54 protein-coding genes and 1 pseudogene (2 of these 55 only partly in view) are annotated in these 57,671 nt (G+C 42.7%); 9 read left to right on the top strand and 46 right to left on the bottom strand.

What is annotated here, in order from left to right; genetic code table 11:
- From ytxC to speD, 5 genes are all read right to left on the bottom strand, one after another.
- Positions 1-647, bottom strand: the 5' portion of a protein-coding gene (gene ytxC / locus ACSR9O_RS20025) for a sporulation protein YtxC (protein WP_491724966.1). Its footprint begins 214 nt before the window's first position; the window shows 647 of its 861 coding nt (coding positions 1-647); it begins with the start codon at positions 645-647; its stop codon lies beyond the left edge, outside the window.
- Between the two features lie 121 nt (positions 648-768).
- Positions 769-1,707: a primosomal protein DnaI gene (gene dnaI, locus ACSR9O_RS20020; protein ID WP_101222887.1), complete on the bottom strand. Its 939-nt coding sequence runs from the start codon at positions 1,705-1,707 to the stop codon at positions 769-771.
- A complete protein-coding gene (locus ACSR9O_RS20015) occupies positions 1,694-3,118 on the bottom strand; it encodes a replication initiation and membrane attachment family protein (RefSeq protein WP_491724965.1) in 1,425 nt (474 codons plus the stop codon). Before ACSR9O_RS20015 ends, dnaI begins: the two co-directional genes overlap by 14 nt.
- 52 nt (positions 3,119-3,170) lie before the next feature.
- A complete protein-coding gene (gene nrdR, locus ACSR9O_RS20010; RefSeq protein WP_057911467.1) occupies positions 3,171-3,632 on the bottom strand; it encodes a transcriptional regulator NrdR in 462 nt (153 codons plus the stop codon).
- A 270-nt stretch (positions 3,633-3,902) separates the two neighbouring features.
- Positions 3,903-4,283, bottom strand: coding sequence for an adenosylmethionine decarboxylase (speD, locus tag ACSR9O_RS20005; protein WP_034311443.1), 381 nt, complete (start codon positions 4,281-4,283; stop codon positions 3,903-3,905).
- A gap of 564 nt (positions 4,284-4,847) precedes the next feature.
- Here speD and ACSR9O_RS20000 point away from each other — a divergent pair.
- A pseudogene (locus tag ACSR9O_RS20000) lies at positions 4,848-5,087 on the top strand (IS5/IS1182 family transposase); the annotation flags it as partial.
- Between the two features lie 104 nt (positions 5,088-5,191).
- On the opposite strand, the gene ACSR9O_RS19995 reads toward ACSR9O_RS20000, so the two are convergent.
- The 13 genes from ACSR9O_RS19995 to ACSR9O_RS19935 all read right to left on the bottom strand — a co-directional run bounded on the left by ACSR9O_RS19995 (position 5,192) and on the right by ACSR9O_RS19935 (position 21,061).
- Positions 5,192-6,229 carry a glyceraldehyde-3-phosphate dehydrogenase gene (locus ACSR9O_RS19995; protein ID WP_230176759.1) on the bottom strand — a complete coding sequence of 346 codons (1,038 nt, stop codon included), beginning with the start codon at positions 6,227-6,229 and terminating at the stop codon, positions 5,192-5,194.
- 159 nt (positions 6,230-6,388) lie between these two features.
- The gene (gene coaE / locus ACSR9O_RS19990) at positions 6,389-6,988 is read right to left on the bottom strand and encodes a dephospho-CoA kinase (protein WP_101222893.1); all 600 of its coding nucleotides are present in this window, start codon (positions 6,986-6,988) and stop codon (positions 6,389-6,391) included.
- Positions 6,989-7,012: 24 nt separating this feature from the next.
- The gene (gene ytaF, locus ACSR9O_RS19985; RefSeq protein WP_101222895.1) at positions 7,013-7,645 is read right to left on the bottom strand and encodes a sporulation membrane protein YtaF; all 633 of its coding nucleotides are present in this window, start codon (positions 7,643-7,645) and stop codon (positions 7,013-7,015) included.
- Positions 7,646-7,724: 79 nt separating this feature from the next.
- Positions 7,725-8,555 (bottom strand): DNA-formamidopyrimidine glycosylase, encoded by an 831-nt coding sequence (gene mutM, locus ACSR9O_RS19980; RefSeq protein ID WP_230176758.1) that lies wholly within the window; start codon positions 8,553-8,555, stop codon positions 7,725-7,727.
- A 19-nt stretch (positions 8,556-8,574) separates the two neighbouring features.
- Positions 8,575-11,199 (bottom strand): DNA polymerase I, encoded by a 2,625-nt coding sequence (polA, locus tag ACSR9O_RS19975; RefSeq protein ID WP_491724964.1) that lies wholly within the window; start codon positions 11,197-11,199, stop codon positions 8,575-8,577.
- Between the two features lie 127 nt (positions 11,200-11,326).
- A complete protein-coding gene (hflC, locus tag ACSR9O_RS19970) occupies positions 11,327-12,259 on the bottom strand; it encodes a protease modulator HflC (protein WP_101222900.1) in 933 nt (310 codons plus the stop codon).
- A complete protein-coding gene (gene hflK, locus ACSR9O_RS19965; RefSeq protein ID WP_230176855.1) occupies positions 12,256-13,290 on the bottom strand; it encodes an FtsH protease activity modulator HflK in 1,035 nt (344 codons plus the stop codon). Before hflK ends, hflC begins: the two co-directional genes overlap by 4 nt.
- A 448-nt stretch (positions 13,291-13,738) precedes the next feature.
- The gene (gene pnpS / locus ACSR9O_RS19960) at positions 13,739-15,517 is read right to left on the bottom strand and encodes a two-component system histidine kinase PnpS (protein WP_491724963.1); all 1,779 of its coding nucleotides are present in this window, start codon (positions 15,515-15,517) and stop codon (positions 13,739-13,741) included.
- Complete coding sequence (locus ACSR9O_RS19955; protein ID WP_101222903.1) at positions 15,514-16,233, bottom strand: response regulator transcription factor; 720 nt, start codon at positions 16,231-16,233, stop codon at positions 15,514-15,516. Before ACSR9O_RS19955 ends, pnpS begins: the two co-directional genes overlap by 4 nt.
- 242 nt (positions 16,234-16,475) lie before the next feature.
- Positions 16,476-17,411, bottom strand: coding sequence for a malate dehydrogenase (gene mdh / locus ACSR9O_RS19950; protein ID WP_101222904.1), 936 nt, complete (start codon positions 17,409-17,411; stop codon positions 16,476-16,478).
- A 122-nt stretch (positions 17,412-17,533) separates the two neighbouring features.
- A complete protein-coding gene (gene icd, locus ACSR9O_RS19945; RefSeq protein WP_402940129.1) occupies positions 17,534-18,850 on the bottom strand; it encodes an NADP-dependent isocitrate dehydrogenase in 1,317 nt (438 codons plus the stop codon).
- Between the two features lie 94 nt (positions 18,851-18,944).
- Positions 18,945-20,060 (bottom strand): citrate synthase, encoded by a 1,116-nt coding sequence (gene citZ / locus ACSR9O_RS19940; protein WP_095390768.1) that lies wholly within the window; start codon positions 20,058-20,060, stop codon positions 18,945-18,947.
- 539 nt (positions 20,061-20,599) lie between these two features.
- Positions 20,600-21,061 (bottom strand): DUF441 domain-containing protein, encoded by a 462-nt coding sequence (locus tag ACSR9O_RS19935; RefSeq protein WP_101222907.1) that lies wholly within the window; start codon positions 21,059-21,061, stop codon positions 20,600-20,602.
- A 192-nt stretch (positions 21,062-21,253) separates the two neighbouring features.
- Here ACSR9O_RS19935 and ytvI point away from each other — a divergent pair, with 192 nt between their 5' ends.
- Positions 21,254-22,378: a sporulation integral membrane protein YtvI gene (gene ytvI, locus ACSR9O_RS19930; RefSeq protein ID WP_101222908.1), complete on the top strand. Its 1,125-nt coding sequence runs from the start codon at positions 21,254-21,256 to the stop codon at positions 22,376-22,378.
- An 87-nt stretch (positions 22,379-22,465) separates the two neighbouring features.
- On the opposite strand, the gene aceA is transcribed toward ytvI, so the two are convergent.
- From aceA to dnaE, 10 genes are all read right to left on the bottom strand, one after another.
- Positions 22,466-23,749, bottom strand: a complete 1,284-nt coding sequence (gene aceA / locus ACSR9O_RS19925; RefSeq protein WP_101222909.1) for an isocitrate lyase — start codon at positions 23,747-23,749, stop codon at positions 22,466-22,468.
- Positions 23,750-23,787: 38 nt separating this feature from the next.
- Complete coding sequence (gene aceB / locus ACSR9O_RS19920; RefSeq protein WP_491724962.1) at positions 23,788-25,380, bottom strand: malate synthase A; 1,593 nt, start codon at positions 25,378-25,380, stop codon at positions 23,788-23,790.
- Positions 25,381-25,757: 377 nt separating this feature from the next.
- A complete protein-coding gene (locus ACSR9O_RS19915) occupies positions 25,758-26,150 on the bottom strand; it encodes an FxsA family protein (RefSeq protein WP_034309123.1) in 393 nt (130 codons plus the stop codon).
- A gap of 81 nt (positions 26,151-26,231) precedes the next feature.
- Positions 26,232-27,992, bottom strand: coding sequence for a pyruvate kinase (gene pyk / locus ACSR9O_RS19910; protein ID WP_101222911.1), 1,761 nt, complete (start codon positions 27,990-27,992; stop codon positions 26,232-26,234).
- A gap of 120 nt (positions 27,993-28,112) precedes the next feature.
- Positions 28,113-29,072: a 6-phosphofructokinase gene (pfkA, locus tag ACSR9O_RS19905; protein ID WP_137018174.1), complete on the bottom strand. Its 960-nt coding sequence runs from the start codon at positions 29,070-29,072 to the stop codon at positions 28,113-28,115.
- A gap of 278 nt (positions 29,073-29,350) precedes the next feature.
- Entirely contained in the window at positions 29,351-30,349 is a 999-nt protein-coding gene (accA, locus tag ACSR9O_RS19900; protein ID WP_101222913.1) for an acetyl-CoA carboxylase carboxyl transferase subunit alpha, read from the bottom strand.
- Positions 30,346-31,209 carry an acetyl-CoA carboxylase, carboxyltransferase subunit beta gene (accD, locus tag ACSR9O_RS19895; protein WP_101222914.1) on the bottom strand — a complete coding sequence of 288 codons (864 nt, stop codon included), beginning with the start codon at positions 31,207-31,209 and terminating at the stop codon, positions 30,346-30,348. Before accD ends, accA begins: the two co-directional genes overlap by 4 nt.
- Before the next feature lie 90 nt (positions 31,210-31,299).
- Positions 31,300-31,929 carry a FadR/GntR family transcriptional regulator gene (locus ACSR9O_RS19890; RefSeq protein WP_101222915.1) on the bottom strand — a complete coding sequence of 210 codons (630 nt, stop codon included), beginning with the start codon at positions 31,927-31,929 and terminating at the stop codon, positions 31,300-31,302.
- Between the two features lie 5 nt (positions 31,930-31,934).
- Entirely contained in the window at positions 31,935-33,176 is a 1,242-nt protein-coding gene (gene ystJ, locus ACSR9O_RS19885) for an NADP-dependent malic enzyme (protein ID WP_101222916.1), read from the bottom strand.
- Between the two features lie 112 nt (positions 33,177-33,288).
- Positions 33,289-36,648: a DNA polymerase III subunit alpha gene (dnaE, locus tag ACSR9O_RS19880; RefSeq protein ID WP_363320590.1), complete on the bottom strand. Its 3,360-nt coding sequence runs from the start codon at positions 36,646-36,648 to the stop codon at positions 33,289-33,291.
- A 185-nt stretch (positions 36,649-36,833) separates the two neighbouring features.
- Here dnaE and ytrH point away from each other — a divergent pair, with 185 nt between their 5' ends.
- Complete coding sequence (ytrH, locus tag ACSR9O_RS19875) at positions 36,834-37,169, top strand: sporulation membrane protein YtrH (RefSeq protein ID WP_034309135.1); 336 nt, start codon at positions 36,834-36,836, stop codon at positions 37,167-37,169.
- Positions 37,166-37,669: a sporulation membrane protein YtrI gene (gene ytrI / locus ACSR9O_RS19870; protein ID WP_101222918.1), complete on the top strand. Its 504-nt coding sequence runs from the start codon at positions 37,166-37,168 to the stop codon at positions 37,667-37,669. The genes ytrH and ytrI overlap by 4 nt, the downstream gene beginning before the upstream one ends.
- Before the next feature lie 68 nt (positions 37,670-37,737).
- On the opposite strand, the gene ACSR9O_RS19865 is transcribed toward ytrI, so the two are convergent.
- Positions 37,738-38,676: a DHH family phosphoesterase gene (locus ACSR9O_RS19865; RefSeq protein WP_137018168.1), complete on the bottom strand. Its 939-nt coding sequence runs from the start codon at positions 38,674-38,676 to the stop codon at positions 37,738-37,740.
- A gap of 168 nt (positions 38,677-38,844) precedes the next feature.
- Between ACSR9O_RS19865 and ACSR9O_RS19860 the strand changes: the two genes are divergently transcribed.
- Positions 38,845-39,147, top strand: coding sequence for a YtpI family protein (locus ACSR9O_RS19860; protein WP_260358625.1), 303 nt, complete (start codon positions 38,845-38,847; stop codon positions 39,145-39,147).
- Positions 39,148-39,174: 27 nt separating this feature from the next.
- On the opposite strand, the gene ACSR9O_RS19855 is transcribed toward ACSR9O_RS19860, so the two are convergent.
- The 3 genes from ACSR9O_RS19855 to ACSR9O_RS19845 form a co-directional block, all read right to left on the bottom strand.
- A complete protein-coding gene (locus ACSR9O_RS19855) occupies positions 39,175-40,494 on the bottom strand; it encodes a DRTGG domain-containing protein (protein WP_137018167.1) in 1,320 nt (439 codons plus the stop codon).
- 71 nt (positions 40,495-40,565) lie between these two features.
- Complete coding sequence (locus ACSR9O_RS19850; protein ID WP_260358307.1) at positions 40,566-40,790, bottom strand: hypothetical protein; 225 nt, start codon at positions 40,788-40,790, stop codon at positions 40,566-40,568.
- A 199-nt stretch (positions 40,791-40,989) separates the two neighbouring features.
- Positions 40,990-41,670, bottom strand: coding sequence for a metal-dependent hydrolase (locus tag ACSR9O_RS19845; protein ID WP_260358309.1), 681 nt, complete (start codon positions 41,668-41,670; stop codon positions 40,990-40,992).
- Positions 41,671-41,789: 119 nt separating this feature from the next.
- On the opposite strand from ACSR9O_RS19845, the gene ACSR9O_RS19840 reads away from it, so the two are divergent.
- Complete coding sequence (locus tag ACSR9O_RS19840; RefSeq protein ID WP_101222921.1) at positions 41,790-42,887, top strand: M24 family metallopeptidase; 1,098 nt, start codon at positions 41,790-41,792, stop codon at positions 42,885-42,887.
- A gap of 81 nt (positions 42,888-42,968) precedes the next feature.
- Here the strand turns inward: ACSR9O_RS19840 and bamE are convergent, their stop codons facing one another.
- Entirely contained in the window at positions 42,969-43,538 is a 570-nt protein-coding gene (gene bamE, locus ACSR9O_RS19835; RefSeq protein WP_101222922.1) for an outer membrane protein assembly factor BamE domain-containing protein, read from the bottom strand.
- Positions 43,539-43,759: 221 nt separating this feature from the next.
- Between bamE and ACSR9O_RS19830 the strand changes: the two genes are divergently transcribed.
- On the top strand, positions 43,760-44,197 hold the full coding sequence (locus ACSR9O_RS19830; protein WP_034311454.1) for a universal stress protein: 438 nt from the start codon (positions 43,760-43,762) through the stop codon (positions 44,195-44,197).
- Between the two features lie 52 nt (positions 44,198-44,249).
- Here the strand turns inward: ACSR9O_RS19830 and argH are convergent, their stop codons facing one another.
- On the bottom strand, positions 44,250-45,629 hold the full coding sequence (gene argH, locus ACSR9O_RS19825) for an argininosuccinate lyase (protein ID WP_260358312.1): 1,380 nt from the start codon (positions 45,627-45,629) through the stop codon (positions 44,250-44,252).
- Complete coding sequence (locus ACSR9O_RS19820; protein WP_101222924.1) at positions 45,626-46,831, bottom strand: argininosuccinate synthase; 1,206 nt, start codon at positions 46,829-46,831, stop codon at positions 45,626-45,628. The genes argH and ACSR9O_RS19820 overlap by 4 nt, the downstream gene beginning before the upstream one ends.
- Positions 46,832-47,044: 213 nt before the next feature.
- On the opposite strand from ACSR9O_RS19820, the gene ACSR9O_RS19815 reads away from it, so the two are divergent.
- On the top strand, positions 47,045-47,359 hold the full coding sequence (locus ACSR9O_RS19815; RefSeq protein ID WP_491724961.1) for a hypothetical protein: 315 nt from the start codon (positions 47,045-47,047) through the stop codon (positions 47,357-47,359).
- Between the two features lie 58 nt (positions 47,360-47,417).
- Here ACSR9O_RS19815 and ACSR9O_RS19810 read toward each other — a convergent pair whose 3' ends face one another.
- From ACSR9O_RS19810 to ACSR9O_RS19795, 4 genes are all read right to left on the bottom strand, one after another.
- Positions 47,418-47,930, bottom strand: a complete 513-nt coding sequence (locus tag ACSR9O_RS19810) for a MogA/MoaB family molybdenum cofactor biosynthesis protein (RefSeq protein WP_101222926.1) — start codon at positions 47,928-47,930, stop codon at positions 47,418-47,420.
- Positions 47,927-48,769, bottom strand: a complete 843-nt coding sequence (locus ACSR9O_RS19805; protein ID WP_101222927.1) for an EcsC family protein — start codon at positions 48,767-48,769, stop codon at positions 47,927-47,929. The genes ACSR9O_RS19810 and ACSR9O_RS19805 overlap by 4 nt, the downstream gene beginning before the upstream one ends.
- Before the next feature lie 211 nt (positions 48,770-48,980).
- Positions 48,981-50,186, bottom strand: coding sequence for an acetate kinase (locus ACSR9O_RS19800; RefSeq protein WP_101222928.1), 1,206 nt, complete (start codon positions 50,184-50,186; stop codon positions 48,981-48,983).
- 177 nt (positions 50,187-50,363) lie between these two features.
- A complete protein-coding gene (locus ACSR9O_RS19795) occupies positions 50,364-51,350 on the bottom strand; it encodes a class I SAM-dependent methyltransferase (protein WP_101222929.1) in 987 nt (328 codons plus the stop codon).
- A 610-nt stretch (positions 51,351-51,960) separates the two neighbouring features.
- On the opposite strand from ACSR9O_RS19795, the gene ACSR9O_RS19790 reads away from it, so the two are divergent.
- The gene (locus tag ACSR9O_RS19790; protein ID WP_101222930.1) at positions 51,961-52,272 is read left to right on the top strand and encodes a hypothetical protein; all 312 of its coding nucleotides are present in this window, start codon (positions 51,961-51,963) and stop codon (positions 52,270-52,272) included.
- 206 nt (positions 52,273-52,478) lie between these two features.
- On the opposite strand, the gene tpx is transcribed toward ACSR9O_RS19790, so the two are convergent.
- The 7 genes from tpx to ACSR9O_RS19755 form a co-directional block, all read right to left on the bottom strand.
- Positions 52,479-52,979: a thiol peroxidase gene (gene tpx, locus ACSR9O_RS19785; protein ID WP_101222931.1), complete on the bottom strand. Its 501-nt coding sequence runs from the start codon at positions 52,977-52,979 to the stop codon at positions 52,479-52,481.
- Positions 52,980-53,155: 176 nt separating this feature from the next.
- Positions 53,156-53,638, bottom strand: a complete 483-nt coding sequence (ytfJ, locus tag ACSR9O_RS19780) for a GerW family sporulation protein (protein ID WP_137018154.1) — start codon at positions 53,636-53,638, stop codon at positions 53,156-53,158.
- Between the two features lie 16 nt (positions 53,639-53,654).
- Entirely contained in the window at positions 53,655-54,347 is a 693-nt protein-coding gene (locus tag ACSR9O_RS19775) for a DUF2953 domain-containing protein (protein ID WP_402938914.1), read from the bottom strand.
- A gap of 99 nt (positions 54,348-54,446) precedes the next feature.
- Complete coding sequence (locus ACSR9O_RS19770; protein ID WP_402940135.1) at positions 54,447-54,866, bottom strand: RDD family protein; 420 nt, start codon at positions 54,864-54,866, stop codon at positions 54,447-54,449.
- 132 nt (positions 54,867-54,998) lie between these two features.
- Complete coding sequence (gene sppA, locus ACSR9O_RS19765; RefSeq protein ID WP_137018152.1) at positions 54,999-56,000, bottom strand: signal peptide peptidase SppA; 1,002 nt, start codon at positions 55,998-56,000, stop codon at positions 54,999-55,001.
- Between the two features lie 276 nt (positions 56,001-56,276).
- Positions 56,277-57,272 (bottom strand): 4-hydroxythreonine-4-phosphate dehydrogenase PdxA, encoded by a 996-nt coding sequence (gene pdxA, locus ACSR9O_RS19760; RefSeq protein WP_491724960.1) that lies wholly within the window; start codon positions 57,270-57,272, stop codon positions 56,277-56,279.
- Positions 57,272-57,671, bottom strand: the 3' portion of a protein-coding gene (locus ACSR9O_RS19755) for a four-carbon acid sugar kinase family protein (RefSeq protein ID WP_230176738.1). It continues 893 nt past the right edge of the window; 400 of the gene's 1,293 nt are visible here — the last part of the coding sequence; the start codon falls outside the window, past its right edge; its stop codon occupies positions 57,272-57,274. Before ACSR9O_RS19755 ends, pdxA begins: the two co-directional genes overlap by 1 nt.

Here is a 57,671-nt window from a genome sequence, read left to right as displayed (position 1 = left end):
CTGTCGATCATACTATTGATTTTTGGGCGGTCGAGCTTGCTGAACTTCTGATCATAGAAATGAAAACCATCCCGGTTGACCAGGTGAAGCTTTCTTAATTTCGACTCCTGCCCTTGAAGGCAATCACGGAGCGTAGCAATGAAATTTTGATAGTCCTGTTCCAGCTTGTATTCATCAATCGCCTTGACGACATACTTTTCCAACGTGTGCTGAAATGATTTCAAACGGAAGGTCGTAAAAGAATCGAATGAAAAAGATACCTTTCCAGCCAAGATGCTTTGAAGTCCCTCCTCAATCAATCGTTTCTCCGTACTGAATGCTTCATCTTGACTCCTGGTTCTTTCCACCTCGATGATTGATGATGCAATTTCAATGATTGCTTCAATTTCTTCCCGTTCCCTATAAAAAAATTTACCGACTATTATTTGCTCCAGAACAGGAAGCGTCTTTTCTTCCAATAAAAAAGAATGAAATGCATCACGAAGCAGAATTAGCCATTCATCACCTGAAGACTCCGTCATATCCACATACATGCCTTGTTGCGGAAGAAATCGAATATATGCTTGAAATTCTGCCCCCAGTGGATGGACAGAAACGAAATTCAGTAATTTCAATGCCTCTGAATCGTTTTGAAACGAAATTTGCACTACGACATCCCCCCTTCCCCCTTGCTTCTTTTTTCATGTATATGGGGATGGGGACGTGTTTAGAAGTAGGATGAGCCTTGTAAGATGAAAAAAGTGACCTCCATTAAGAGACCACTTTTCTTCATCTTCTCCGATTCATGCCATCAAGCTTGACCGGCTCAGCTAAATATTGAATTCTTTCCAGTACCCTGGCCGCCTTCACTTCTTCCTTCTCACCACGCTGTGAAAAGGTCAGGTGGTTCTCCAGGCCATTCAAGTCAAAATTCGAAGTGAAAAACGTTGGCAGGTTTTCCAGCATCCTGAATTGTAAAATCGGACCAAAAACCTCATCGCGTCCCCAGCTCGTCATGGACTCCGCTCCAATATCATCAAGCATGAGGACAGGTGCCGTTTTCACCATTTCAATTTTTTCATTGACCGTATTATCACCTATCGATCCCTTAAGTTCCCTCAAGTAGTCAGGTACATAGACAATAAGGGAGGAAATTTGCCTTTTTGCAAGTTCATTGGCAATCGCACCTAATAAGTACGTTTTCCCAACGCCGAATTTCCCATAAATATATAAGCCTTTTTGCCTTTTACCTGGCTCATATTCCATAATGAACGACATCGCTTTACTTAAGACAGACAAGCGTTTGTTTTCATTATCCGTTTGGGTAAAGTCTTCAATGCTCGCCTTTAAAATATCCTTCGGTACATACAGGCTGCGGATCAACTTTTCCCGTTTCCGCTTTTCATCCTCTGCCAATTTCCGCGGGCAGACTTCATAATGCAGGTTCAGGGCTTTCCCTTGAACCACCAATTTGGGATAATACCCCTGCATCATATTGATGCAGCCATCCAAGCTCGGACATTTATCACACTTATTGCTTTGTGAAGTGAACTCATAAAGCTTCCCCAAGTTTTTATCAATCATTTCCTTCGTGACCGTCGAGCTGTTGGCATTCATAAATAACCGCACTTGTTCGTTTTCAAAAATCTCCTGTTTCAGCTTTTCATAACGCTGTTGAAATTGATTTGTATTCGCCAATTTATTAAGAGACCTATTAATCTTTTCCATCGTTCATTTCACCTCCTGCTTTCCACTGCTTCCATTTCTCCAGAAGCTCGCGTTTCTGGGCATCCAATTCAGGCTGATCTGCATTCTGCTCCTTCTGTGATTCTTCTTTTTTCTCAAGCCACTCCGGAACCACTTCTTCACGTATCGCCTTTTTCCGGCCGCCCTTCGCAGCATTCCTGCTTCCTTGAGCCCAGTCCTGATATTTCCTATGTTCATTTTTAGCCAGCTCCATCGCCTCGACCACCGTGGAGACCTTCAGTCGTGCCCAATGGCCTGCCAGCTTTTCGACATAGCCCTTCGTGAACTTCATATCCGTTTTGAGCATGACATATTCAATCAATACATTGACGACACCCGGATTCAGCTTTTGATTGATCATCACGCCCTCAACGACTTTCAAATCACCGCTTGATGGCTCTGCACCGCCAGACAATTGCATCAGCCGCTCCCTTGGGGAAATCGTCTCCAAATGGCGGATTAACTCTTGTTCCTGTGTTTTCGGTTCCTCTTTTTGCGTCCGTTCACGAATCGGCTGCACCCGATTGACAAGGGAAGGCATATCGGCCTGTCGTTCAATCTGATACCAGTCCCTTGCCGCCTTTCTGAGCACTTCCTCATCGATCTCATCATCCAATGAAACGGCATCCATTACTAGTTTTTGCATTTCAAGCGGATCGATGCCATATAAAAAAGCAAGTTTGGCAATCGTATTTTTTATTTTCGGAGTAAATGCCTTTTTCGGTACGATCGAGGATTTTATCCCGGCAAATAAAAGGTCGAAATCAAATAAGTCATCAAACCCCGATGGCTCGACGCCTTCCGTCCGATCGATGTATTGCTGTTCAGGCATCGGCTGCCATTCATTTTTCGCTTCATCCGATACATATAAAGAGTCCAAATGATCTGATGAGAATACTTCCGCAAAAGATTTAGTCACACCTTCATATTGATCGGTTAAGATATGGTCATCACAAAAGAATCTCTTTAACCGGTTGAATTGCGCTTTACCGATTTTTTTGTATAAGTAAATATTCAGCATTCCATCCGTGAAAAACTGCTGGGGGGAAAGCGGCGGGTTTAACTCATAGATGAATTCCTTCGTTTCATTTTTCGATTTCTTATATACATTCAACAGACCGATTCCCTCAAGTAAAAGCCGGGCTTCGTAAATATCAGCTAACTTAAGGCCGATGGTATTCATTAATTGATAATGTGAGGAGGTTTCCGACCATAGCCTGTTCTCCTCCAACTCACTCCATAACGTCATATATAGGCTAATGCATATAGGTCCAATAAGAGGTTGATATAGTCGGGTAAGTATTTTCCGATCATAGTCATGAAGCAGCCCCGCAGATGAGACCAAATATGAATCAGCTGGGAGCAATTCTTGCCAATGCTTTGACATCTCCATTCAAACCTTTCAAAAGATGTAGTGAAAAAAGAGCCAAAGTGAATCTTCAGCTCTACTTTCTTTCTTTATTTATCAAATCTTTCAATTCATCGATAAAGACATTGATGTCTTTAAATTGTCGATAGACGGATGCGAACCTTACATAGGCAACCTCATCGACTTCTGCCAGCTTGTCCATCACCATCTCGCCGACATTGTCGCTTTTCACTTCCGATATGCCCTGGTTGCGTAGTTCTTTTTCTACATAACTGGTAATTTGCTCTAGTTCTTTCAAGGGAACCGGGCGTTTTTCGCAAGCCCTGATTAAGCCACGCAGGATTTTATCACGACTGAACTCTTCCCGCGTCCCGCCCTTTTTCACTACAATAAGCGGTGTTTCCTCCACCTTTTCAAATGTCGTGAATCGAAAACCACATGCCTCACATTCACGGCGTCGTCGAATCGATTTACTTTCATCGACTGGCCTGGAATCGAGCACTCTTGTTCCGTTATATTGACATGATGGGCATTTCATCATTATCAGCTCCGTATTTTATGTAGGACTCCCCTATCTAAATGTTCCCCAAGGAATTACTTCTCTATCTTAATCTTATATTAAATGGAACGGCCAGTACAAGTAAAAAGTGTAACTTCCGGCAGCAGGCACTTTTTGTTCTGCCGTTGAAGCACCGTTGTCAAAGTTTTTATGCTACAAGGGCATCCTCCCCTATAAAGGGAAGCAGACTGCCGATTGATTGCATTAAAAAAGAGATGCACCCATGGCATCTCTGTGTATACGTGTTTTTTATAGGGCACTTATATTGGCTTTTTTCATTTGTACAGGACCTAATCCACGTGGTAATTCTATGTTTTCACGTGTTTGCGCATTCAAAGCTTCTGCAATATAATCTGCCGCAATATTCGGATCCAAGTTACCGCATGTATAGACATCAATGCTCGCATAGCCGTGTTCTGGAAAACTGTGAATCGTTAAGTGTGATTCAGAAATGATGACAACCCCGCTGACTCCTTGTGGAGCAAATTTGTGAAAGGCAACTTCTCGTACCTCTGCACCTGATTTCAAAGCAGCATCAACAAAAATCTTTTCAATTAAATCGATATTGTTCAGTTTTTCAAAGTCACAACCCCAAAGTTCAGAAATGACGTGTCTACCCATAGTTTCCATAGTGTAAGCTGTTTCCATATTAAGCTTCCCCCTTACCATGATTTAAAAATAAGTTCTGATAACTACCACGGGGGAAAGTTAGTCCAAAGAGGTCCTAACCCTTTAAGTAGCCATCATGCAAACCGCTATTGAAGAAGTTCACGATTCATAGTATATATGGTTTGAATTTTTTTTGCAACTCCAAATTGAATTTTTGGAAAGATAAACTTTATATGTAATAGGGATATAGCGAAGGTTCAAATGTGGAGCAAATTCCGTCTTCGGTTTATTCAGCGCCATAAAGCAGCCGGGAATTCATGGATCACTGCATGAAAAATAGCCCGCTAAAAAATTCAGCAGGCTCTGACTGTAGACAAACTCAATAATTGAGTTTGTCTACAGTATATTAGGCCGTTGATTTCCACTCCTGGCACTCGCTTTCCGCGGGCGGTCCGGGAGCCTCCTCGGCGCCATTGCGCCTGTGGGGTCTCCCTTGGACGCACTTTCCCCGCAGGAGTCTCGTACCTTCCGTTCCAATCAACTTTGTTTTAACAGTAAGATAGAACTCCTTTTACCTACAGTCTATTTAAGGAAGAAACCAAGGAGATTAAGGGCAGTTCAACTGATACTGAGAGTAGCTACTATTATGTGAATGATGAACGAACAAAATAAGTTTGCCTATTCGTTTCATTCGGCATCATACGCAATGGATTTGTGTTAGGGACGATAGTAACACCCGGAAATACGCATGATGATCATATCTTAGAGCTTCTGGTTGAACTAGTGATTGAGAAAGTTGGAAAACCAGGAGCAGATGCAAAAGAAAAGTATGGTATGCGTTAGGTCACCATTCTCTATAACTGCTTCAAATCCGATAAAAAATCAAAAATAGCCCGCTAAAAAAATTTAGCAGGCTCAGTTATTTCATTTTATTTTACTGATAATTCGACTTCGGAAGTTTTTTTCAACTCGGAGCCAACCAATTTCACTAGGTCCACTACCCGGTTGGAGTAACCCCACTCATTATCATACCATGCAAGGACTTTCACTTTCCTGTCCCCGATCATCATCGTCGTCAACCCATCGATGATTGCAGAGTGTGGATTCGTTTTGAAATCACTGGAAACTAAAGGTTCCATCGTGAATTCCATGATACCTTTGAGTTCATTTTCTGAAGCATCGATGAAGGCTTGGTTCACTTCATCAATCGTGACATCACGGTTTAAATCCACAACAAGATCGACTAAAGATACGTTAGGTGTCGGTACACGTATCGCCATTCCATGAAGCTTGCCTTTTAATTGCGGCAACACTAGTGAGATGGCTTTTGCAGCTCCTGTAGTCGTAGGAATCATGCTTTCCGCAGCGGCACGGGCACGTCTTAAGTCTTTGTGCGGGTTATCGATATTATTTTGATCATTAGTATAAGAATGTATCGTTGTCATTAAACCGTTGTTTATGCCGAATTTTTCATCAAGCACTTTTGCAACCGGTCCAAGGCAGTTCGTTGTACAAGATGCATTGGATATGACGAAATGCTTGTCAATTTCCAGCACTTCCTCATTTACTCCCATTACAATGGTAACGTCTTCATTTTTACCCGGCGCTGATAATATAACTCTTTTTGCTCCTGCTTCTAAATGAAGAGCTGCTTTAGAACGATCATTGAATTTGCCAGTGGCTTCAATTACAATATCTATGTTCATCTCTTTCCAAGGCAATAGCTTTGGATCGCGGTTATTTATTAGTTTTACTCGGCGGCCATTCACTATTAGTGAATCATCTTCAGCTATAATGATACCGTCGAATTTACCATGTATCGTATCATATTTTAGTAAGTGTGCTAAAGTTTCAGCTGGATAGCTTGCATTAATGGCAACAATGTCCAAACTCTCATCTAATATGGCTTTTCGGAAAACCATTCTTCCAATTCTCCCAAATCCGTTAATCGCTATTCTTGAATTCATTGTTCGGACCCTCCAGAAAATATTAGTGTTATACTTATTACCTTTCACATGTAATTAGTATAACATAATTCAGAGGAATTGTGCTAATAAAAATGCGGATTGTTCTTATTTTTTCAACATAAAAAGAAGAAACCGGGCGGTTTCTTCTTTTTATCATAATTATATGACATACCATTCGCTAAGTATGGACTTCACTTGCCGCTTCGTTTCATTAATGTCCCCATTATTATCGATGACGGCATCCGCTAAAGCCTTTTTATCGGCCAAGGGCATTTGCGAATTGATCCTGGCAAGTGCATCAGTCTCCGAAAGACCATTCCTGTTCATTAATCGCTGCAATTGAACTTCCTCATCCACATAGACCAATAGCGTCTTATCCACCATGAATGTCAGCTTGCTTTCAAATAGAAGCGGAATATCCATGAACACCGTTTCTTCACCTGATGATAGTGCCGCTTCCGTTTTGAGAAGCATCCAACTCCTGACGGCAGGATGCACGATGCTATTCAATAGCAATCTCTTTTCTTGATCATGAAATATGATCGACCCAAGCTTTACGCGATCTATATTCCCATCCGTCAATAATATATCTTCACCAAACGCCTTCACAATTTGATGGTAGGCTTCTTCACCTGGCTCAACGACAGCACGGGAAGCCAGATCTGCATCTACAATCGTGAATCCGAGTTCCTGTAAATAGAGGCTGACGCTGCTTTTCCCACTGGCGATGCCTCCGGTGATTCCGATGATTTGTCCCATAAGCTCCCCCTTTTAAACCATGTATCATAACTTGAATATACCGATGATAATCAATAGTACACCTGGAAGAAAGGTCAAATGCTGGACAACTTTATTATTTGAAAGTAATTTCCCGCTTTGAATTCCGCTCCAAATGAAAATCGAACTCATAACAGCGATGCACCCTGCGAGAATAATCGGTGAAATGCCGATCATAGCCGCTCCAACTCCGGCCCCGAAAGCATCCAGCGAAAGTGCAAACCCGAGAACAAGCGCTTCAACTCCAGTAATCGTGCCTGATTTATCAAAATCGGCATTCAATGGTTTTTGTAAAATATTAATGACTACCCCAAGTGATTTAATTTCAAAATTAAAGATGATCTTTTCATGATATCTATCATCTTTCAGTTCTTTTTCAGGCTTAAAATACTGGTATACCATCCAGGCACCAAGAAAAATGAGGATGATGCCACCCGTTTTTTCAGCCGCCCCGATAGATATGAGCTGACTGATGAATTGTCCGATGACCATCGCTATACCTAAACTCAATGCAGAGCAAAATGAGATGACCGCTATTGACCTTAAGGGGATTTTCATCTTCCGCATACCGAATGTCAAACCTACGCCAAATCCGTCAATACTAACTGCAAAAGCAAGAAAAATAATTTGTAGCCACATCGGAATATTACTCCTTCCCTACTCGTTGCTACCCTAGTATATGGAAGGAGCCCATCCGATGTGTTAGAAAAAACACTACCTATTTAAGCGGCTGGCATAACGGGCAAATATGTGTACCGCGTCCTGCAACAACCAGTTTCTCAAGGGGCGTGCCGCATGTTTTGCAGTTCTCGCCCTTTCGTCCATAAACATTCAATTCCAACTGAAACATGCCGATTTGCCCTTGGGAATTAATGTATGAACGAATCGTACTTCCGCCTTTTTCCACAGCTTCCCCTAAAGTCGCAATGATTTCTCCATGCAACGTCTTGATTTCCTGCAATGAAAGTGAAGAAGCGATTCTCTCTGGATGAATACGGGAGCGGAATAACGACTCATCCACATATATATTCCCAATCCCGACGACAACCGTTTGATCAAGGAGAACGGGCTTGATTTTCCTGTTGGTTCTTGCCAGCTTCCTACTTAGCCCCTCGACAGTAAAATCTTCAGACAAAGGTTCCGGCCCTAAATGCAAAAGGGGCAGCCGATCAAGTTCTTCCCCTTTGGCAAATAGATGCATCGTTCCGAATTTCCGGACATCCCTGTACCGAAGTTCACTGCCATCAGTGAATGTGAAGATCACATGGGTATGCTTATCATACGGCTCTTCTTTTGGATGCACGCCGTATTTCCCTTCCATTCTTAAATGCGAAACCATCGAATAATCATCCAAGGTGAAAATGAGGAACTTGCCCCGACGGCCTATTCCCCTTATCGTCTGTCCCCTTAAAGCATCCTGAAACTGTTCGACAGGTTCAGGCGCTTTAATGATCTTTGGCCAAAAGACGGACACTTCCTTGATCTCTTTTCCGAGTACGAGCTGCTCTAACGTTCTTCTGACTGTTTCCACTTCTGGAAGTTCTGGCATTGCAATCACCTATCTTTTATTATTTGGCATCAAACCATGTTGGCCCGAAAGCATAGTCCACTTTAAGGGGCACGTTCAATTCAATGGCACTTTCCATTTCCTCCGGGACGATCACTTTAAGGATTTCCAGTTCCTCAGGAGGGGTTTCAAAAATCAATTCATCATGCACCTGAAGAAGCATTCTCGTTTTAAGCCCTTCACTTTTCAAGCGCTTATTCATGTTTATCATGGCAAGCTTGATGATATCCGCGGCGCTGCCCTGAATCGGCGTGTTCATTGCTGTCCGTTCGGCAAAGCTCCTTATGTTGAAATTCCTGCTTGTTATCTCAGGTATATAGCGCCTTCTTTGCATCAGAGTCGTGCTATATCCTTTTTGACGGGCCTCATGTATGCTTTCTTCCATATATTCCTGAACACCAGGAAAGCTTCTTAAATACTTCTCGATGAACTCTCCAGCTTCTTTTCTTGTGATGCCAAGACTTTGCGATAGCCCGTAATCACTTATACCATAAACGATTCCGAAGTTGACCGCTTTGGCATGGCGCCTCATGTTCGAAGTGACTTCCTCTGCCGATACATGGAACACATCCATGGCTGTCTTTGTATGGATGTCCATCCCGGCCTGGAATGCTTCCACCAATCCGCTGTCATTGGCGATATGCGCCAGAACGCGCAATTCGATCTGGGAGTAGTCGGCAGCAAAAATGATCCAATCCTTTTCGGAAGGAATGAAGGCCTGCCTGATTTTCCTTCCTTCTTCCAGTCTGATCGGGATATTCTGAAGATTGGGATCTGTTGAGCTTAACCGGCCGGTCTGGGTCAATGCTTGGTTGAACCGGGTGTGCACCTTGTCCGTTTTGCCATTGACCACCTTAAGCAACCCCTCAATATAAGTGGATTGCAACTTACCAAGCTGGCGATACAATAGTATCTCCTTAACGATATCATGCTTGCTCTCCAGTTTTTCCAGCACATCGGCTGACGTCGAATAACCTGTTTTGGTTTTCTTCATGACAGGAAGCTCCAACTTTTCAAACAGGATGGCCCCAAGCTGTTTAGGTGAATTGATATTGAACGCCTCACCAGCCAAATCAAAAATTCGTGCCTCGATGTTTCTTAAGCGAATGGCTAATTCCTGTCCCATGTTTTTCAGTCGGTCTATATCCACCTTGATTCCCTGCCATTCCATATTGGCCAGGATTATCGATAGTGGCAGCTCCAGTTCCGTAAATAGGTGAAATTGCTCGAACTCTTGCAGTTTATCGATCATCGGTTCTTTCAGGGACGAAATCGCCTTCGCTTTTCTGGCGATATGCTCCCTCAATTCCGCTTCCTCAGGTATTTTGCGTTTTGCACCTTTTCCATAAAAAACATCATCCGTTTCAAGGCGGATAGCACCTTGAGTTTTCGTGATTTCAGCCACTTCGTCCACTGACTCTGCCGGATCCAGGATATAGGATGCCAAAAACACATCAAAATCGATGCCTTTTATTTCGACTCCTCGATGGCGAAGTGCCACAACCGTACGCTTCGCATCGAAAACCGTTTTCTTTTTTGTTTCATCCTCTGCCCAGGATTTAAAGGCCCCGGAATTCAGGGCATCATCTCCATGGAAGTAAAAATGACCTTGTTCATTACTGATGGCGATCCCTATTATATCGGCACGATGATAATTATCTTCTAAAATTTCAACATACAAAGCACTCTCATCGGCAAACATTCCTTCTGTCATTTCAGCCGAGTGAACCTCAATATTCTCCTGTTCAAGCGGCGCACTTTCCGTTACATCCAATTTATCGAGCAAAGTCGAAAAGCCAAGCTCTTTATAGAATGAGATGACTCGATCCTGATCCATGCCAGTATACTCAGTCTCGTTTACGGAAACTTCAAGCGGCGCTTCCCTCGTTATTGTAGCCAACTCTTTGCTTAATAGGGCCAGGTCTTTATGTTCTTCTATTTTCTCTTTCAATTTCTGTCCGCTTACCTCATCAATCGACTGCAAAAGGTTTTCAACTGTTTCAAATTGATGCAATAATTTAAGGGCAGTCTTTTCACCAACTCCCGGAATACCGGGAATATTGTCAGAGGCATCTCCCATCAGCCCTTTTAAATCAATGATTTGCAAAGGGGAAAGACCGTATTTTTCATGTATATGCTTTGGAGTGTATTCCTCAATTTCAGTAATCCCCTTTTTCGTGATGGAAACCGTCGTACTAGGGGAGGATAATTGCGTTAAATCCTTATCACCGGAAATGACCTTCACTTCAAAACCATCTTTTTCCGCTTGCAAAGAAAGCGTACCGATAATATCATCGGCTTCGTAGTTCTCCAGTTCATACCTTTTTATTTGAAAACAATCAAGCAGCTCGCGAATGAAAGGGAATTGCTCCGATAATTCTGGCGGCGTTTTTTGGCGCCCTCCCTTATATTCTTTAAATGATGCATGTCTGAATGTCGTTTTACCCGCATCGAATGCCACAAGTATGTGCGTTGGCTTTTCTTCTTCAAGAATGCGGTTGAGCATCATGGTGAATCCGTACACGGAATTGGTATGGACCCCCTTATCATTATTCAAGAGCGGAAGCGCAAAAAACGCACGGTATGCTATGCTGTTTCCATCTATTAGTACTAGCTTTTTATCCAAATCCGTCTTCCTCCAGTCATACAGGTATATGTAGTTATAGCTTCTATATAAAAACGCAAAAAGCCGTCCATTTTCCTTCTCTATTCTACCATGAGTAGAAGCGGAAAGAAAAATGACGGCATCAAGGTTATTTTGTATTTCCCATTAACAAGCTGGCATATGGGGAATCCGAAGGAAGAACGATTACAGTTTGATCTCCGATCGTTTTTTTGTAGGATTCTAGAGTCCGGTATAGTTTATAGAATTCGGGATCTTTGGAAAACGACTTATTATAGATTTTCGCTGCTTCCCCTTCTCCTTCAGCCCTGATCACTTCTGCATCAGCCTCTGCAGTAGAGAGCAATTCTTTCACTTTCCTATCAGTATCCGCAATGATCCGGTTTTTCTTCGCATCACCTTTGGAAAGGTATTCTTGCGCTTTCGATTCCCGCTCTGAAATCATCCTCTTGAAGACGGACGCTTCGTTTTCGGCGGGCAGGTCAGTCCGCTTTATCCGGACATCCGTCAAGCTTATGCCATAACTGTCCTTTTGCAGCAGATCGTTGACTTTTTCGGTTATGCGGTCGTTTAAACTTCCCCTGGATGACTTCTCATCATTGATGATCTCATCATAATTCAGCTGGCCCAGCTCCGAACGAACTGCCGAATAGATGAACTCTTCCATTTTCGTTTCGGCATTCTCAAGTGTCCTTGCATTTGTAATCAATTTCTTCGGATCTTCTATTCTCCAAACGGCATAGTTGTCGATCAGCATCCGCTTTTTATCTTTCGTATTGATTTCCGCTTCTGAAACATCAGAACTCATCTGATACTTCGGCAATGTCACGACACTCTGAATGAATGGCACCTTCGCTTTCAATCCCGGGGTCTTATCGATCCTTACCACCTCACCGAATTGGCGGACGACTTTATATTCTCCCTCTTTGACGATATATACATTGGTGAAGATGATTAGCAGCAGAGCGATGATGATAATCAGGAAAATGCCGAATCTCACATAGCCCCTCCAATGAAAATTCCCTTTTTTGAGTTCAGAGAAATCTACTATTTTTCCGCTCATTGTTTAGCGCCCCCTTCCCCTGTCGCTTTTTCTTCCGATCCATTCCCTTTTTTCGTTTCTTCTTCAGGTATAGCAGCTTCATCAGGGGCAGGTGTTTTTTTCGTTTCCTCCTTTTCAAGCGAGCGAAGCGGCAAGTACTTCATTGTGTTTCCATCATCATTCATAATATAAATCTCTGCATTCGGCAATACTTCCTCAAGGGTCTCAATAATAAGGCGGTCCTTCGTAATCCCCTTATTGCCCTTATACTCACTGAGTAATTTTTCAAAGACCGCTACATCCCCGCGGGCAGCTTCCGTACGGGCAGCTTTATCCCCATTAGCCTGAGAAATGAGGGCATCTTTTTCCCCTTCCGCTTCATTCATACGCTTATTTTCATATTTATCCGCTTCATTGATTTTCGTATTCGCCGTTTCCCGGGCATCCGTTACATTGGTAAATGCTTTCCGCACTTCTTCATTCGGTAACTCCACGTCCTGGAGTTTAACCGCAGATATGGAAATCCCGACATCATATTTCTCCATTAGCTGTGACAATAAATCGCGTACATCCGCTTCGATTTGCGCTTTTCCAGATGTAAGGGCATCATCGATTTTCGTGCTGCCGATAATGCTCCGTAATGCAGCTGAAGTCGTATCATATAAAATTTTTTCCGGGTCATCTGCATTGTATAGATATTTTGGAGGGTCGGTGATTTTCCACTGAACCACTAGGTCGGCAAGCACAATATTTTCATCACCCGTAATCATTTTGGTTTCACTCGGGTAATTCGTCACCTCTCCATCCTCTTCTTTATATCCAAATTTAAGACTGAATGTTTCTTTAGATAATTTCTCAACCGATTGAATGGGCCAAGGCAGTTTAAAGTGAAGTCCTGGTTCCGTTATCGTCTCCTCCACTTTACCAAACGTCATTATGACAGCTTGATCGGATTCATCAACCGTGTACCAGGTCGATATCGCAACTACACCTAAAATTAAAATAAGAAAGACAAGACCTGTGATCGTATATATCCTTTTTAAGCTAACGATATGTATCACCCCTTCTTTGCAGTTATATCTTATTTACGCAAGAAAGGGCCTAAAGTTTCATGAAAATCAAATATTTTCCTAGAAAAATAGGAAAGAGGAATGGTTCCCGGGGAATATAGCCAAAATTAAAAGACAGAGACTATGTCTCTGTCTAAAGTTTTTAAGGGTTTTGTACAATTGGAACGTTGGGCACTCGCTTTCCCGCGGCCGGTCCGCCCTTTGCGCTTAAGGGGACTCCTTGGACGGGCTATTCCTACAGGAGTTTCGCTCACCTGTTCCGATCATCTTTGCTTTAAAATTTAGATTGAACTTATACAAAAAAAATCAAACAGAGACTATGTCTCTGTCAATGTTTAACTCCTTGGATGAGGGGTTGTACAACCATTGTACCCCTTCATTATGAAGTCAGTTTTAAGGAATTGTAAAGGACTTGTAAATAAGAAACCCGCTACATTTTCCCTTTTAAGCTTTTATTTAAAGTGACTGTAAAAGTCGTCCCTGTTCCAGGTATGCTTTCGACGTTGATTTTACCTTTATGGACTTCAATTATATGCTTGACGATTGCCAGTCCAATGCCCGTTCCTCCAGAATCGCGGCTCCTCGCCTTATCAATTCGGTAAAATCGTTCAAAGATCCTTGGCAGTTCTTTTTCTTCGATGCCGATCCCGCTGTCTTGAACTGCAATATCGACCGTCTGTTCATTTTCAATGATATCAACGGTGACCCTGCCGCCATTTGGTGTATAGGTCAATGCGTTCGTAATCAAATTGATGAAAACCTGTTTGATCCTGTCAGATTCCCCTTCAATGAATACTGGTTCCGGTGATGTTTTAATTTCAAGGGATACTTCTTTTTCCTTCAGCTTGCCTATAAGCATCTCTTGTATTTCGCCAAGCACTTTGGTAATATCCACGACCCCTGCGTTTAAAACAAATTCCTGTTGCTCCATTTTGGATAAATTCAGAAGCTCCTGAATGAGTTCTTGCAGCCGGTCACTTTCTTTCAGGATAATCGATAAAAAGTGCTTTAGGGTCTTTTCGTCTTTTAGTGCGCCATCTAACAATGTTTCAGAAAAACCTTTAATGGATGTGATTGGAGTCCTCAATTCATGGGACACATTAGCGACGAAATCCTTTCGCATCTGCTCGAGCCTTTTCAATTCGGTGATATCATGGAAAATGAGGAGGATCCCCTTCCATTCATCATGATTCCCGATAATGGGAGCCCCGTAAATCTCAAAATGCTTACGTTCTATGGCAAGCGGTATCTTCACCTGTCGTTTTATCGTTTTTTCCGTTCGAAAGATCTCTTCGATGATGGCTATCACTTCCTGATCTTTAATGACCGAATAATATTCCTGGAACAAAAACGTAGCGGCGTTCACATGGAAGCTTTTCTTGAATTCCCGGTTGATTAAGGTCGTATACCCTTTACTGTCTATCAGCAAGACTCCACTACCGATATTTTCAACAAGCGCTTCCAAACGATCCTGATTCATTTCCCTCGCTACCTCTGTTTCCTGAAGGTTCCTCGCCAATATGTTCAAGGAAGTTGTCAGCATTCCCGTTTCATCGGAATGCCGCCCGAATGTCCGGGTTCCGTAATTCCCTTTTGCCAGTTCAATGGCTGCCATCGTCGCCTCTTCGATCGGACGGGTATAATATGAAGTGATTTTGCTCGCAAGCATGAGAATGATGATCAAGGCAACCCCTAAACAAATGATCAATATTTGCCACATTTGTTTATTCACTTGATGGATGGCCTCTATTTCATTGCTATGGACGACAAATCCTTCAATTTCGCCGTCCTTTTCAACCGTCTTCCAATAATAATGGAGGTCCGATTCCCCTTCGACCACTTCATACCCTTCCCCATGCTTAAGCCCTTTTTCCAATGTTATTTTGCGAAGGACATTAGCGTGGCTTTTAAGTATTTCATTGGATGATGTGGAATCGTATAATATTTCCCCACTCAAGGAGAGAATGGTTAAATTCGAATCTAAAAGGGGTGTCAATTTTGCCGTCTTCCCTTTTTCCAAAAAGGACTCGATTCCGCCATGCTCCTGAATATATGTAGAAATGAAAAATGTTTCGTTCTGTATACGCTCATTGAACGTTTTAATATAATAACTTTTGAACAAGTGTCCTAATAAAAAGCCCACGGCCATCAGGACGACCATCACCAATGTGATGAGGGTATATAAGAGCTTTTTACGATAGGTCGTCATTCTTTTTTAGGCTCCTCAAGCTTATACCCCAAGCCCCTTATCGTTTTAATATAGAGAGGTTTTTTTGTATCTTTCTCTATTTTTTCACGAAGATGGCTGATATGGACATCGACGATCCGTGAGTCTCCCGCGAAATCATAATTCCATACCGCACTGAGCAGTTGATCCCTGGTCAGTACTCTTCCTTTATTCTTCGCCAAGTATAAAAGTAATTCAAATTCCTTTGGAGTCAATTCTAATTGCTGTTCATCAAAGAATGCTTCGTATCGTTCCGGGAACACTTTCAATTCCCCTAATTTCAAGAGACCATCTTCCTGATCCTGACTTGACTCACTTCCGTTCGATTGCAACTGGGATCTTCTTAAAATGGCTTTAATCCGGGCCACTACCTCCCTGGGACTAAATGGCTTGGTCAAGTAATCATCCGCACCTAGTTCCAGTCCCAGCACCTTGTCAAATTCATCGTCCTTAGCTGTCAGCATCAAGATCGGTATATTGATTTTTTGCTGGCGAAGCTGCTTACATACTTCAAGCCCGTCCATTTTAGGCAGCATCAAATCCAATACCACTAAATCGGGGCGTATATCCACGGCAGCCTCCAGCCCTTGTTCTCCATCCAAAGCTGTGATAACCGTATAGCCTGATTGTTCTAAATTGTACTGAAGTAAGGTAACTATTGATTGCTCATCATCCACTACGAGAATTTTCTTTGACATTAGATCCTCCTGAATTATGTATTACCCAAAAGACCAATTCCTTGGTCTACTCATCCAATTCCATTATAAAGAATATTATATGAAAATTACACATAAAAAAAACTGAAATAAAGTTATTCCTATCTTCAGCAGGGAAATTATAAGTTCCAGAATTCTTTTGAAACGGATTAAAAAACTGCCCGGAGTCGGAAAAGGCGTTGGCCTGTTATTCCAATATCCGGGCAGTCTATAGATGATCTCTCTTATTGAAGGACTTGCATAACAGCTTTAACTGATTCGACTGATTTCGAAAGTGCAGCCTTTTCATCTTCAGTCAAATCAAGTTCGATGATTTGTTCAATACCGTTTGCACCAAGTACAGTCGGCACTCCTAGGTAAATACCTTCAAAGCCGTATTCACCTTCAAGATAAGCGATGGATGGAAGAACGCGACGTTGGTCTTTAAGTATTGCTTCAGCCATTTCCACAAGAGATGCAGCTGGTGCATAATATGCGCTTCCGTTTCCAAGAAGGTTTACGATTTCTCCGCCGCCAGTGCGGGTACGAGCTACTATTGCTTCTAAACGATCTTGAGGGATCAATGTTTCCAAAGGAATTCCGCCTGCATATGAGTAACGCACTAGAGGTACCATATCGTCTCCGTGTCCGCCAAGTACGAAACCAGTTACATCTTTAACGGATAAGTTTAATTCTTGAGCTACGAAAGTGCGGAAACGAGCTGTATCAAGTACACCTGATTGACCGATAACGCGTTCTTTAGGGAAACCAGATTCTTTGTATACAGTGTAAGTCATTGCATCTACAGGGTTAGTCAAAACGATGATTGTTGTATTAGGGGAATATTTAACTACTTCTTTTGTTACTGATTTCATGACCTTTTGGTTAGTTTGAACTAAGTCGTCACGGCTCATGCCGGGCTTACGGGCAATTCCGGCTGTGATGATCACTACGTCGGAATCAGCAGTTTCTGCATAGTCGGATGTACCGGTGATATTAGCATCGAAACCTAGAACAGGTCCTGCTTCCGCCATATCAAGGGCTTTACCTTTTGTAGGGTTTTCAGCTTGCGGAATATCAACCAAAACGATATCACCAAGTTCTTTTTGAGCTGCCAGGAATGCTGCTGTAGCGCCAGTGAATCCGGCACCTACCACTGTGATTTTTTTACGTTTAGACATGTTATTTCCTCCTTAAAATATATAAATACTTTTGGAATACTTTTAACATTCTCTTGAAAATATATATAAGCCTCCTGGAAAAGCAGCCCGTTCAGGCACTTTTCCAGAAAGCATACAATGAATTATTTAAGGTTTTTAATAAGCTCGTCTGCGAACTCAGAACATTTAACTTCTGTTGCACCTTCCATTAGGCGGGCAAAGTCATATGTAACAACTTTAGAAGCGATTGTTTGTTCCACTGATTTCGTGATGCTGTTTGCAGCTTCGTTCCAGCCAAGGTGCTCAAGTAAAAGAACGCCTGAAAGAAGAACTGAAGATGGGTTAACTTTATCAAGACCAGCATATTTAGGAGCCGTTCCGTGAGTTGCTTCGAAGATGGCATGTCCAGTTTCGTAGTTGATGTTTGCTCCTGGAGCGATACCGATTCCGCCAACTTGTGCAGCTAATGCATCAGAAATGTAATCTCCGTTCAAGTTCATTGTTGCAACAACATCAAACTCTTTAGGACGAGTCAGGATTTGTTGTAAGAAGATATCAGCAATGGAATCCTTAACGATGATTTTGCCTTCAGCTTCAGCAGCGGATTGTGCTTTGTTAGCAGCTTCAGTGCCTTCAGCATCTTTAATTTTGTCATATTGGTTCCATGTGAACACTTTATCGGCGAATTCTTGTTCTGCAACTTCATAACCCCAAGTTTTGAATGCACCTTCCGTGAATTTCATGATGTTACCTTTATGAACAAGCGTTAATGACTTACGGCCTTCTTTGATCGCATAGTTAAGTGCAGAGCGAACAAGACGTTTTGTTCCTTCTTCGGAAATCGGTTTGATTCCGATACCTGAAGTTTCAGGGAAACGGATGTTTGTAACACCGAATTCATTTTGCAGGAAATCGATCAATTTCTTAGCTTCGTCAGAACCTTTTGCATATTCGATACCAGCATAGATGTCTTCAGTGTTTTCACGGAAGATGACCATGTCAGTGTCTTCTGGACGTTTAACTGGTGAAGGTACACCTTCAAAGTAACGTACTGGACGAAGACATACGAATAAGTCCAAAACTTGACGCAATGCAACGTTCAATGAACGGATACCGCCGCCGATTGGAGTTGTAAGAGGTCCTTTAATAGCAATTAGATATTCGTTAATGACATCAAGAGTTTCTTGTGGAAGCCATTCGCCCGTTTGGTCAAATGCTTTTTGTCCAGCTAAAACTTCTTTCCATTCGATTTTCTTTTCGCCATTGTAAGCTTTTTCAACTGCTGCGTCTAAAACGCGGGATGCTGCAGCCCAGATGTCAGGACCGATTCCGTCTCCCTCAATATAAGGAACGATTGGATTGTTTGGTACGTTAAGAGCACCGTTAGTAACTGTGATTTTTTGGCTTTGTGTCATGTCTCTTACCTCCGATTCAAATTCAAAGGTTAGATGGCCTGCCATTAAATAAGGCAGAACCACTAACCTTTTTTACTCACATCTATTAATTTACTACAAATTCGATGAAATAAAAAATGATTTTTCGAAAAAATTTAAATTAGCGGTTTTCAATCGGTACGTATTTTTGCATACCTGGTCCAACATACTCTGCACGCGGACGGATAAGGCGGTTGTTTGAATATTGCTCAAGGATATGAGCGATCCAGCCTGAAGCACGGCTTACAGCAAAGATTGGTGTAAATAGGTCATGCTCGATACCTAAACTATGGTATACAGAAGCAGAATAGAAATCCACGTTCGGCGGAAGGTTCTTTTGACCGGTTACGATTTCATGAATTTTGATGGACATATCATAATATTGCGGTTGTCCAGTAAGTTCAGTCAGTTTTTGTGACATTTCTTTAAGGTGTTTAGCACGAGGATCACCTTTACGGTATACACGGTGGCCAAAGCCCATGATTTTTTCTTTATTGGCTAATTTTTCGTTGATATATGGCTCAACGTTATCAACTGAACCAATTTCTGTAAGCATTTTCATGACTTGTTCGTTAGCTCCGCCGTGAAGAGGGCCTTTTAAAGCGCCGATCGCAGCAGTTACACCAGAATAGATATCAGCTAATGTAGCCACACAAACGCGTGCAGTGAATGTAGAAGCGTTTAATTCATGGTCAGCATGAAGAACCAATGCTTTGTTGAATGCTTCTTCTTCGATTGCCGTTGGTTCGTTACCGCTTAACATATATAAGAAGTTAGCAGCAAAGCTTAAATCTGTACGTGGAGCAACAGCTTCTTTCCCTTGACGGACGCGAGCGAAAGTTGTTACCAATGTAGGGATTTTTGCTTGGATGCGGATTGCTTTACGATAGTTAGCGTCTTCACTCATTACATCTGCTTCTTCATCATAAAGACCAAGTAGAGATACTGCAGTGCGAAGAGCTCCCATTGGATGTACTTTATCAATTGGGTATGTTTTGAAGTGATTAACCACTTCAGCTGGAATTTCAGCATTTTCAGCAAGTTGTTTAGTTAATTCTTCTAGTTGGCTTTTGTTCGGAAGAGCTCCGTGCCATAAAAGATAGATTACTTCCTCGAATGTTGCGTTTGAAGCTAAATCATCGATGTCATATCCTACATACGTTAATGTGTCATCGATAATGGAGCTTACTGATGAAGTTGTTGCTACCACACCTTCAAGACCTTTTGTTGCTGTCATACTAAATCTCTCCTTTTCCTAGATATTCCCCTATGCCCTTGCTATTAGCGTATAAATGTAGCGCTTCCAAGAAATTAGCTTTTGTAAACAACCATCTATTTTTTAGCAGAAGACATACACCTTGTATTGGAAGCGTTCACAGAATATGACCCCAACAATATAAAATGTACGATAATCTTTAATACGAAATTCTAAAAATAATGCTTGTAGCTATTCCTAGTGAGCGCTTGCTCAATAACTACATCTTTTTTTTAAGATTCCTCAAAAATATCAATGATATTCCGAATCCCAATTTTAATAAATCAGAGCAGTTACATGATTATTATAAACAATAAACACTTTTTTGGGAATGAAAAGCACTTAAAATGTGAAAAAATTATTATTTTATTAGAAAAATTAGCTACATATTCTCTTGCTTATTTTAATGCGATTCAATACGGTTTTTTTGAAAATTTGCCCCAAGACAGAATAAATGAAACATTAAATAGAAAATTTATATTCCCGGGACTGACGGACTTTTCTGCCATTAGCCATTCGCTTCATTTAAAGAAATTGAATATCTGCATGCATAAATAAGCAATTCCCGCCCCGATTAACGGACCGACAGCCACACCTTTGAATAATGCGACCGCAAGAATCGTCCCAAAAACAAGAGCCGTGGTAATGTGCGGATCATGTGATAGGAGCGTAATCCCATTTTTTGCTATGAGCGCAACGGCTATTCCAGATGCAAGCGCAATCCAGGCATAAGGAGATTTTATCGCGTCTCCTAGTTCCTTGAAACCTATCGCCCCGTTTGCTATTGGTATCAGTACGGAAATCGTAATGATCGTAACGCCCAGGTTGATTCCTTTCGCTTCCAGGTATGGAAACACTTTGGCATCAAGGCCAATCAGTTTCATGATTAAAAGAAAACCCGCAGCCATGATCAGTGAAGTATTTTTCCCAAACCAACCTATTGCAGCAAGCAGAATTAAAAATACGACAGGACCGTTGATCATTATCCCTTCACCTTCTTCCTTTCTTTTTTGTTATTTTAACATAACAAACTCCCTTGTTTCCTAGGAGAAAAATGATTTATGGAACGATGTATCGGCGAAAAAAGTTAAGCCGAAAGATGAAAGAATCTTTCCTTTCTTTTCCATCATCGTTACAATTATAATACAAACTTTATGATTGAAGGAGGATATGACTTGAATCCGGTATATATGTATCGTTTCATTCGCTCTTTACTGGTCGTTGGAGGGGTAATTTTAGGCGGGATTGCCGTGTTTTATTTATCTAAATATACATATCCATTCATCATTGCCATGATAATCGCTTTCTTGATGAATCCCCTGGTCACTTTTTTCGAAAGGAAAGGGAGGCTGCCCCGAGGATTGGCTGTATTCGTTTCCCTGTTACTCATTTTCCTTTTATTTGCAGGTCTTATCACTTTACTGGTTGCCGAGATCATTTCAGGAACCAATTACCTTGCCGGAGTCATCCCGAAACACATTGAAACCATAGTGGATTATATAGAAACATACATAGCGTCCACCATCATCCCTTTATATAATCAAATAGCTGCCATGTTCAATAATTTGGATATCGAACAGCAAGACACCGTCCTCAAGAACATCCAAAATATCGGTGAGTCCATCACTACCGGAGTAAGCGGCTTCATTCAAGCTTTCTTGAAGAACATCCCCACAATCATCGGATGGTTTCCAACTACAGCAACAGCACTCCTTTTTACCCTGCTGGGCACTTTCTTCATCAGCAAAGATTGGGATACCTTTGGCCGAATGACCGGAAAAGTGTTGCCTGATAAGATTTTTGCAGGTGCAAAGCGTTTATTCAAGGATTTAAAAAGGGCTTTGTTCGGGTTTATCCGGGCACAATTCACTCTTGTTTCATTGACGACTGTCACGATTTTAATCGGATTTCTCATTTTAGGGGTGAATTATTCAATTACCATTGCCTTGATATGCGGGCTGGTCGATATCATCCCCTATTTAGGGACAGGTACTATTTTCATTCCATGGATCATCTTTGAATTCATCGCCGGTAATACAAGTCTCGCAATCGGTTTGTCCGTCCTTTACATAATCGTCGTTGTCCAACGTCAGCTAATAGAACCAAAAGTACTTTCTTCCAGTATTGGTTTGGATCCGCTTGCCACTCTCATCGCCTTGTTCATAGGCTTCAAATTGATCGGTTTCCTAGGTTTGATTGCAGGACCTGTAGTGCTTGTCATATTCAATACACTTCAGCGTGCAAATGTCTTCAAGGCCATATGGACTTTCATCATCGGGGATACAAAGAAAACAACTTAAGTTGATCAAGAATATCCTTAGCATTCACCGATTTCCATTTAAAAATCCGCCTCGGGTACAAGGCGGATCTTTGGTTTTAAGCTAAAATTATTTTGACGTCTCGAATTGTTCTGTTTCAGTGGAACCTGCAAGTGCTGTTGTGGATGATGTTCCACCAGAAACGACTTGTGCCACTTCATCAAAGTAACCAGTTCCCACTTCACGCTGATGACGTGTTGCTGTATAGCCGTCTGGCTCACTAGCGAACTCCGCTTGTTGAAGTTCTGAGTATGCAGCCATGCCGCGGTCTTTATAACCAAGAGCAAGATTGAACATGCTATGGTTCAATGAATGGAAGCCTGCAAGTGTAACGAATTGGAATTTGTAACCCAATTTACCCAATTCCACTTGATAATTGGCAATCTCTTCATCACTTAATTTCGCTTTCCAGTTAAATGATGGTGAACAATTGTAAGCAAGCAGTTTGCCCGGGAACTCTGCATGGATCGCTTCGGCAAAGCGGCGAGCATCCGCTAGATTAGGTTCAGAAGTCTCACACCAGATAAGGTCGGCATATGGAGCATAAGCAAGACCTCTTGCAATTGCTTGGTCAAGACCTGCGTTCGTGCGGTAGAATCCTTCCGGAGTCCTTTCACCCGTGATGAATGGTGCATCGACCGGATCAATATCATCAGTGATCAAATCTGCAGCATCAGCATCCGTACGGGCAATCAGAATAGTCGGTGTACCCATTACATCGGCTGCCAATCGGGCGGAAACTAAATTGCGTACTGCCGTTTGGGTTGGAAGAAGGACTTTACCGCCTAGGTGACCACATTTTTTCTCGGAAGAAAGCTGGTCTTCAAAGTGAACGCCTGCCGCTCCAGCTTCGATCATGCCTTTCATTAATTCGAAGACGTTAAGGGAACCGCCAAAGCCTGCTTCAGCATCTGCCACGATTGGTGCAAACCAATCGATATCATCTTTTCCTTCAGCAAAGCTGATTTGGTCTGCACGCTGAAGTGTCTGATTAATGCGTTTAACCACTTGCGGTACGGAGTTGGCTGGATATAAACTTTGATCAGGGTACATTTGCCCTGCGATGTTAGCATCTGCCGCCACTTGCCAACCGCTTAAGTAGATTGCTTTTAAACCAGCTTTCACCTGCTGCATGGCTTGGTTACCAGTCAATGCTCCTAATGCATTGATGAAATCCTCTGTATTTAATAGATTCCACAGTTTTTCAGAACCACGGCGTGCCAATGTTTGTTCAATATCGATGGAACCCCTTAGTTTAATAACTTCTTCTGCCGTATAAGGACGCTTGATTCCAGTCCACCGTGAGTCATTTTCCCAGCTTTGTTGTAATTTTTGCGCTCTCTCATTCATCATCATTATTTCCTCCTAATTTATATTATATTTTTTGAATATTAAGATATTTTTTCGTATGCCGCGTTGGTTAAGAAATCTGCAAAGTCATCCGCTTCAATCAATTGTTCAAATAGTTTAGTAGACTCTTCAAACTTTCCTGATATGAAAGTTTCTTCCCCTACTTCCGATTTAATGACCGCCAATTCTTCTTCTTTGATTTGATGGAATAATTCCTCGGTTATTTTCCTGCCATCTTCGAGAATGCCTTTTGGATGACGGATCCATTGCCAGACTTGAGCCCTTGAAATTTCAGCGGTTGCAGCATCTTCCATTAAGTTATTGATGGGTGCCGCACCTCTGCCGCTTAGCCAAGAGGCGATATATTGGATGCCTACGTTAATATTCGTCCTTAATCCTGCCTCTGTAATCGTTCCTTCCGGTACAGCAAGCAGCTCTTGTGCTGTTACATGGACATCTTCCCGTTTTCGGAAAATTTGATTCGGTTTTGGGACGAGCAGGTCAAAAACCTCTTTTGCCGTGCTTACCATACCTGGGTGGGCAACCCATGTTCCATCATGACCGTCTCTTGCTTCGCGTTCTTTATCTGCCCTTACTTTCGCAAAGGCCTCATCGTTCTTAACCGGATCATTTTTAACAGGAATTTGCGCGGCCATCCCGCCAATTGCAGGAGCATTACGAGTGTGACATGTTTTGATTGCCAGTAAGGAATACGCCCTCATATTCGGGACGGTCATCGTGACCTGCTGCCTGTCTGGGAAGATAACATCATCCGAGTGACGGAATTTTTTCAGGAAACTAAAGATATAGTCCCAGCGGCCACAGTTCAGGCCTGCCGAATGTTCTTTCAGCTCGTACAGAATTTCGTCCATTTCGAATGCAGCAAGAATCGTTTCTATCAAGACCGTTGCCTTGATGGTTCCTTGCGGAATTCTCAAATCGTTCTGTGCATATACGAATATTTCATTCCATAATCTTGCTTCGAGATGGCTTTCCAATTTTGGTAAGTAAAAGTATGGACCGCTTTGTTTTTCAATCAATGCTTTTGCATTGTGGTAAAAGTACAGTCCAAAGTCAAAAATGCTGGCTGATATAGGCTGTCCATCCAAAAGGACATGTTTTTCCTCTAAATGCCAGCCGCGCGGCCTTACTTTTAAGACAGCTGTTCTTTCATTTAATTCATACACTTTACCATTTGGATTTTTAAATGAGATGGTTCCGCGGATTGCATCGCGCAGATTCAATTGACCATCAATGCAATTCTCCCAAGTGGGTGAATTGGCATCTTCAAAGTCCGCCATGAATACATTGGCACCTGAGTTCATGGCATTAATGATCATTTTACGATCGACAGGTCCAGTGATTTCAACCCTGCGGTCCTGCAAATCATTCGGGAGGGCCGCAATTGTCCAATCACTTTCACGAATATGCTTCGTTTCTTCAAGGAAATCAGGAAGCTTGCCTTGATTCAGTTCTTCCTGAACGCTTTTCCGCCGTTCCAGAAGTTCTGCCCTTCTTCCACTGAAATGCCGTTCAATTCTTCCAATGAATTGAAGAGCATCCGTTGTAAGTATTTGTTCATATCCTGGCTTAATGCTGCCTGTAATTTGTAAGCCTTTTGCTTCCGTAATCATGTTGCCTCTCCACATCCTTTCCAACTCTTCTATGTTATAATACAGTTGTTTTATTTCCTGTTTGTATTATATAACACGTTGTATAAATTTGTCACCAGTTTTTTCTAAAAAATCTAAAAAAAGATTTTTTAGCATGGAAAAGCCTGTTTTACCAATGTTTCCAAGGAGTTAATAATTTTTAAATCCTGTTATTATACACATTTCATTCTCATGGAAATCATCATTTTATGGTGAAACAGAGAAAATCCATTTACATTGAAACTCCCATTTTAATGAAAGCAAAAAAGCACCCTATAAAAAACTTGGATGCTTTTGTTTGACCTTTTTTCCAGACCAAAAAGGCTGCCTAAAAGCTTGAGCCTTTAGACAGCCTTATATTATTTATGCCGAATGATGGTAACTTTCCCTTTATTCATTCTGTTCATGATAAATCGGATAACAATCGGTTTGAGGAGATTCCGGGTTGGCGGAAACACAAGGATCAATCCCATGATATCCGAGATGAGCCCAGGGGACAGCAACAGTGCAGCTCCGATAAAGATACAGATTCCATCAATGATTTCATTTCCTGGCATCATTCCGTAACGAATCTGTTCCTGTGCCTTTTTCCATGTTTCCATCCCTTGCCGTTTAGCCAAATAGGCTCCGATCAAGCCTGTGGCTACAATCAGGAACAGCGTTGGCCAAAAACCAATCAGATTGCCTGACAGCAAAAGGACAATAATTTCAACGACCGGCATCGCAATGATAAACATTAAAAAATATTTCATCTACATTCCTCCTGCACAGCCCATTTCTGGTGCGGTACATCCATCTTACCTCATTGGCACGGAATCAGCCAAAATTTCGTTTTACAGTACGTTGGCATGTCCATCATAAATGACTCCGCGACCTGCATCGACTGTTATTCTTTGACCATCCTTGAAAACCTTGGTCGCGTCCTCCGCCCCAACGATGACCGGTATGCCCAATGTGACTCCTACAACAGCTGCATGGCTTGTCAAACCGCCTTCTTCCGTAATCAATGCCGCACACTTTTCAATCGCCGGCATCATTTCGCGGTCCGAACCGATCGTAACCAATACAGAGCCTTCCGTCACTTTTTCCAAAGCTTCCTTGGCATTCTTAGCGATAACCACTTCACCTTTAGCTGATTTCCTGCCGATTCCTTGAGCCTTCAAAAGAACCTCTCCTAACACATGAATTTTCATCAAGTTAGTCGTACCTGTTTCACCTACAGGCACACCGGCTGTAATGACGACTAAATCCCCATGGGAAACTAAGCCAGAATGCAAGCTTTCATCTATTGCGGTTTGAAGCATTTCATCGGTAGTCGTTGCTTTTGGACCAATCTGCGGATAGACTCCCCAAACCAATGCAAGCCCTCTTGTAACATGATCATTGGATGTAACCGCAATGATCGGTGCTTTAGGGCGGTATTTGGAAATCATCCTTGCCGTATGGCCGCTTTCCGTAGGGGTGATGATTGCCCCTGCATTAAGATTAAGCGCTGTATGGGCAACGGATTGGCCAATAGCATCAGTGACATTATGACGGTTCACTTTGCTTCTGACTGATAATATATCCCGATAATCAAGGGCAGTTTCAGCACGTGAAGCAATGTTATGCATCGTTTGCACCGCTTCGACAGGATAGGTTCCAGCAGCTGTTTCGCCAGAAAGCATGATTGCATCCGTTCCATCAAATATGGCATTGGCCACGTCACTTGCTTCTGCACGGGTCGGCCTTGGGTTACGCTGCATCGAATCGAGCATTTGTGTAGCCGTTATGACTGGTTTCCCAGCATTATTACATTTTTTGATCATTTGTTTTTGGACTAACGGCACTTCTTCTGCAGGAATTTCCACTCCCAAGTCTCCACGTGCTACCATCAAGCCATCTGAAACTTCCAAAATTTCATCAAGACGGTCTACGCCCTCTTGATTTTCGATTTTTGGGATGATTTGAATATGTTCCGCTCCATTTTGCTGTAATAATTCACTAACTTCAAGCACGTCGGAAGCTCTGCGTACAAATGAGGCAGCAATGAAGTCGATACCCTGTTCGATTCCAAAAAGGATATCCTGTTCATCTTTCTCCGTTATGCCAGGCAGGTTTACCGAAACCCCAGGAACATTCACGCCTTTTTTGTTCTTGAGTGTACCGCTATTCAAGATCTTCGTATGGATTTCTTTTCTTACCTGATCTATCTTCAACACTTCAAGCCCGATCAATCCATCATCCAAAAGGATTTTAGATCCTGGGTGGACATCATGCAGAAGCCCTTCATAGGTAATGGAGAATTTTTCAGGTGTTCCCAGGACTTCATTCATGGAAATAATGACTTCATTGCCGGCTACAAGCTCTATAGAATCATTTTCCATATTATTTGTTCGTATTTCAGGTCCTTTTGTATCCAACAGGATGGCAACCTGTTTACCCGCTTTTTCGCTAGCTTCCCTTATATTGCGAATTCTAGCGGCATGTTCTTCATGATTTCCATGAGAAAAGTTAAGACGTGCCACATTCATCCCTGCTTCTATTAATTGAACCAGCTTTTCTATACTTTCACTCGCGGGTCCAATCGTACAAACAATCTTGGTTTTACGCATGTGTCATCCTCCTTTAAGGAAAACTCGCCGCCTGTCCACCTTTTGAAGACAGGGGCGCAGTGTTTTATGTCCTCTATTTAAATACCCAATTCTTTAAAAAGCAATTCCTATCAATTATGATTAAATCGATAGCTCTGCAGATAAATCATACATCTTCTTGTCAATTGTATGCGGTTTAGCAAGGGCTTCGATGATATCATAATCAACAAGTTGATTTTGTTCTATCCCTACAGCCCTGCCTCCTTTTCCTTCAAGAAGCAATTCAACCGCTCTTGCTCCAAGGCGGCTTGCCAATACCCGGTCATTAGCCGAAGGAGATCCCCCGCGCTGAACATGGCCCAGGACAGTTACACGGGTTTCAATTCCTGCTTTCGCCTCAATACTCCTGGAGATATCAACGGCACTTCCAACACCTTCAGCTACTATGATGATACTGTGCTTTTTCCCTCGGTCATGTCCGCGGTTCAGCTTTCCAATCAAATCATCTATTTCATATTCATATTCAGGACAAAGAATCGTTTCAGCTCCGCCAGCCAATCCAGCCCAAAGCGCAATATCGCCGGCATCTCTTCCCATCACTTCAACTACATAAGTCCTTTCATGAGAAGTAGCCGTATCCCGAATTTTATCGATAGCATCGATGACTGTATTCAGGGCCGTATCGAAACCAATCGTAAAGTCCGTACCTGGTATGTCATTATCAATTGTTCCAGGAACTCCGATACAAGGAAAGCCCCTTTCCGTTAAAGCTTTCGCTCCGCGGTAAGAACCATCTCCACCAATTATGACAATGCCCTCGATACCAAGTTTATTCAATTGTTCAATCGCTTTCAGCTGGCCTTCCTCTGTCTTAAATTCCGGACAGCGAGCCGTATGTAACATCGTGCCGCCTCGATGGATGATATCCCCGACCGACCCAAGTTCTAGCTTCTTTATATTTCCATTTATTAGACCCTGATAACCATGATAAATCCCGAAGACCTCTATTTCATGAAAAATTGCTTTCCGGACAACTGCTCGGACTGCCGCATTCATTCCTGGAGAATCTCCTCCACTTGTCAATACACCTATTCTTTTCATAAATGTCACCTCTCTACAGCACTAATCAATTTCAAGCTCCATTATATCATTGTACCCTTTTTCATGCCTCAATAAGCAGTACTTGTTTCACTTATGCTCACTTGATGTTATAAGCCTAACCGATTCTCTTCAGAAATTGAAGTAAAATGGCGTAAAAGTTTACATTCTACACACAAACCATATTCTTTACTCGTTTCGGTAATGAATACATATGTGCCATGAAAGGATGAAAAAACGTGTTGCCCCAGGCAGCACGTTTTTCCATTTACAAAATGTGTTTATGAATGCTGTTCCACTTCCTTAGGTTCGCCCTCAGGTTGTTTTGCAAATTCATATTCACCGATTTTCTTGAATTTCATATAACGCCGGTTGATAAGATCATCACTATTCAATGGCAGAAGTTCCTTGAATGAACGTTTCAGGATATCCTTGATGGCTTCAGCCTGTAAATTCGAATCCCGATGGGCGCCGCCCCTCACTTCAGGAATGATTTCATCGATGACTCCTAAGCGATTTAAGTCGGGAGCCGTGATTTTCATCGATTCCGCAGCCCTCTTAGCCTGGGAGGCATCCTTCCACAGCAAGGCTGCAGCCCCTTCTGGGGAAATTACCGAATATGTTGAGTTCTCAAGCATGAAAATTCGGTCTCCGACACCAAGTGCCAATGCACCTCCGCTTCCACCTTCACCGATGACTATACTGATTACCGGTACCTTCAGCCCTGCCATTTCGAATAGGTTTTTCGCAATGGCTTCACTTTGCCCGCGCTCTTCAGCAGCTTTACCAGGGAAAGCTCCCTTCGTATCAATGAAACAAATGATCGGCCGGTTGAATTTTTCAGCCTGTTTCATCAGACGCAATGCTTTTCGGTAGCCTTCAGGATGGGGCATACCAAAGTTACGACGGATGTTTTCCTTCGTATCCTTACCTCGTTGATGGCCGATGACCGTCACGGCAAGTCCATCAAATTCCGCGATTCCAGCGACAATCGCTTCATCATCCCCATAATAACGATCACCATGAAACTCGATGAAGTCATTGAATAATAGCGGAATGTAATCAAGCGTAGTCGGCCGTGCTGGATGCCGGGCAATCTGAACACGATCCCACGGTTTAAGATGGTTATAAATATCCACTTCCAGCTTCTCTAAACGCTTTTCCAATGTTTCGATTTCAGCTGTAAGATCTACATCAGCATCCTTCGAAATTGACTTTAGCTCTTTAATCTTATTTCTCAGGTCCGTAATGGGACGCTCGAACTCCAATTCGTAAATCATAACCATTCACCGCCCGGGGCATGAATTTTAAGGATCGTCGTCAAGGTTTCCTTCATTTCCGTACGTTTGACGACCGCATCCAATTGGCCGTGCTTCATCAAGAATTCAGCCGTTTGGAAATCTTCAGGAAGCTCTTCATGGATCGTCTGTTCAATGATCCTTCTTCCCGCAAAACCAATAAGGGCTCCAGGCTCGGCTAGATTAATATCGCCAAGTGACGCGAAACTTGCCGAAACCCCGCCTGTGGTAGGATGGGTCATCATTGATATGATCAGTCCACCTTCATTGCTGAATATCTTGAGTGCTGCACTTGTCTTTGCCATTTGCATCAAGCTTAAAACACCCTCCTGCATCCGAGCGCCGCCTGATGCGGTAAAAATGATGAACGGAATCTTCAACTCACCTGCACGTTCAATGGCACGGGTAATTTTTTCCCCAACAACGGATCCCATGCTCCCCATCCGGAAATTCGAATCCATTATGGCTGTTGAAACTTGGTACCCATTGATGCTTCCAACTCCTGTTACAACCGCCTCATTAATCTTGGCTTTCTTTCTATCTTTTTCCAACTTTTCCAGATAATCCGGAAATTCAAGCGGGTTAACTGAAATCATTTCTTTATCAAATTCATTAAAACTGCCGGCGTCGAATAAAAATTCGATGCGCTCATGGGAAGACATCGAATGGTGGTGCCCGCAATGTAAACAAACTTTCTTGTTTTTCACCAATTCTTTTGTATACATGATTTTTTTACAGCCGGTGCACTTTGTCATGATTCCTTCTGGTACATCTTGTTTCTCCCGATCTAAAGGAACCGTTGCATATTTCTTCTTAGACTTCGCAAATAGCTCTTTAAGCAAGCTTAATCCTCCCTTTACCACCAATTATCTATTTTATGATACTTGGTACAAACTATATCAGAAATAAAATTAGTATCGTGTAAAAAGGTGTCACTCGTCCTTCGACATATTTCTAATTCTAATAAGATACGTTTCGATGGCTTTTTCTTCATCACGTTCGAGCAAATATGTAAGAAGTGACAGATAATCTTCTTTTTTCACATTACCCTGTACCATCTCTGATGTTCTAGCATAGCTGTTGACAATGCGCCAAATTCTTTCCAGCAATCGATTGCGATTCAAAATGGCAATCCTTAAGAAGAAATCATCATCATGAAACTCATCCGCCTTGACCCAGACCATTAATCTTTTGATGTCCTCAGCCGTAGCGAAAAAGGCGACGATCCGCAAACAGTCAATTTCAATCAGCCTTTTCGTCTCAGACAAATCTTCTTGTACTTTTTTATCTTGCAAAAAAAAGGTTCCCAGAAGCTCGACTAGCTTATGCTCCTGGAAATCCCTGATAAACGTCCCTTCACCACGCCTTGTTTCTATTAATCCTAATAGCTCTAAGGCACGCAATGCTTCACGGACAGAGGAACGGCCTACATTAAAACGATCCGATAACTCCCGTTCTGATGGGATTTTATCTCCCGGCAGGAGGCTGTCCGCTTCAATCATGCTACGTAGGCTCTCAACTACATCGAGATAAATTTTGGATGAAGATGTACGACCTGCCAAATTAATTATTCCTCACTTTTTCCAATGATCGCTAATTTCCTTGTTTTTTCTTTAATTTCCTCGGGATCCACATTAATTCTAGCCACTCCCGTTTCCATCGCTGCCTTGGCAACAGCAGCCGCAACGGCAGGTGCTACCCTCTCATCAAATGGAGCAGGGATAACGTAGTCTTCGTTTAACTCATGTTCCTGTATTAAACCGGCAATGGCTTGTACTGCTGCGACCTTCATTTTTTCATTGATATGTGTTGCACGTACATCCAAGGCACCACGGAAAATCCCTGGGAAAGCTAGGACGTTATTGACCTGATTCGGGAAATCCGAACGGCCTGTTCCTACAACCTTGGCACCCGCTGCTTTCGCATCTTCCGGCATGATTTCCGGATCTGGATTAGCCATCGCGAAAATGATCGCATCCCGATTCATCGAAGAAACCATTTCTTTTGTCAATGCACCTGCGGCAGAAACACCGATAAATACATCAGCGTTTTGAATGACAGTTTCCAAAGGTCCTGAAACCTTATTTCGATTGGTGACTTTCGCCACTTGTTCTTTTGTATCATTCATACCTGTCGAACGGCCCTCATAAATGGCACCCTTCGTATCACACATGATGATGTCACGAACTCCATAGCTATAAAGCAATTTAATGATGGCAATGCCCGCAGCGCCTGCTCCATTCGCCACCACTTTAATTTCCGACATTGATTTATTCACAAGTCGTAACGCGTTCACAAGACCGGCAACAGTAACAATGGCTGTACCGTGCTGATCATCATGAAAAACAGGAATATTCATTTCTTTCTTGAGTCGTTCTTCAATTTCAAAACAATTTGGTGCGGCTATGTCCTCTAAGTTCACTCCACCGAAAGTCGGTTCGAGTAATTTAACGGTCTCTACAATTTTGTCCACATCCGTCGTTTTTAAACAGATTGGGAAAGCGTCCACTCCAGCGAAACTTTTAAATAAAACGGCTTTTCCTTCCATAACCGGCATAGCAGCTTCCGGACCGATGTTTCCAAGTCCCAACACAGCCGTTCCATCAGAAATAACGGCAACAGTATTCCCCTTCATTGTATAGTCATAGACGGTTTCCGGCTTATCGTAAATATCTTTACACGGTTCTGCGACACCAGGAGAATAAGCCAGGCTTAAATCTACTGCATTCCTTACCGGTACTTTCGAAACTGTTTCTAATTTCCCTTGATTCAAGCGGTGCATATGTAATGCTTCTTCTCTTAATGTCATAGTTTCACTCCTAAAACAAATTGGATAACCCATATCTTATATGCTGAAATCTAGTGGTCAGACCACAGCGGCCTGTTTTCAATATAACATAACTATTAAAGTTGTAAAACAGTTATTCTTTCTTGTAAACCACATTCCCTTTTCCAACCAAGTCAAATAATGCCTGCATCAGACTATCTGAAGGATTGACCCAATCCCAATAAGATAGCTGTACATAGCGGTTTTCCCTCTCGTAAAAAAGCATGACCTTGGTTTCACCGCTATGCTGCATTAAAATTTTTTTTATTTTTTGCAGTGTATCCTTCGTTTGCTTGCCGGCCTCAATTTTCAGGAATATCGTTCCGTTTTGTTCCTCTTTCATCTGCTTCACTTTTTCAAGCGGGTAAACGTTCCTGATCAGGAGCTGTGTTTTTCCATCCCGCTCTTCCAATGTTCCTTGCAGCATAACGAGTTGTCCATGATTTAATTCAGCAGAGTGGTTTTTATAAACATTTGGAAAAACGACCGCTTCAATATCCCCCTCTTCATCACTAACGCTCAAGAAAGCCATCACATCGCCCTTTTTTGTCCTTATTGTTTTAACCGACGTAATATATGCGCCAAGTAAGACTTTTGATTCCTTTTTATCGGTAGCTTCATCTATGGTCAAGCAGCCGAAGTGCTGAAAAAGTTCTCTGTAGCTTGTCACCGGATGATTCGATAGATAAAGGCCCAATGCGCTTTTTTCCAATGAGAGTTTGTGCTCGATAGGGATGGGATCGACCCGGTTGTATTTCGGTTTGAGTGAAAACTCACCATCCGAAAACATATCGAATAGGTCATCATCCGGATTAACCAATTCCGTATGATTGATCGCTACGTCCAAGCTCGCCAACAATGTTGCCCGGTCTTCACCGAATTCATCAAATGCACCTGAATGCACAAGCGCCTCCAACACTTTCCTATTTACGATTTTCCCTGAAACGCGCAAACAGAAATCGAATAAATCAGCGAACTTCTTCTGCCTCCTCGCAGCAAATATTTCTTTCAGGACCGTACCGCCTATCCCTTTTATGGCTCCAAGGCTATAACGGATCCCTTCCTTTTCGGGTAAAAACGGGTATCCGCTCCGGTTAATCGAGGGAGTCAGAACCGATATCCCTTTCTTTTTTGCTTCACGGATATATTGCGAAATCTTTTCATCATTCCCGACGACCGATGTCAAGAGTGCTGCCATGAAATATTCCGTATGGTGAGTTTTCAAGTAACCAAGCTGATAAGCGATGAAACTATACGCCACCGCATGGCTTCGGTTGAATCCGTAGTTAGCGAAGCGGACAATCAAGGAATAAATCTCATCTGCCGTTTTTTCGGAATATCCTTGTTTCAATGAGCCGCTCACGAAATGCTGCCGCTCTTGATCCAGAACATCCTTCTTCTTCTTGGAAACGGCACGGCGGAGCAGGTCAGCCTCCCCTAGTGAAAACCCGGCTAAGCGGGAGGCAATTTGCATGATTTGTTCTTGATATACGATAACCCCGTAAGTAGGCTCGAGGATATCCTTCAAATCCTCGTGAAGGTAATCAATCTGAGCCAGTCCATGTTTTCTCTCGATGAACAGCGGTATATTTTCCATCGGACCTGGACGATATAGGGCATTGACCGCGACGATATCCTCGAATCGGTTCGGTTTCAGCTTTATCAAAACCTTTCGGATGCCATCCGATTCGAATTGAAACACCCCGGTTGTTTCTCCTCTCCCTAAAAGGGCTAGCGTCTCGGGGTCATCCATAGGGATATGGGACAAGTCGAGCTTTTTCCCCGTTCCCTTTTTAATGTTATTTAGAATATTATCGATGAGCGTTAAATTGCGAAGTCCAAGAAAATCCATTTTAAGAAGTCCCAGTTCTTCGAGAAGGTCCATTGGATATTGAGTCAGATGGATTCCGTCATGCCCTCCCTGAATCGGAATATGCTCGGTCAGTGCCTGGTCGCTGATGACGACGCCGGCAGCATGAGTCGAAGCATGGCGAGGCAGACCTTCAAGCAATAACGCGGTTTGAAAAAGTTTTTGATTCAGGTCACTCTCATTAACGAATTCCCTGAGCCTTTTCGATTCCTTGAAAGCCTCGGGAAGCGTGATGCCCAGACGGCCTGGAATCATTTTCGATACCGCTTCCTGTTCCTTTGAATTCAAGCCGAAAACACGTCCTGTGTCCCTTAACGCAGCCTTGGCAGCCAAAGTTCCGAATGTAATGATTTGTGCTACATGAAGTTCCCCGTACTTCTTCGCGACATAGGCAATCACTTCTTCGCGGCGGTTATCCGGAAAGTCAATGTCGATATCCGGCATCGAGACACGCTCCGGATTCAGGAAACGCTCGAACAGCAAGGAATGTTCGATAGGATCGACATCCGTTATCGACAGGACATAAGCTACCATCGACCCGGCGGCAGAGCCCCTTCCAGGACCAGTAAGGATTTGATGGTCCTTAGCGAATTTCATGAAATCCCAGACGATTAAAAAGTAATCGCTGAATTTCATCTTTGTGATGACATCCAGCTCATATCGTAGGCGCTCTTCATATTGGATGGATGGCTCCGGCAATCTTTTCTTCAGCCCTTGGAAACAGATGGCTTCGAGCATTTCCTCGGCTGTTACTCCATCTTCAGTAGGGTACTTAGGCAGCAGTGAACGATTAAATGGGATTTCCAGATTGCATTGCGCGGCAATATGTAGTGTATTTTCGAGTGCATCCGGTCTGTCATGGAATAGTTCTGCCATCTGAGCCCGGCTTTTCAAATAAAATTGATCTGATTCAAGTACCGTATGCGTCTCATCCGCCAGCTTGTCGCCATTTCCAATTGCCAACAGGACTTCTTGTGCGAGTGCATCGCTTTCATTCAAATAATAGACCGGATTCGTCGCGACAATCTTTATCTCTAAATCTCTCGCCAACTGACTTATGGCTTCGTTACCTTTTTCCTCATCCGCAATCGAAAGTCTCTGTATGGATATATAAAAATTATCATGACCAAAAATTTGCAGAAATCGCCCTGCTGCCTGTTTGGCTTCTTCAGGATTTTCTTCTCTCAATAGCGTTTCTATTTGCCCCTCCGCACCCGGTGTGATTGCAATCAAACCCCTGGAATAGGCTTTTAGCCAATTCATCGGAATGCCTGACGGGGATTTCGTTTTTATGGCACTGCTTATTTTAAGCAGGTTTTGATATCCTTGTAGACTTTTTGCCAATAAAAGAAGTCCATGTGGCGATTCCCGTTCATCAAGGACATCCGCAATTATGCCGATGATCGGCTTTATACCTTGTCTCTTGCATTCTTTATAAAAATAGACCGAACCGTACATAACATTTCGATCGGTTAAGGCAAGACTTGTACAGCCATCCGCTTTCGCTTTGGCCACAAGTTCAGTGATCTTCACCGTACTTGTCAGCAGGCTGTATCCGCTCTGAATATGGAGATGAGTATACACGTTTTTTCTCCCACCTTTGTAAGGCATGTTTCTTTTCATTATAGTGTTTATTTCAAAAAAAGAAAATATGTTCTCATTACCAATGCAATTTAACTTCCTGATTTCCTGCGACTATCATATTACCTCTGAACTTCCCATATAAATGGAATAGAAGAAGAATATCAAGCAAAAAAGGATGATGATATATGAATGAAGCCTTTGTTCCAGCCTTTCTCAACAGCTTTTTCATATCGCTTGGCGTATTGCTTGGCGGCTCTATAATCGGGGGCCTCGCGGCTTTTTTTACTGGACAAGCCCCGATGACGACTGTATTCCGGCTGTCGGACAGCCTTCGTATTTGGGCCATTGTCGCTGCGATCGGGGGTACCTTTGATATGGTCTATAATTTTGAACGCGGTATTTTCCACGGAGAAACGAAGGATATAGTCAAACAGGTCCTATTGATTCTATCTGCACTTGGAGGGGCACAGACAGGAGCACTGATCATAAACTGGTTCACGCAAGAGCATATTTCACCATGAGAATTCCTCCCTATCACAGGTCTCCCACCTGGCAGCGTTTTTTTGCCGGAGCCGCACTTGGCGGATTGATCAGCTGGGTTATTTTCTTTTATATGCATGGTGTTCAGCAGGAGAAGCAGATCCGGATCCTTCACGAACAAAGAGAAGAAATCAAGGATTTAAACGGGGAAATCGCAATTTGGGAGCAGGATTATAAAAAATTGAATGAGAAAAACGAGGAAATCCTGACGATTCAGGAAGTGGAAGTAACCATCACGAATGAAAAATACAGTCTGGATCGGCTCAGTATTGCAGAAGCGGAGGATGTGATTGAGGACGACCTTTCCTCTCTTCTCGCCAAAGATGTCGCCAGTGTTTATGAAGGAAAGGTGCTTTTGAAAAAATCGATAGAAAATAAGATCGTGACCATCAATAAAAAGCGCTATCAACTTGAAGTCGTCGAGATCATGTTTTATACGAAAATGAGTATTGAAATCAAACTAAAAAGGACTACTTCTTAGATGTTGGCTTAATTGATTTCTACCAAACTTAAAGACCAAATCATATGCGATTTGGTCTTTAAGTTTTTTCATTCCGCTTTATTCAACTCTTCCATGTCGGCAAGGATATTATCCACTTCATCCCAAGAATGAATCGAAGCCCCTGCTGCAAGCGGGTGGCCTCCGCCGTTATATTTCCGGGCAATCGTATTGATGATTGGTCCTTTAGAACGGAAACGGACTCTGATTTCTTTATCCTCTTCAATGAAGAAGACCCAAGACTTAACATTTTTAATGGAACCGAGTGAGGAAACGAGCTGAGATGCCTCAGATGTGGAAGCATGGAATTTTTCAAGTATATCTTTTGTGATGATCATTTTCCCTGTGCCATAGGGAAGAATTTCAAAATGCTGCAGCACATAGCCATTCAACCGGACTATGCTTTCCTCGACGTCATACATTTCCTGATATAACTGAGGGCGGGAGAACGAGTAGTGAATCAACTCACTGGCATAGGCAAATGTCTTTTCAGTCGTACTTTGGAATAGGAAACGACCTGTATCGCCAACAATGCCTGCATATAGAAGGCGTGCCGCTTCATCACTCATCTTCAAGCCTTCCTCTTTCCCGAACTGGTAAAACTCATAAATCATTTCACTTGTCGAACTTGCCGATGTATCGACCCAGCGCATATCGCCATATGGATCTTCATTGGGATGATGATCGATTTTAATCAGTTTATCCCCCGTTGTGTACCGTGCATCACAAATCCGGTCCGTATTTGCGGTATCACAAACGATTACCAGAGCACCTTGATATGTTTCATCCGAAATCACATCAAGCCTTCTTAAGTAATTCAATGACGGTTCTTCTTTCCCGACCGTAAAAATTCGCTTTTCGGGGAAAGATGCTTTCAGGATTTCCGCCAATCCCCCCTGTGAACCATAAGCGTCCGGATCTGGACGGACATGACGATGGAGAATGATAGTATCATAACGCTTTATATCTGCTAATATTTCAGCTTTCATATAGATCTCCCCTTAACATATGTATTATCGAGCCTAATAAAGATGATATATTTCATTTAATCAAAAAATTGCGGAAATAGGAAGACTCATCTTGTTTACTGTGGCATTCTCTTTCATTTCCCGCTACAATAAAAAGGTACATATGTTAAATTGGGGGAATTTCAAACGATGCCTATTCTTGTCACCTTGATCGTTCTTTCATTAGGGGTCTATCTGTTTTATAAAATCAAATCGGTCCGAACCAGAATGCCGATGGAGAAAAAGTGGATTTCAGGGAAATCTTCCATTGCCCTAGGTGCGTTTGTCGCACTATTCGGAGTCAATCAGCTTTTTCTATTCCACACGACCATCACTTATATCATTGCTGCCGTTTTCATCTTCGTTGGCCTATTCAGTATTTGGGGCGGCTATAAAATGTATAAATTTTATTTGCCGCATGCAATCGAAGAAGCTGCAAATCAAAAAGGATAATCGAAATTCGATTATCCTTTTTATTTTTCATGATCGGTCAAGCAATTGGCAAGTCAACATCGCCTTGCCGACAAGTTTGCCTTGGTTAAACACTTCAACATCCACTTTTCCGAATTTACGTCCTACATCGAGTACACGAGGATGGATTTCAAGCGTACTGTCGATCTGGACTGGCTTGATGAAATAAATCGTCATGTTTTCCACGACCAAGTCACCGCGCTTATAGCTTCGAAGTGCACGATTTGCTGAGTCGGTGACCAATGTCGTGAACACACCGCTTGAAATGGTTCCAAGGTAATTGGTCATCTGCGGAGTGACTCCATAGTTATACACTTCCTCGCCCTTGCCCCGATTCGAAGTCATCACAAGCTGGCTTGTAATCGTATCGTCGATCGTTTCGCCGACCTGAGGCTGCCTTTGGCTCATTTGCAGTGCCTTCAGGACATCCTGCCTGCTCACGATACCCTTGAGGATATGACTGTCATTCACGACCGGGATTAACTCAATCCCTTCCCAAACCATCATATGTGCAGAAGATGCCACACTCATTTTATCGCCTACGGTCATCGGGTTTTTCGTCATCACCTTATCAATGAGCGTCAGCTCTTCCTGTCCGATGATATCTTTTGATGTGACCATTCCTTGAACCTTCATATTGTCATCGACAACAGGGAAACGGCTATGACCGGATTCCTGATTCAGTTCATGCCAAGTCTGAACCCGGTCACCCACCGTTAAAAAGGTCGTTTCCTGTACGGGTGTCAAAATATCCTCCACCAGCAAGATTTCCTTTTTGATCAATTGGTCATAGATTGCCCGATTGATCATCGTTGCGACGGTAAACGTATCGTAACTTGTTGAGATGACTGGCATCTCCAATTCATCGGCTAACCTTTTAACAGGCTCTTCCGTATCGAATCCCCCGGTGATCAGCACCGCTGCACCCGCTTTTAACGCGTGCTCATGGGCCTGTGTACGGTTCCCGACGATCAGTAGGTTTCCTGCACCCGTATATCTCATCATGGCATCCAGCTTCATCGCCCCGATGACGAATTTATTTAATGTCTTATGAAGTCCCGTTTTCCCACCCAGAACTTGTCCGTCAACAATATTGACTACCTCTGCAAAAGTGAGCTTTTCTATATTCTCTTTTTTCTTTTTCTCAATGCGGATCGTACCTACCCGCTCAATCGAGCTCACGTAGCCCTGGTTCTCCGCCTCTTTAATTGCCCGGTATGCCGTACCTTCACTAACATTCAATGCTTTCGCTATTTGACGGACGGAAATCTTTTCGCCGACAGGGAGCCCATCGATATGTTTTAATATTTGTTCATGCTTTGTAGCCAAGCGCTTCACCCTTTTCACGGTATTCCTATTCCCCATTATAAGGTCAAAGAGCCTAGTTTATCAAACAACTACTAGTATTGGCGCAACCTTTTATATTCAGGCTGTCGTTTTACCTTTTGTTTCTTAGGAGAATATAGTATGCCCGTCAAGTTTCCAGCTACCGCCAACAATGCAAACAACAGCCAAGATCCAGCGAACAGACCCTCCAGACCGCCACTTTCCAACGATAAACGCGGCACGGCATAATACAGCATCACACCGCATAGTAGCAAACACAGAAATAACCTCTGTTTCATCAAACCCCCCCTTTTTTTTCATCTATTCATTTTATGCCTGTGAAAGGAAAAAAGACTTGGCTGCAAAACGAGACTTTACTTTCCGATTGCTGTAATGACCCTGCAGGAAAGGCAATGCTGCTTAAAAAATTATTCATTTCAGCCTGCCATCCCCACGCGATACACAAAAAAACGGAAGCCCTGCAGGCCCCCGCTTCTTTTATAATTCGATTTCATCCCCGGCTTCCATGATCAGTCCATTTCCCTCTTCAAGCATATCGATGAATTTGTTAGGATCCTGTTTGATGACAGGGAAAGTATTGTAATGAATCGGCACGACTTGTTTGGCTTGAAGGAACTTCGCTGCAAGTGCGGCATCTTCCGGGCCCATGGTGTAATTGTCGCCGATTGGCAGGAATGCCAAGTCAATCGGATGTCGCTCCCCGATCAGCTTCATATCGGAAAATACCGCTGTATCCCCTGCATGATAGATCGTTTTCCCTTCTATCGTAAGCAATATGCCAGCAGGCATTCCCAAATAAATGATTTGCCCATCCCCGTTATTGAATCCCGTTCCATGGAATGCTGGCGTCAGTTTCACCTTTCCAAAGTCGAACTCGAAAGCTCCGCCGATGCTCATCCCGTGTGTTCGAACTCCTTGAGCACCCAGGTAGTCGGCCATCTCTGCAATGCCGATGACAAGTGCATCATGCCTTTTGGCCAATTCAACCGTATCACCGACGTGGTCATTATGGCCATGTGTTAAGATGATCACATCCGGTTTCACATCTTCTACCTTCAAATCGGTCAATTCGTTTCCAGTAATGAATGGATCGATTAAAATCGTTTTACCATTCGTTTCGACTTTTACAACTGCATGTCCATGAAAAGATACTTTCATTTTTGATGCTCCCTTCCCATACCCACTAATTTTTTTAAGTAGCTTTCTTAGGCCTTTCCCATTTACTATACTTTTAAATATTGCTATGGTAATTATATCTTATTAATGGAGGTATCGTCATGAATGAACGTTTGACAGAACTACAAAATTGGCTACAGGCCAATGAGACTGAAGCCGCTTTACTTACATCTACAGAGAGCATCTTCTATTTGAGCGGTTTTTTTAGTGATCCTCACGAAAGACTGCTGGCACTTGCCATTTTTGCAAATGCCGACCCATTCCTTGTCTGCCCGCAGATGGAAGTTCCGGATGCTAAACAGGCTGGATGGGCTGGAGATATCATCGGTTACACCGACATTGAAGATCCATGGGAAAAAGTTAAGCAAGCAGTGGAGAATCGCGGGTTATCCATTAATAAAATGGCTATTGAAAAAGAGCATATGAATGTAGAACGTTATGAAAAGGTCCAACAACACTTCGGAGCCCCAAAGCTCGTTTCCGCAGAAGAAAAACTTCAAAGGATGCGAATGATCAAGTCGGAAGATGAAATGGTCAAAATCCGTGAAGCATGCCGTCTTGCCGACTTTGCGATTGAAGTGGGTGTCAGCGAAATTCATGAAGGTAAAACGGAAATGGAAATCCTTGCGGCGATAGAATACGAATTGAAAAAAGCCGGAGTCAGCCAAATGTCTTTCTCCACCATGGTCCTGACTGGTAAAAATGGCGCTTCCCCACATGGCACACCTGGGAATACGAAGGTTCAGCGCGGCGACCTCGTCCTCTTTGACCTTGGCGTCGTTCATGAAGGGTACTGCTCTGACATCACTAGAACGGTCGCTTACGGAGATATCAATGATAAACAGGCAGAAATATATGAAACTGTACTTAAAGCACAAGAAGCTGCCGTTAGAGCCAGTAAACCTGGTGTATCCTGTTCCGAGATAGACCTGACGGCCAGAAACATCATCAGCAAAAAGGGATACGGTGAATTCTTCCCGCACAGACTCGGCCACGGGCTTGGGATCAGCGTCCATGAGTATCCATCCTTGACTGAAACGAATTCCCTCGAGCTTCAATCCGGAATGGTTTATACCATCGAACCTGGCATATATGTTCCAAATGTTGCAGGCGTAAGGATTGAAGATGATCTATTGATCACGGATACTGGCTGTGAGGTTTTGACCAAATTCCCGAAGAGCCTGCAAATCATAAAATGATAATGCATTAACCAATTAATATAACAAAAACCGGATACCCCCGCCTTCATTTAAGACGGGGGTATTTATTCAACATTTCAACTAATCGGTCCGCAGTTCATACTTCATTGCTTTATCACTGCCGTCAAACCAAATGACCAGCCATTCACTATCAATTCTTATGATTCCCCTTTCGGCACCGAGATAATAAACAACATTATCTTCCTCTTTAAAATATTCCGTTTCTGTTGGAGACCCTAAAAGCGTAAACACTTCTTCTTTTGTCATGCCTATCAATTCGTGTTCATTCATTAAATCTTCTACCAGGTATACTCTTCCTTCATCATCATTTAGCCATCTTTCAGCGGTGAAGCTTGATTCATATTCATACACCCCCAACAGAACCACACAAAAAAATAGAAGGGCAAAGCCAAGGCATGTAATGACTATAAATCTAATTTTGAGTTTCCTTTTATTATGCCGGTCGGTATATTTCCATGAAATCCATTGAAAAAATAGTAATAGAATAAATGGAAGCAGCAGTGCTGATATACTCATTAAACTGATAGAAGCATGTGCAGCATTGATGAAAAAAATATAAATGAAATAGATCAAAGCATACAAAAGCACGAATGAATATAATGCATAGTTTACTATTTTTGAAACACTCAAAGAAAAAACTCCCCTTTCACATTAAAGATTACCATAAATAAACAAATGCGTTCCTGCAATGATTCCTTACATCATAAGAGTTGGAAACATATTGTTCCATTTTTCAATTTCCAGATTATTGGCATAAACATTCGCTAATTTGTTACAATTGAAATCAGATCCATAAGGTAAATCATTGTATAATAGGAATGAAATAGAAGGAGGAGATTCACTTGAATAGTATAGATTATAAAAATATTCTTGTAGCAGTGGACGGCTCGGAAGAAGCAGAGTGGGCCTTAAAAAAGGCCATCTACTTAGCAAAACTCAGTGACGCTACCCTTGTGCTCACACACATCGTGGATACAAGGAATTTCCCTACTGTCGAAGCTTATGATATGACTATCCGTGATCACTCTGAAACCTTTGCCAATGAGCTATTGGACAAGTATAAAACGGAAGCCATTGCCTCCGGGATTACAAAGGTCCAAACAGAAGTTGCCTATGGTTCTCCTAAAGTTCAAATTCCAAGGGATTTAGCGAAAAAGCATTCGATCGATTTAATTGTTTGCGGTGCAACAGGCCTTAATGCAGTCGAACGTTTCCTTATCGGCAGCGTATCGGAAGGCATCGTTCGCCATTCAAACTGTGATGTAATGGTCGTGCGTACGAATCAATAAGAGAAAATGATAAAAAGCTCGTTCGCCAAATTGGTGAACGAGCTTTTCCTTGTTATTCACTTACCAGTTTTTCCGCTTTTTCAATCGCCAGCAGGACTTGGGCAAAACCTGTACCGCCCGCACTGTTACGGCGTTTAACGGCCTCATAAGGATTTAAAGCATCATAAATATCCTGATCAAACAACTCGGAAGCTTCCTGGAATTGTTCAATGCTCAGGTCCACTAAATAGCAGCCATTCTGGACACAGAACAATACAAGCTTCCCGACCACTTCGTGCGCCTTACGGAAAGGCATTCCCTTTGAAGCTAGGTAATCAGCTAATTCCGTCGCATTCGAGAAGTCATTTTTTGTTGCTTTTTCCATTACGTCCGTTTTCACTTTCATCGTTGAAATCATGCCGGCAAATATTTTAAGTGAACCAACAATGGTCTTAACCGTATCAAAAACGCCTTCTTTATCTTCTTGCATATCTTTGTTATATGCAAGCGGCAGTCCTTTCAAAACAGTCAATAACCCCGTTAGGTTCCCATAAACCCGTCCTGTTTTACCACGGATCAATTCCGCCATATCAGGATTTTTCTTTTGCGGCATAATGCTGCTTCCCGTGGAAAACGCATCATCCAATTCAATGAATTGGAATTCCTGGCTTGACCAGAGAATGATTTCTTCGCTGAAACGGGATAAATGCATCATCATTGTTGCACTGTTACTCATGAATTCAATCGCAAAATCACGATCACTTACCGCATCAAGGCTGTTTTCGTAAATCCCCTCAAACCCCAATAGCTCCGCACTGAGGGCACGGTCAATCGGGAAAGTCGTCCCAGCTAATGCCCCAGCACCCAATGGAGAAATATTGATCCTTTTGAAACTCTCGGTGAAGCGCTGCTTATCACGCTCAAGCATCCAAAAATAAGCCATTAAGTGATGCGCAAATGAAATGGGCTGTGCACGCTGTAAATGTGTATAACCTGGAATTAACGTTTCCACATTTTTCTTGGATTGTCCCAAAATCGCTACTTGCAAATCATTGATGAGTTCCAGGATCACTTTCGTTTGGTTCCGCATATATAGATGAAGGTCGGTTGCAACTTGGTCATTACGGCTTCTTCCTGTATGAAGCTTTCCGCCAACTGGACCGATTTCGCTTATTAGCATACTTTCCAGGTTAAGATGGATATCTTCCATCTCAACCTTAAAAGTCAATTCACCCTTCTCAGCCTTTTCCTGTAAACTTTTCAGACCTGCAATGATCTGATCCGCATCTTCCTCAGGTAAAATGCTGCATTGCTTTAACATGGTTACATGAGCTAAACTGCCTTGAATATCTTCAAGGACAAGTTCCTGGTCAAAGGAAATGGAAGCCCCAAACTCATCTACCCATTCTTCGGCAGATTTCGTGAATCTTCCTCCCCAAAGCTTGCTGCTCACACTGTCACCTTCTTGTTATTGACCATGCTGTTCACTTTCGTTGGAAGACCCCATAACTTAATGAATCCAACTGCTGCATCATGATCGAATTCATCTGCTTTTGTATAGGTAGCCAATTTTTCGTCATATAGGGAGTACTCGGATTTTCTTCCTTCAACAATCGCATGACCTTTGAATAGTTTGACACGGACCGTACCCGTTACATTCACTTGTGTTTCTTTCAGGAATGCAGCCAAAGCCTTTTGAAGCGGAGAGAACCAAAGTCCTTCATAAATCAATTCAGTCATTTTCTTCTCAATCACCGGCTTGAAGTGAGCCAATTCTTTTACAAGCGTGATATCTTCAAGTTCTTTATGTGCAGCTATCAATGTCATCGCACCGGGAGCTTCATAGACTTCACGTGATTTGATTCCTACTAATCTATTTTCAACGTGATCGATACGCCCAACTCCGTGTTTGCCGGCAATTTGATTCAACTCGACAATCAGGTCAGCCAGTTTATAGTTTTTATCATTCAATGTAACCGGCACACCCTGTTCAAAACCAATTTCAATGATATCGGCAGTATCTGGCGTACATTCAAGGCTTGTAGTCAAATCATATGCTTCTTCGGGCGGAGCAGCCCAAGGATCTTCCAGGATTCCACACTCGTTACTTCTTCCCCAAAGGTTTTGGTCAATCGAGAACGGACTCGCCATGCCAATCGGAACGGGAATGCCATTTTTCGCTGCATATTCAATCTCCTCTTCACGAGACCATTTCCAGTCACGAACAGGTGCAAGAACTTGCAAATCAGGGTTCAAGGCGGAGATGGATACTTCGAAACGCACTTGGTCATTTCCTTTGCCCGTACAACCGTGCGCAACAGCTACCGCGTTTTCCGCTTCAGCCACTTCCACTAATTTCTTTGCGATCAGCGGACGTGATAAAGCTGATACCAATGGATATTTCCCTTCATACAAAGTATGTGCCTGAAGAGCCGTCAATGCGAATTCATCAGCGAATTCGTCCTTCGCATCAATGACATAGGAACTTACCGCACCAACAGTGATCGCTTTTTCTTTAATGAAGTCCAAATCTTTTCCTTCACCGACATCCAAACAGCATGCCACAACTTCGTATCCTTGATCTTGTAACCATTTAATTGCAACGGAAGTATCCAAACCTCCGGAATATGCTAAAACAACTTTTTGATTTTCCATTTCCATCGTCCTTTCGTGTGAATAAAAATTCATCGTTTGTTATTTTTATTCAATCTATGATTAGTACTTTATCATCTTTATTAAAGGAATACAAGGGGTATTTTAAAGATTTTGCTAAATAATCCGCTAATAATTTTAGTGAATTTACACATTGGATGCTTCCGCGGGAATATAGTAAACTAGGAGTATGATAAATCGAAAAGCGGAGGGCATATGAAAGAACTATTTACCTTTGATGAACGGCTTGGCATCTCAATTCCCGATTTGAATCTGGAGTGGGATGAATATACAAAAGGCGAGCAACAGCAAATACTCGTACACTGGGAGAATATCCGGGGAAGCATCCCGGACCGCATCAAGGAACTTGAATCCACCATTAACCGAAAGCAGTTTCGGCTCTCCGATGAGAGTAATTTCGCCAGATCATGCCAGCTCAATTCCGAAATTGCGGAACTTGCTTCCATCATCAATGATTTATGGCTATGGTATCGTGCCAATCAAGTCGTAAGTGAAAAGATGCATAATTAAGGCCTATTCCATGCAAAAAAAGCCACAGTTTAAAACTGTGGCTTTTTTTTGCATCCTCTTATAAATCCTTGCGAAGTTCACCAACGACATGTCCCAATTCCGGAAGAATCAATTTATTCATCGCAAGCCGAACCGCCCCTGATGAGCCTGGGGTGGAAAAAACGGCTTTATTGTTCACGACTCCGGCAATCGCCCTGGATAAAATGGCGGCAGACCCGATATCCTCTTGATAGCTAAGCATTCGAAAAATCTCGCCAAAACCGGGAATTTCCTTGGTCATCAACTCTTTGACCGCCTCGATCGTTACATCCCTATTGGCGATGCCAGTGCCCCCATTTGTTAATATGACATCGACCTTGCTGCTTTGGCTACCAGAAGTGACCGCATCCTGAATCGCTTCCCGCTCATCTTTAACGATTACATATTCATTCACTTCATGACCATTCGAATTCAGCAATTCCATCATCAGTGCTCCGCTTTTATCGCTTTCTTCATTACGTGTATCACTGACGGTTATCACCATGCAGCGAACTGCCTCCGTGATGGCTTTTTTATGATTCTTGACACTCATTCTTCATCAGCCTTCTTATCCAGTAAATAACGATATTGATAGAACTTCTGGGCAAATTCACTGACACTCCGGGTCATTTGATAATTGGATCCAGCCCCGATGGCCATACTGATGAACGGTATGCCACGAACCAATTTTTTTCGAAAAACAGTAATGGATAATGCTTTCAACAGCTGCTTCAGAGGCTGTTCCATCCAGGTAGGGTTTGTCAGTTCTTCAATTCCTAAATAAAAATAGTCATCTTCTGCGGTCTGGACCTCGCGGATCAATTCTTCCCACGCTATTCCTTGGAGCCTCTTTGGCATCGCTCCTGCATTGAATACCTTAAGGGCCAACATCATTTCAAACGGCGTATTCACCTCAACACCATAAGACATCGCAATTAGCTGTACGATCCTGACATTGATGACCGTCATGGCTGGAATATCGCTCCCTAGCAGAAGGAGGCCTCCTGATCCGCTCATCCCTCCCTGTGCAAATGAATATAAGCGATGCTTAGCGATATGCTGATTGGCTATGTAATTCAACTGATCGATCGATAAGTGATTCAAATCACTCAACGTTTCGATTTCTTCATTAAACACGCGCGCAGATGCTAAAATCCGCTCTCTTGCATCTATTTGAACTTGTGAGCTCTGAACCATGGCATGTAAATGAAAAAGCCAGGTATCCAGCTTTTCAAAAAACTGTTGTTGGACGTTTTCAGGAAGCAGGGCAAACCCCTGCTCCAACCATTTATCATACAGTGCAGCAAGGTCCGTGGGCTCATATTGATAAAGTTTTTCCTGCCATTCACTAATTTCATTCCAAATTTTCATTTCCCGGTTCGTGAATTCCATGCATCAAGCCTCCTATGTACAGAATTGGTGGATTCTCCCTTAAGTATACCATAGAGGGAAGCCTTTCAGAGAACGGATGATAGGAATCCAGTGTGAATGGGGATGGGCTGCATGGACATAAACTCCATGAGGAGTCGGACTTTGAGGAGGGAATTTCATGGGAAAGACCCCTTACCAGTGGAATAAGGGATCATTATAAAAAAACAGGAAGTCATGTTTTCCAAGTTTCACTCAAGGCTATCTTCATCGTATCCCTGACAATCATGATTTCTTCATTAGTGGGGATGACCATGACTTTTACAGGGGAATAGGGTGCATTGATGAACGCTTCCTTACCCGAGGTGCGATTGAGATCCTTATCCCAATAAACTCCCATGAATTCAAGTCCCTCCAAGATTCGGCCCCTAATGGTTTGACTGTTTTCACCGATGCCCGCTGTAAAAATGATGCCATCCACACCTCCCATTTTAGCTGAATAGGAGCCAATGTACTTGTGAATTCGGTCTGCGAATACTTTAAGTGCGAGTTCAGCCCGCTCATTGCCTTCATCCGCTTCAACTTGAATATCGCGCAGGTCGCTGGAAAAACCGGAAAGGGCCAGGATGCCGCTTTTCTTATTCAGGACATCCAGAACTTCATCTACTGTTTTACCCGTCTTCTCCATGATATAAGGAATCAATGCAGGGTCGATGTTCCCTGAACGCGTTCCCATAGTAACACCGGCCAATGGTGTAAATCCCATTGATGTATCAATTGATTTGCCGCCCTTTATGGCCGTGATGCTTGCACCATTCCCTAAATGGCACGATATCAATCGAAGCTGTTCAATTGGGCGGCCAATCATTACGGCAGCACGCTGTGATACATATTTATGTGAAGTACCATGAAACCCATACTTCCTTATTCCGTATTTTTCATAATATTCAAGAGGCAAGCTGTACAAATAGGAACCTTCTGCCATCGTTTGATGGAAGGCAGTGTCGAATACCGCAACCGCTGGCACATCATCCAGTGCTTGCCTGAAGGCTTTGATCCCGGTGATATTGGCGGGATTATGAAGGGGCGCCAACTCGGAAAGTTTTTCGATTTCCTCTATTACGTCCTCCGTAATCAAGACCGATTCGCTGAATACCTCACCGCCATGCACCACCCGATGCCCTACGCCATCTATCTCTTCAAAGGAGTCAATGATGCGATGGTCAATCAGCTTTTCCAATAAAAGCCCTACAGCCACTTCATGATTGGGTATATCAAGCGTTTCAGAAACCTTGTCGCCTTCGACGCTTAAAGTAAATGCGGAATTTTTCAAGCCGATTCTTTCTACAAGACCTTTTGTAATTACTTTTTCACAAGGCATCTCAAAAAGCTGAAACTTCAATGAAGAGCTGCCCGCATTAATAGCCATGATTTTTGACATCCATCCTGCTCCTTTTCTCTAAGCTAGTTCTTCCAATGTTATCTCAACGAAACGTGCAGTGTATTGTACAATCTTATCATGACAAGCAGGTTCAACCAAATATTAATGAACAATTGCAAATAATCACTCTCAAATAAAAAAATGAAAGCCAATGCCCGGGGCATCAGCTTTCATTGACTATTTTTCCTCTTTAAACCAATCGTCCATCTGTTGCATGACAGACCTGGTCGCTTCGAAATCCGACAACTTCGGAAGCTGTACGAGCAATGCCTTCTTCGGTGCTTCGATACCCTCTTTTTTCTTTTGAAGAATCAGGATGCTTTTCGCAGCCGCTTCACTCTTAAACATGGAAAGCGGCAATTGCACCATCCCTTGAATATGTGTATGCTTCTTCAGGAAATCATTGAGTTTCGGCGCTTCCTCCGAGACGAACAGGTTATTCGGGACAATGAAGAATAGATGTCCGCCATCCTTCGCGTGTTTAACACCTTGTTCAATAAACAAATGGTGTGCATACGAATGTCCCTTATCGGCCTTCAATTCATATTCAGCTGCACGCACATCATTCGGATAATAACCAATCGGCAAATCACTGACCACAACATCTGAAGGATCGATGAAAAGCGGCTCCAGGCTGTCCTGGTTGAAAAATTGCAGCGGGTGTTCTTGCAGGTTGGCACCTGCATAAGCAAGCCTGATCAAGGTTTCATCAATCTCGACACCATATGAAGCGATGTTTTTATCAGTAAGTTGATTCAAGATCGCAAATAGTAAGTTCCCCGTTCCGATGGCTGGATCGAGCATGACTATCTCTTTTTGATCCTTTGTGAATTTACCGACTAAATAACTGACGAACATGCCGACTGCATCAGGAGTCATATGATGATTCGGCTGAACGCTCTGCTGCATGCCTTTTAAAATGGCAAGCTGGTACGCTTTTCGGATTGCTTCTTTTTCATATTTCCCTGGTGAAAATGAAGCATAATGCTTCACTAACCTTTTTTTCGATACTTCACTGATTTCCTCCTGCAGGACTTTCCCTTCGAAGAAATTCTCGCCCGTTTCACCCAGGGCATCCAGATACGTACATGATAGTTCACTTTGCAATATTTGGGCTGTTTCATCAAATTCATAAAATAATTGTTCAACTGGGGTAGACTTCACTTATTAATTCCTCCTGTTTGCTTCTGTCCCTATTTTAAAGGTAAGAAGAAAGAGATACAAGCCGTACGTCCTGCTCATCATTCTTCGTCTGTTTAACGTACTGTTTTCCGTTTTGAAATTATTAAATACAAGGTGTAAAATTCGGACGTTGATTTCCACTTCAGGCACTCGCTTTCCGCGGGTGATCTGCCCTCGGCTTGCGACTGCGGGGTCTCCCCTGGACGCGCTTTTCCCGCAGGAGTCTCGTACCTTACGTTCCAAGCAACTTTGTTTTGAAATTCAGATAGAAACTCTTTTGTCTAAAAAAGTGGCTAGGAATGGTCACACCCCGAACCATGAAATGTTTTGGTGGACTTGATTTCCATTCCAGGCACTCGCTTTCCGCGGGTGGTCTGCCCTCGGCTTGCGACTGCGGGGTCTCCCCTGGACGCGCTTTTCCCGCAGGAGTCTCGCACATCCGCTCCAATCAACTTTGTATAAAAATTTCAGATAGAAACCCTTTTGTCTAAAAACTCAAATACGGATTGTGTTGTTGCCCTGTATTTTTTATTACTTGGATAGGCTCAATGAATGCCCCAACAGAATACCATGCATGAGGTGGTGATTATATATGGATAATCAATATCAAAACTATCATGGGCAGGTTAATCCGATAAATCAGCAACATGATATTCAGTCAGCAGATGAATTAAACAGGCAACAACAGGGGTTTCAACAAGGGTTTCGACAAGGATTTCGACAAGGGTATCGACAAGGGTATCGAGAAGGATTTCGAGCAGGGCAACAACAGGGGTTTTTCCCAGGACCAAGACAAATGCCGTCGTGGCCTAATGAAATTGACATAAAAGTTGGAACACCTAATGGTCAAGAGTGGTCTGGCAAGGTTGTTTTACCACAAAATGGTCCGACTTTCGAGCCTTAACTGATCCAGCATATAATAAATGAAACTCGTCAAAAGAAACGAACTGTATCGATCGACCTCAGAAATTAATAATAAGCACAACTTAAATGAATATTAGAGCCTAAAAAGGACCTGTCCACTTCAACGACAAGGTGTTTATCAACAAGAAAATCAACATTAAAACAAAAAACCGGGCACATTGAGCCCGGTTTTTTAAAATTTGCATCTTATTTTGCCGCTTTAGCCGCTTCGATTGCACCTTCGTAATTAGGATGGCTGGTACCTTCACTTACATATTCTACATATGTGATTTCATCAGAGCTGTTCACTACGAATACAGAGCGAGCCAATAGACGAAGTTCTTGCATGACGACACCATATGCTTCACCGAATGAAAGGTCACGGTGATCGGAAAGAACTTGAACATTGTCCAAGCCGCTTGCAGCACACCAGCGTTTTTGCGCGAAAGGAAGATCGTTACTGATCGTAAGTACTTTTACATTATCCAATTTTGCCGCTTCTTCATTGAATTTACGTGTCTGTGCGTCACAAACACCTGTATCCACAGATGGCACCACGCTGATAATGCGGACAGAACCTTTGGAGTCGTTTAAAGTAACCGGTGATAAGTCATTAGCCAATACTGTAAAATCAGGTGCTTTGTCCCCAACTTTTAGTTCTGGTCCCACTAAAGTGATCGGGTTGTTTTTAAATGTAACTGAAGCCATTAAAAATTCCTCCTTTTTCTGCTATATGTACAAGCATAATAATATTTGTTTTGCCGGAATTTTGCAATTAATTGAATTGGGAAATGTGATTGGAGCTTGTACATGACATCCAAGCTTTTGAATGTGTAATGATATACTGCAGCAAAAATAAAAACTCGGCGGATGCCGAGTCGCAGTTAGAAATCTATATCCATTTTAGGTTCTTGGTACCTTTTTGCAGCTGGTTGACTGCCGCCTTGGTTTTGATTACTGCCCTGCTTTTGATTATTGTCTTTCTTGGATAGCATGGACTGAATCTTATCGACGACTTGAGGAGCTAAATCCATCATTTTTTCGAGAAGATGCGTCCCTTCATCCAGATGGATCATTTTCACCCCATGGGAACCGACAATCAAAAAGGCAATTGGTGTTATGGAAACCCCGCCGCCGCTACCGCCGCCAAAAGGCTGCTTGGAACCACCTTGCTGTCCTTGATGGTTTCCATCCATCACAAATTCACTGCCACCGGCTGCAAAACCAAATCCCACTTTGGATACGGTTAAAATGACACTTCCATCCGGAGTTTCCACCGGATCTCCGATGATCGTGTTCACATCGACCATTTCTTTCAGATTTTCCATTGCTTCTTTCATTAAACCTTGGATCGGATGATCTGACATTTAAATTCCCTCCACTCTAGAACGATTGTTTATTGGAATCACCTGATAGCTTCGCTAATTTACTCGACTTGAAATGCGGCTTCCCGCCTTTCCAATAACGAAGCAGTTTTATTCCAGTCACCATAGCCTGCCCGATTCTAAATTGTAATATGCAGGAAATCGACGTGTTTGCCTGCCATCTCTGAAAGTCGGGTGTAATGGAATAGGAGGGCATGATCCGGAAGTTGAAATAGGTTGTCAGCAAACCGATGATGGAACCTTTGAGTGCCCAGCATGCTCCAGTTAAAACACCGGTGTGTGCAGCGTTTTTAGTACCGACCTTACTATGCCAAGTGAATTTTTTGACTTGGACTTTCCCAGCGAAGTGACGGACTATCTTATGGAAACCGATTATATGCTGAAGCATCTCCAGAATGTCTGCGAATCCGTCACGCATATCTTCAGCTGTAATTTTTTTCTTTTCTTCCTTTTTTGTTTTTCCGTTCATTTCTTGCTCTTTGTTTACTACTACAGTTGTCGAGTCATCTTCCATTTTGATGACCGGAACCTTGATTGTATAGTGAAAAAGCCCATACCAAGCTGATAATTTAATATGTATTAGGTCATTCGTTTGGACACGTTTGTAGTCGATGGAAACTCTTACTTTAGTGAAAACAACTATTAGCAACACCAAAATGAGGATACCTATAATCAACAAAAGCCACTTCATGCACCCACACCCCTTCAGCCTATCATTATTGGCTTATGCAAAAAAAATAAACCTGTAAAAGCGAAAATCACGCTCTTACAGATTTATGACTGGAAGAAATCATCTTCTGATCAACACAACGCCCGTGTCTGCAAAGATATCATGCAAAGCCTGTTTCTTCGGTAATAGGCCTGCCAAGAGATAGCCGATCCAAGTGATCTTTGAAATATAGCGGCCAATCAGCTCCCTGAACAAAATCGTGCCCCAAGAAATGTTTCTTTTCTCTTCCTTCAATGCAACGACTTTCAGTCCAAAAATCATTTTACCAAGAGTTTGGTTCAAGAATTTGGTCATCAAAACAAAGTATAAGAAGAATACGACCCCCGTTAAAAATCCCTCTGCGGAAAACCAGAGATCATCTGTCCCTTCATAAAACTTGAAGATGGGATGAATCAAAATCCTGTTCAAACTTCCGATAACCAATAGGTCGGCTAAATAGGCCCAAAACCTCATCCAAAAACCGGCAAAATGCACTTTCATTACTCCGTCATCATCCACGGCATTACTGACTGGTGTAAATCCCTGCTCAACGGGAACCTCTTGATCTGCCATTAGATTGGATGAAGCAATTTGTTCATTATTTTCATTTCGTTCCGTCATCCTTCAGCCCCCCTATTCCGCATACAAATACATTAAGCGTGGAGAATTTGAAGAGGAAAGGATTTTTGTCAAGACTGCCGTTTCCACATCATTTCCCAACATTTTTTGCGCACCCATACTGAATAATGAACCGAATCCTGCCTCATCTGTATAACGGATAACTTGAGCATCCTTTTCACCGATATCCGTTTTCATCGCGGCAATTACATCATCCAAATGGCCGAAATCATCGATTAGATGGTTTTCTTTAGCCTGACGTCCATCATAAATGCGGCCATCTGCGATTTCCCTTACTTCCTTCTCTGACATACCGCGTCCATCTGCAATGATTTTTACAAATTGGTCATAAGAATTATCGATCATGTCTTGGAGTATTTCACGTTCTTCACCAGTCATTTCCCGGGTCGGACTCATAATATCTTTGTGTGGTCCGCTTTTGATGGTTTGGAACTCAACACCATACTTCTTGGCCAACTTCTCGTAATTATACCCCTGCATGATGACACCAAGTGAACCCGTCATCGTTTCAGGACTAGCATAAATCTTATCGGCTGGTGCAGAAATATAATACCCACCTGAAGCTGCCATAGACCCCATTGATACATAAACAGGTTTTTTCACTTTCTTGATATCAAGGATCTTTTCATATATCTCTGCACTTTCGACGACACCGCCGCCTGGAGAATTCACCCGAAGGATGATTCCTTTGATATCGTCATTTTCCTCAGCCATCTTCAGCTTATCCATGAAGGCACGGTGATTATATGTTGCCGAACTAAGTAATGAGGCTTCTCCTGTATCTTGAATCGTGCCCTCTACATCGAATACGGCAATAACATTAGAGAAATCATCGCCTTCTATGACTTCCTCGTAAAATGCACTTTCAGAAGCAAATAAATCATCAATGATATTTTCCGTATCCGCTGTAAATAGAGTCGTAGCCGTCCCTACAGCAATAGAAACAAAAAATAAAACGGCTGCAATTCCAAGTGCCGCCCAACGCTTTCCATTCATCTGTTTTCCCCCTTAAATATATGTATCCTTCTTACCATACGAACTAAAGACGAAAATGTTTCATTCCATGATAAACCAAGACATATAAAATTGTAGCAAATAATCCTCAAATTGGAAATGAATTGGTTCATTTTGGACAATCTCCATTTGTTTTTTCAATATCCATTAATATATTAATTTTCCCAAGTTTCAATTTTTGAGCTGAGCAGTAAATCACGTAAAGGGAAAATCAGCTCAACTAAAAAGCTGCCGGGATCATCCTGGCAGCTTCTCTATTTATTGCTTTGGTGCTAATTCAATTGCTGACTGAATGGCCGCAAGCATGCTTTTTTCATCAGCGATGTTCTTTCCAGCGATATCAAAGGCTGTGCCATGATCTACGGAAGTTCGGACTATGCCGCCCTTGAGCCCTACAGTAATATTGACCCCAGCCTCAATTCCCATAACCTTGATTGGGGCATGTCCCTGATCATGATAACAGGCAATGACAATATCAAAATCCCCACGGCCAGCCCGGAAGAACAATGTATCTGCAGGAAGCGGCCCGCTTACATTGATTCCTTCAGCCTGTGCCTTCTCTATTCCAGGCATTAACTTCTCTTCTTCTTCACCATTTCCAAATAAGCCATTCTCCCCTGCATGAGGGTTTATACCACAAACGGCGATGCTTGGGTTTTGGAAGCCCGCCTTTGTCAGCGTTTCATGTGCAAGCTTAATTACTTTGTACGTCCGTTCAGGATTAATGCTTTCGATAGCTTCAATCAGCCCCATATGAGTCGTCAAATGGATTACCTTTAAATTGGGAGTGGTCAGCATCATCGAAAAGTCATTTGTATCCGTAAGGTCAGCAAGAATCTCTGTATGACCCGGATACATATGACCACCTTTGTGGAGCGCTTCTTTATTCAGTGGGGCTGTACAGATTGAATGAATTTTCTTCTCCTTTGCCAGGTCGATGGCCTTTGCCAAGAATTGAAAGGCGCCGTCTCCCGCTAAACCAGATACCTCTCCAAACGGAAGGTCCAAAGGTAGGATGTCCAGATCCAGAACATCTATCGTACCGAACTCATATTTCGCCTCTGCAGGATCTTTTATGGCATGAACCATCCCCTCAAAGCCTACGATAGGCTTTACCTTTTCTATTATTTTCGCATCTCCGATAATAAGCGGCCTGCACTGTTGATACACCTCAACGTGAGCCAATGCTTTTACGATAATTTCCGGGCCAATTCCCGCTGCATCTCCCATCGTAATTCCGATAATGGGTCTCATCAATCATTCTCCCCCTTCAACTTATTCATCGCATGGATAAATACGTCCTCTGAACCAAATCCTCCAGCTTTCGTGACGACATGAATAGCGTCATTACCTAGGAATTTGGAGATCGGGACCCCTATTTCCAGTTCATCCAGCAATTCGAAACCTTTTACATCCCATAGATTGCATATTTGCTTGGCTGTATCGCCGCCTGTCATTGTCACACCTTTAAAATATTGTTTCTCTAACAGGACAGAACATACTGTTCCAATCGCTTTCACAATCTCGTTACTGACCTGTGTATGAGTAAGGCCTTTAGATTCGCCTGTTTTCCAAGCCCTTTCAATATCCGCGTTTTCTGCAGTGGAATAAATGACGACATCCTGCCCTTGTGCTGCCATTTGGATGGCCTCA

This window comes from Peribacillus sp. B65 (assembly GCF_058513295.1).
This window is presented reverse-complemented; position numbering and strand designations above follow the sequence as displayed.

What these genes read in the sequence shown, in the direction of transcription:
- aceB (WP_491724962.1), bottom strand. Translation starts at nt 25,380, where the DNA reads ATGATTACGGAAGCAAAAGGCTTACAAATTACAGGCAGCATTAAGCCA.
- ACSR9O_RS19850 (WP_260358307.1), bottom strand. Translation starts at nt 40,790, where the DNA reads ATGAAACAGAGGTTATTTCTGTGTTTGCTACTATGCGGTGTGATGCTG.
- ACSR9O_RS19820 (WP_101222924.1), bottom strand. Translation starts at nt 46,831, where the DNA reads ATGGAAAATCAAAAAGTTGTTTTAGCATATTCCGGAGGTTTGGATACT.
- ACSR9O_RS19790 (WP_101222930.1), top strand. Translation starts at nt 51,961, where the DNA reads ATGGATAATCAATATCAAAACTATCATGGGCAGGTTAATCCGATAAAT.
- nrdR (WP_057911467.1), bottom strand. Translation starts at nt 3,632, where the DNA reads ATGAAATGCCCATCATGTCAATATAACGGAACAAGAGTGCTCGATTCC.
- ACSR9O_RS19840 (WP_101222921.1), top strand. Translation starts at nt 41,790, where the DNA reads ATGAATGAACGTTTGACAGAACTACAAAATTGGCTACAGGCCAATGAG.
- ACSR9O_RS19770 (WP_402940135.1), bottom strand. Translation starts at nt 54,866, where the DNA reads ATGAAAGTGCATTTTGCCGGTTTTTGGATGAGGTTTTGGGCCTATTTA.
- tpx (WP_101222931.1), bottom strand. Translation starts at nt 52,979, where the DNA reads ATGGCTTCAGTTACATTTAAAAACAACCCGATCACTTTAGTGGGACCA.
- ytaF (WP_101222895.1), bottom strand. Translation starts at nt 7,645, where the DNA reads ATGTGGCTACAAATTATTTTTCTTGCTTTTGCAGTTAGTATTGACGGA.
- speD (WP_034311443.1), bottom strand. Translation starts at nt 4,283, where the DNA reads ATGGAAACTATGGGTAGACACGTCATTTCTGAACTTTGGGGTTGTGAC.
- citZ (WP_095390768.1), bottom strand. Translation starts at nt 20,060, where the DNA reads ATGACAGCAACAAAAGGTCTTGAAGGTGTGGTAGCAACAACTTCATCA.
- ACSR9O_RS19935 (WP_101222907.1), bottom strand. Translation starts at nt 21,061, where the DNA reads ATGATCAACGGTCCTGTCGTATTTTTAATTCTGCTTGCTGCAATAGGT.
- ACSR9O_RS19815 (WP_491724961.1), top strand. Translation starts at nt 47,045, where the DNA reads ATGAAAGAACTATTTACCTTTGATGAACGGCTTGGCATCTCAATTCCC.
- ACSR9O_RS19775 (WP_402938914.1), bottom strand. Translation starts at nt 54,347, where the DNA reads ATGAAGTGGCTTTTGTTGATTATAGGTATCCTCATTTTGGTGTTGCTA.
- ACSR9O_RS19955 (WP_101222903.1), bottom strand. Translation starts at nt 16,233, where the DNA reads ATGTCAAAGAAAATTCTCGTAGTGGATGATGAGCAATCAATAGTTACC.
- ytfJ (WP_137018154.1), bottom strand. Translation starts at nt 53,638, where the DNA reads ATGTCAGATCATCCGATCCAAGGTTTAATGAAAGAAGCAATGGAAAAT.
- ACSR9O_RS19810 (WP_101222926.1), bottom strand. Translation starts at nt 47,930, where the DNA reads ATGAGTGTCAAGAATCATAAAAAAGCCATCACGGAGGCAGTTCGCTGC.
- hflC (WP_101222900.1), bottom strand. Translation starts at nt 12,259, where the DNA reads ATGAGCGGAAAAATAGTAGATTTCTCTGAACTCAAAAAAGGGAATTTT.
- icd (WP_402940129.1), bottom strand. Translation starts at nt 18,850, where the DNA reads ATGGCAGGCCATCTAACCTTTGAATTTGAATCGGAGGTAAGAGACATG.
- ytrH (WP_034309135.1), top strand. Translation starts at nt 36,834, where the DNA reads ATGAATGAAGCCTTTGTTCCAGCCTTTCTCAACAGCTTTTTCATATCG.
- ACSR9O_RS19845 (WP_260358309.1), bottom strand. Translation starts at nt 41,670, where the DNA reads ATGAAAGTATCTTTTCATGGACATGCAGTTGTAAAAGTCGAAACGAAT.
- ACSR9O_RS20015 (WP_491724965.1), bottom strand. Translation starts at nt 3,118, where the DNA reads ATGGAGATGTCAAAGCATTGGCAAGAATTGCTCCCAGCTGATTCATAT.
- sppA (WP_137018152.1), bottom strand. Translation starts at nt 56,000, where the DNA reads ATGAATGGAAAGCGTTGGGCGGCACTTGGAATTGCAGCCGTTTTATTT.
- mdh (WP_101222904.1), bottom strand. Translation starts at nt 17,411, where the DNA reads ATGTCTAAACGTAAAAAAATCACAGTGGTAGGTGCCGGATTCACTGGC.
- dnaI (WP_101222887.1), bottom strand. Translation starts at nt 1,707, where the DNA reads ATGGAAAAGATTAATAGGTCTCTTAATAAATTGGCGAATACAAATCAA.
- accA (WP_101222913.1), bottom strand. Translation starts at nt 30,349, where the DNA reads ATGATTTACGAATTGGAGTTCGAGCGTCCCATTACGGACCTGAGAAAT.
- ACSR9O_RS19800 (WP_101222928.1), bottom strand. Translation starts at nt 50,186, where the DNA reads ATGTCAAAAATCATGGCTATTAATGCGGGCAGCTCTTCATTGAAGTTT.
- ACSR9O_RS19805 (WP_101222927.1), bottom strand. Translation starts at nt 48,769, where the DNA reads ATGGAATTCACGAACCGGGAAATGAAAATTTGGAATGAAATTAGTGAA.
- aceA (WP_101222909.1), bottom strand. Translation starts at nt 23,749, where the DNA reads ATGATGAATGAGAGAGCGCAAAAATTACAACAAAGCTGGGAAAATGAC.
- ACSR9O_RS19995 (WP_230176759.1), bottom strand. Translation starts at nt 6,229, where the DNA reads ATGAATTCAAGAATAGCGATTAACGGATTTGGGAGAATTGGAAGAATG.
- pdxA (WP_491724960.1), bottom strand. Translation starts at nt 57,272, where the DNA reads ATGAGACCCATTATCGGAATTACGATGGGAGATGCAGCGGGAATTGGC.
- ACSR9O_RS19915 (WP_034309123.1), bottom strand. Translation starts at nt 26,150, where the DNA reads ATGAAATATTTTTTAATGTTTATCATTGCGATGCCGGTCGTTGAAATT.
- coaE (WP_101222893.1), bottom strand. Translation starts at nt 6,988, where the DNA reads ATGGGACAAATCATCGGAATCACCGGAGGCATCGCCAGTGGGAAAAGC.
- ytrI (WP_101222918.1), top strand. Translation starts at nt 37,166, where the DNA reads ATGAGAATTCCTCCCTATCACAGGTCTCCCACCTGGCAGCGTTTTTTT.
- mutM (WP_230176758.1), bottom strand. Translation starts at nt 8,555, where the DNA reads ATGCCAGAACTTCCAGAAGTGGAAACAGTCAGAAGAACGTTAGAGCAG.
- pnpS (WP_491724963.1), bottom strand. Translation starts at nt 15,517, where the DNA reads ATGACGACCTATCGTAAAAAGCTCTTATATACCCTCATCACATTGGTG.
- pyk (WP_101222911.1), bottom strand. Translation starts at nt 27,992, where the DNA reads ATGCGTAAAACCAAGATTGTTTGTACGATTGGACCCGCGAGTGAAAGT.
- ACSR9O_RS19865 (WP_137018168.1), bottom strand. Translation starts at nt 38,676, where the DNA reads ATGAAAGCTGAAATATTAGCAGATATAAAGCGTTATGATACTATCATT.
- ACSR9O_RS19860 (WP_260358625.1), top strand. Translation starts at nt 38,845, where the DNA reads ATGCCTATTCTTGTCACCTTGATCGTTCTTTCATTAGGGGTCTATCTG.
- ystJ (WP_101222916.1), bottom strand. Translation starts at nt 33,176, where the DNA reads ATGACATTAAGAGAAGAAGCATTACATATGCACCGCTTGAATCAAGGG.
- pfkA (WP_137018174.1), bottom strand. Translation starts at nt 29,072, where the DNA reads ATGAAAAGAATAGGTGTATTGACAAGTGGAGGAGATTCTCCAGGAATG.